The organism is Collinsella sp. LCP21S3_A3, from assembly GCF_052118905.1.
GTDB lineage: Bacteria > Actinomycetota > Coriobacteriia > Coriobacteriales > Coriobacteriaceae > Collinsella.
Genome location: NZ_JBQKGH010000005.1, coordinates 57,672 through 115,342, shown reverse-complemented (window position 1 = coordinate 115,342; position 57,671 = coordinate 57,672). Strand labels below are relative to the sequence as shown.

Below are 57,671 nucleotides of genomic sequence, written 5' to 3'. Positions count from 1 at the left end.
CAGACGCCATATCGAGCTCCTCCCTCACGATTAACTTGAACATTTGTCCATTATCACCTAATGCAGCAAACTAAAGTCGAACATATCGGTTAGCGGAGGGACGAGAGAGCTGTGAGGGCAAACGGAGACAGCACGGCAATGCTCCGGCCGTTCCAGCAAAACGTCTTGATTTGTAACAGGTAGACCAGGTTTTAGCAGCCAGATGTTACAGATCGAGACAAACTCGACAGGAACAACCACATCCGCGTTAGTCGTATCCCTCAGCGCCCATACCACTGACGCTTCCATCCCTCAGCCAAATCGGCCCGCTGCGAAATACCCGCCAGCCTCATCTTTTCAGCCAGCTTCCCCGGGTTCTTAAGTTCATCAAACGTGAACCTCAGCACCTTGTGCCCGAGCAATGTCAGATGAGATTCTCGCTGACGCTCTGCTACGAACGGGTCGACCGACTCCCGGTCCCCACCATCCTGCAGGGTATACTTTCCTCTTCCGTCGAGCTCGCCAATCACGCACGTCCCGTCCTCGAGCCTCCAGAAATAATCGACCCGAAACACCTGGCTCGAATCGAGCGGATCGCAAAACTCCACCTGCAACTCTGGCACCGGAAAACCGTATGCAATAAAGAACGCTCGGAACCGAGACTCGCCACCATTTTCGGACAGCCCGTCCGCATGCGACGCAATCACCTGAGCTCTGCGATACCCGCGTCTGCCCTCGCAATCGGCCTGGAGCCGTTCGCAGAGGTCGTCGCGCGATATGCCCTTCGCCCGCAGCGCAGAATCGGCAATCGCCAGACCATATGAAAACGGCACACGCAGCAGACAATCCTCCACCGTGCGCCAAAACGGCGTCACTCGCACGCCGTCGACGCGCTCAAGCGCACCCGCCGCCTGCGGACGCAGCAGCCTATATCCCGTACTCAACGCCACCGAACAACCCGTCTTGACCAAGTAACGCGGCCCGAGCAGATCATTCGGCACCTCCAGACCCCATATCAGCGCGGCGTCATACCCCCAAAACGCCCAATCGGGATGAAACTCCGCAAGCCCCTTGATGGTCCGCCGAGCCCGCTCCGGCGGCGTCAACGCATCCCATTCATGCTGAAAACAGAATAGGTGCGATTCGGGCTCCGCAATATCGTCTGTGCCCACATGGCGCCGCAGCCACATGAGCTCGGCATTATCGTGCGTCGCAAGCAGCACGCCTTGTTCAGCCACCTCCGTGAGTCTGGCAAGCATCCTATTCCGCGCCAAGGTGCTACGTGTTGCATGTTTGTGTTTGAAAACGGTATTAGACACTTTCATCACCACCACGTCAGACAAATGGACCATCGTCACCGTTGCCTCCGCTGACAAATGTCTTGATCTGTAACAGGAAGACAGTCTTTGAGCCTCTAGTTGTTACAGATTTAGATTGTTCGGCACCGCGCCCAACCTTTGTCTCGATCTGTAACAGTTAGGTCGAATTTTGGCCTGTAGATGTTACAGGTTGAGACATTTCCCCAGATAGGCGCCAAACGTCTCAATCTGTAACAGTTGGATCGAGTTCTGGCCTGCAGATGTTACAGATCGAGACATCCCCCCTGCCGGGTGCCAAACGTCTCAATCTGTAACAGTTAGACGTTCTCCAGACCCCTAAACGTTACAGATTTAGACAAACCAGCAACGCCCAAGCAGTCGTCTCGATCTGTAACGGGTAGACCGGTTTTTTGTCCCTAAACGTTACAGATCGAGATATAAAGGCAGAAGGCAAGGCAGGCGGCAGATGCCCATCCCCTACTCCCATTCCTGTTCGTAGATGTTGAGTGACTTTACGTAGCGCCCCTGGGCACCCATGATGTCGCGAACCAGCCGTAAGAAGAAGCTGATACACGAGGTATCGAAGCCATCTTCTAGGTCCTCAGGATGCACGGCGCCAGGCCCGTCGACCGCCGTGTCGCTCAGGCGCGCAATGTCGTAGAGGTAGAGCTGCCCCGCCGTCAGCCAGACATCGTCGACGCACGCGAGGCGCACTGCAATCGCGCCATCGCGCCAGTGCTCCTTTTGCACGATATGCGGATCGTAGACGTCAAAGCGACGGTCGGTACGCGTGTCACGCAGCGCGACCATGCCGGTCGCGGGATCCTTATCCAAAATGCCAAAGCGCGAAAAATAGTGCGTGTCGCGCACCTGCTCGAGTCGTCTGAGCGAGACGGGCGAAAGCGACGCCGGCGGCTCGTCAACATACAGCTCAAGCAGCGTCTTGCCATGGTAATAGGGACGCTCGAACAGCAGCCAATCGGTAAATGCCATGTTATAGGCCATGATTTCATTTTGCGAGGGCTCCTCGCAATAGCTGAGCCATGGATCGACTATCACTTCGAACTGTGTACGCGCCGCCTCCAAAAACTGAAACTTGCGCAGCATCCAAAACTGGGCCATGCCGGCAATATCGTCACCGACGGCCTCGGCCAGACGTCCCCGGTCCAAAACATGATCAGCCATGGCATCCTCCTCAAACTGATAAACCTCAATTTGAGCTTACGAGGAGGGCGGGTGGTCGCCGCCATCACGGGCAAAATGGGCATCGGGCTGCAAACCAGATGCTGACCAAGCACTTGACGGGATACTTGCAGATTATGCAAATTGCCACAAAATCGCGGGTAGAACTAGACGAATCACCCGCGCCGCTGTCCGCAAACAACTAAAGCCGCCACATAAACAGCAGAGCGCAACGAGCGCAAACGCCAACGGGTAGGCAGCCAAACGTCGGCAAACGAGCAAAACGCTCGCAAACCCGCAAGGAGTGTCCCCGGATGCCGGCATATAAGGAACGTCCCCAGCTGCCGGCACTTGGGGACGTTCCTTATATGCCGGCCGTTGGGGACAGCCCTTGCCGATTCGATTGTTGAGTAACTCCGTGATTGTCTTACAGCCCCAGCGCCTCGGCGACCTCGGCTGCGCAGGCGAGGGCATCGGCCATGGCACTCATCACGAGCGAGCTGCCGTTGCGGGCATCGCCGGCCACATACACCGGCGCGGCATCCGCGGCAACGCCATCCACGCGAGCCGCAAGATGCGAGTCCTCGGAGGCCATCACGGGCAACGGACGGCCCGCCGTGCCAATAGGCACGTCAACAGCGTCGAACACGCCGTGCTCCGGACCCGTAAAGCCACAGGCGATCAGCACCAGCTGGGCCGGCACCTCGTGCTCGGAGCCCGCAATGCGTTCGGGCTTGCCGGCCGACCAGTCCAGATCGACCACGCGCAGGCCCGCGGCCGCGCCCTTCTTGTCCAGCAATACCTCGAGCGTATCCACGCCCCAAGCACGCATCTCGCCGCCCATGGCAGCGATAGCCTCCTGCTGACCGTAGTCGGTCTTCTTAACGTTGGGCCACTGCGGCCAGGGATTGCTCGCCGCACGCTTATCGGGCGCAGCCGGCAAGAACTCAAACTGACGCACACTGCGTGCACCCTGGCGCACCGCGGTACCCACGCAGTCGTTGCCGGTATCGCCGCCGCCAATGACTACAACGTCCAGGCCGCGCGCGTTCACCGCGGGCTCACCGCCATCGAGCACCGACACGGTCGAAGCCGTCAGGTAGTCCACGGCATACACCACGCCCGGGGCATCCACATTCGTAGCCAAAAGACCGCGGGGCGTACGAGCACCGGCAGCCACCACAACGGCGTCAAAACCATTGAGCTTGGCCGCCACCGCAGGGTTCGTAACGTCAGTACCCAGCTCAAAGACAATGCCCAGCTCGCGCATGAGCGCCACGCGGCGCTCGACCACGGACTTCTCGAGCTTCATGTTGGGAATGCCGTACATGAGCAGACCGCCTGGGCGGTCGTCGCGCTCAAACACCGTCACGCGGGCACCGCGACGCGCAAGTTCCCATGCAGCCACCAGGCCAGCCGGGCCGGAGCCCACCACGGCGACCGAGGGTGCGTCCTCCCCTGCCGGCTCAAAGCGACGTGGGCCGCCGTTTGCCCATTCGTGGTCGCTGATCGCGCGCTCGTTATCGTGAATCGTTGTGGGCTGGCCGTCGACCGAACCCAGGTTGCACGCAGCCTCGCACAGTGCCGGGCACACGCGGCTCGTAAACTCGGGCATGGGCGAGGTGAGCGACAGGCGCTCGGCCGCCTCGTCCCAGCGACCGCGATACACCAGCTCGTTCCACTCGGGAATCAGGTTGTGCAGCGGACAGCCACTCGGACGCGCCTTGCCAAAGCTCGCACCCATCTGGCAAAACGCCACGCCGCACATCATGCAGCGGCTCGCCTGGGCGCGGCGCGCATCGTCGTCGAGCTCCACATACAGCGGATCGAAATCGCGGCTGCGCTCCTCCACGGGGCGCAGCTCGTGGGTCACGCGATCGATATCAAGAAAAGCACCGGGCTTACCCATGGCACTTACGCCTCCTTCTTGGTCGAAGCAACAGAGCTGACAGCCACGGGCGCAGCACCGCCCGCGACATCAAAGCGAGCGACATCCGCGTTGCTCGCGCGGCCGGTCACGATGTCAAACGCCAACTCCTCGGCCTGCGCATGCGTCTTGCCCACGGCCTCGGCCGCAGCGACAATCGCCAGCACGCGCTCGTACTCGGTCGGAATGACCTTCACAAAGTGCTTGCTCATCGAGTCGAAGCTGTAGAGCAGCTTAATGCCGCGCGGGCTCTGCGTCGCGTCCACGTGCTCCTGGATAAGCGCGCGAATCTGCGCCAGCTCGACAGCCGTCGGGGCCTTGAGCTCCACGCTCTCGTGGTTCACACGGGCTTCGAGCGTGCCGTACTGGTCAAAGACATAGGCCACGCCACCCGTCATACCGGCGGCGAAGTTCTGCCCGACCTCGCCCAAGATGAGCGCCAGGCCGCCCGTCATGTACTCGCAGCCATGGTTGCCGCAGCCCTCGACCACCACAGTGGCACCGGAGTTACGCACGCCAAAGCGCTGGCCTGCCAGGCCGTTAATAAAGCCGCGGCCGCTCGTGGCGCCAAAGAACGCCACGTTGCCCACGATGATGTTCTCGTCGAACTTGTAGGTCGCATGCGGGTTGGGGCGCACCGACACCTCGCCGCCCGAAAGGCCCTTGCCAAAGTAGTCGTTGGCGTCGCCGCACACGTTGAGCGTAATGCCGCGCGGCAGAAAGGCGCCAAAGCTCTGACCGGCCGAACCATCGCAATCGATGGTGATGGAGCCGGCGGGCAGGCCCTCGGGATGCGCCTTGGTCACCGCATTGCCCAGGATGGTGCCCACGCAACGGTTGACGTTGGCGATATCGGCGCGGAACCGAATCGGACGCAGGTGCGCACGGGCATCGGCCGTATAGGGCACGAACAATGTGGAGTCGAGCGTCTTGTCGAGCTCGCTGTCCGCAGCCATCTGCGGCAGGAAGTGGCGACCGTCGGCGCCCGGGATATGGGCACCGAACTCGCAGGTCGCGCTCGCCAGCACGGGCGACAGATCAAGCAGGTTGGCCTTGCGGTTGCCCGGTACCTCGATCTGGCGCAGGCACTCGGGATGGCCGACCATCTCGTCGACGGTGCGGAAGCCCAGGCTCGCCATGACCTCACGCAGCTGCTCGGCAACAAAGAGCATAAAGTGCTCAACGTGCTCGGGCTTGCCGCGGAAGCCGCGACGCAGGCGACAGTTTTGCGTGGCGATGCCGGCCGGGCAGGTATCCTGCTGGCAGTCGCGCTGCATGAGGCAGCCCATGGAGATGAGCGGCATGGTCGCAAAGCCAAACTCCTCGGCGCCCAGCAGGCAGGCAACGGCAACATCGGTGCCGTCCATGAGCTTGCCGTCGGCCTCGAGCACCACGCGGGATCGCAGGCCGTTTTGCAGCAACGTCTGCTGAGCCTCGGCAAGGCCGAGCTCCAGCGGCAGGCCGGCGTGCCAAATGGAATCGCGCGCCGCGGCACCCGAGCCGCCATTGTGGCCGCTGATCAAGATCTTGTCGGCGGCACCCTTGGCCACACCGGTGGCGATGGTGCCGACGCCGGCCTCGCTGACCAGCTTGACCGACACGCGCGCACCGGGGTTGGCGTTCTTAAGATCAAAGATCAGCTCTGCCAGGTCCTCGATGGAGTAGATGTCGTGGTGCGGCGGAGGCGAGATCAGGCCGATGCCGGGCGTGGACTGACGGACCTCGGCAATCCAGGGGTAGACCTTCTTGCCGGGCAGGTGGCCACCCTCGCCGGGCTTGGCGCCCTGGGCCATCTTGATCTGAATCTCGAAGGCGCTGCACAGGTAGCGGCTCGTTACGCCAAAGCGCGCACTTGCCACCTGCTTGATGGCGGAGTTCTTGGAGTCACCGTTAGCCAGCGGGGTCTCGCGACGCGGATCCTCGCCGCCCTCGCCCGAGTTAGAGCGTCCGTGCAGGCGGTTCATGGCGATGGCCATGCACTCGTGCGCCTCTTTGCTGATAGAACCGTACGACATGGCACCGGTGTTAAAGCGGCGGACGATGTTGCGCGCGGGCTCCACCTCGTCGAGCGAAACCGGCGTGCGGCCGTTGGCATTAAAGTCGAGCAAGTCACGCAGACGCACGGCACGGCCGGTGCGGTGTAGGCGGGCGCTGTACTCCTTAAAGGTGTCGTAGCTGTCCTCACGACAGGCGGTCTGAAGCAAGTAGACAGTCTGCGGATCGATGAGGTGATCCTCGCCGCCGAGCGGGCGCCACTTGGTCAGACCCAGCGTGGGCAGCTGATCGGGAGCCGGGCTCTTAAGGATTGCGAGCGCGGCGTCGTAGCGCTCGTTTTGTTCGCGCTCAACATCCTCGACACCCATACCGCCCACACGGCTCACCGTGCCGGCGAAGTACGCGTTGACGAACTCCGGCGTAAAGCCCACGGCCTCGAAGATCTGCGCCGAATGGTAGCTCTGCACCGTGGAGATGCCCATCTTGGACATGATGGAAACGATGCCGGCGGTCGCAGCCTTATTGTAGTTGGCGATGCCCTGCTCGGCTGTCACGTCCAGATCGCCGTGCGCCGCCAAGTCGCGAATGCACGCATGCGCGTTGTACGGATAGATGCCGCTCGCGGAGTAGCCCACCAGCGCCGCAAAGTCGTGCGGAGACACGGCGTCGCCACACTCCACCACGATGTCGGCAAAGGTACGCACGCCGGCGCGGATCAGGTGGTTGTGCACGCAGCCCACGGCGAGCAGTGACGGCACGGGTACCTCGTCCGCTCCGGCGCGATCGCTCAACACCACGATGTTCACGCCGTCGCGCACCGCAGCCTCAACGTCCTCTGCAAGCTGCTTGAGCGCAGCCTGCAGCGCGCCCTCGCCGGCATCGCGGCGGTAAACGGCACGGAAACGGCGGGTCTTAAAGCCAACACGGTCAATCGCGCAAATGCGATCGAACTCCTCCTCGCTCAGCAGTGGGCGCTCCAGACGCACCAGTTGGCAGGCCGTACGAGAGTCCTCGAGCAGGTTGCCGTGGTTGCCCAGGTAGAGCGTGGTCGAGGTGACCATATGCTCGCGCAGGGCGTCGATCGGCGGGTTCGTGACCTGGGCGAACAGTTGATAGAAGTAATCAAAGAACGAGCGCGTCTTCTTGGACAGGCAGGCCAGCGGCGCATCGATACCCATCGAGGCGAGCGGGGCCTTGCCCTGCTGGGCCATGGGGCGCACGACCTCGTCAACATCATCCCAGTGGTAGCCGAGCTTGGCCATACGCACGGCGGCAGGCACCTCGGCATCCTCGGCGGGCGTTGCCGCGGCGGGCTTGTCGAGCGCGTCAACGGTCAGCGTCTCTTCGGCAATCCAATCGCGGTAGGGCTTTTCCTTGGCATAGCGGGCGCGCAGCTCGTCATTGTAGATCACACGGCCGCGGGCAAAATCGACCTCGAGCATCTGGCCCGGTCCCAAACAACCGCTTGTCAGGATATTCTCGGGGCGCACCTCGATGGTGCCCACCTCGCTTGCCAGCATAAAGCGGCCGTCGCGCGTCACGTAGTAGCGAGCCGGGCGCAGGCCGTTGCGGTCGAGGGCGGCACCCAGCGTACGGCCGTCGGTAAAGGCGATGGCCGCCGGGCCGTCCCAGGGCTCCATGAGCATGGACTGGTAGGCATCGTAGGCGCGACGCTCCTCGCTCAGGTTGTCGTTGTGGTCCCAAGGCTCGGGCAGCAACATGGACGCGGCACGCGTGAGCGGACGGCCGTTCATGACCAAAAACTCGAGCACATTATCCAGAATCGCGGAGTCGGAACCCTCACGGTTGATGATGGGCATCACACGCTCAAGATCATGCTGCAGCACGGGGCTGTACAGGTTAGGTTCGCGGGCGCGAATCCAGTTGACGTTGCCCTTGAGGGTGTTGATCTCGCCGTTGTGGATAATAAAGCGGTTGGGATGTGCGCGCTCCCAGCTAGGCGTGGTGTTGGTGGAGTAGCGCGAGTGGACGAGCGCCACGGCCGTCTTGACGGCGGCGTCGTTGAGATCGATAAAGAAGCGGCGCATCTGCGTGGCGACCAGCATGCCCTTGTACACGATGGTGCGCGAGCTCATGGAGCACACATAGAAGATCTTGTCGCGCAGGGCAAACTCGGCGTCGGCCTTCTTTTCGATGGTACGGCGGCACACGTACAGGCGACGCTCAAAGGCATCGCCGGCGGGCGTGTCGTCCGGACGGCCCAGGAAGGCCTGCAGGATGGTGGGCATGCAGGCGCGGGCCGTCTCGCCCAGATCGTGAGGGTCGACCGGCACCTCGCGCCAAAAGAGCAGCGGCACGCCGGCCTCGGCACAGCCTTCCTCAAACACGCGGCGGGCATCCTCTACGCCCTTGTCGTCTTGCGGGAAGAACAGCATGGCCACGCCATAGTCGCCCTCTGCTGGCAGAATCTGGCCGCACTTTTGAGCCTCTTTGCGGAAAAAGTGATGCGGAACCTGGAACAGGATGCCGGCGCCGTCGCCGGTATTCTTCTCGAGTCCCGTGCCACCGCGGTGCTCCAAGTTGACCAGAATGGACAGCGCATCGTCCAGAATCTGGTGGTGGCGCTCACCGTTGATATCGGCAAGCGCGCCGATGCCACATGCATCGTGGTCGAATTCGGGGCGATAAAGGCCCTGCTGCTGAGCGGAATCTGCCTGCATCGCGATCCTCCCCTAGATATATAGACAGTCAGTTGAATAGGCATACTAGAAGCATCGCCGGCCCATTGTGTTTCCCGCCCGTTTCGAAACAATTGCGTAACGCACGCCCTACGAGTGGACACCGCCGACCTCAAGGGCAACAACAAGGGCCCCAGGTTCGGCCTGTAAGCTCACCGCTTCAAACATCTCAGTCTGTAACAGGAAGACCCAATTTCGACGACTAACGGTTACAGATTGAGATGTTCTCGAGAGACGGTTCCGAATGTCTCAATCTGTAACACGAGGGGCCGGTTTTGGCGGTCAGCTGTTACGGATCGAGATTTTCCATAGGACCATTTCTTCCTGTCTCGATCTGTAACACCTAGGCCCAATTTCCATCCCTAGTTGTTACAGATCAAGACATTTCGGCAACCCCCTTTTACCATCACAACAATTTTGTTAGTCATGGTCAAATTTTGAGCCTAAAACGGGTATCCTTTGCGGCGTCAAACAAACGGCACGCAGGAGTGCACCATGATCGACCATCTCAAACATCACTTTGGCTCCCCGCGCACCGGCGGCCACGGCGGACTCGACATCGCACGGCATATCGGCCCCGGGCTGCTCGTGACCGTCGGCTTTATCGACCCGGGCAATTGGGCCTCCAATATGGCCGCCGGCTCGCAGTTTGGCTACGCGCTGCTGTGGATCGTCACGCTGTCCACGATCATGCTCATCATGCTGCAACACAACGCGGCTCACTTGGGCATCGCCACGGGCATGTGTCTTGCCGAGGCCACGACGCGCCACCTGCCCCGCCTCGTCGGGCGTGCGATACTCGGCAGTGCGTATCTAGCCACGGTCGCCACCGCCATGGCCGAAGTCCTGGGCGGTGCGATCGCACTTCAAATGCTCTTTGGCCTGCCCGTACGTGCCGGCTGCATCATCGTGGCGGCGGCATCGATTGCCATGCTCATGACAAGCTCCTACAAACGCGCCGAACGCTGGATCATCGCCTTCGTGGGCGTGGTGGGACTTTCGTTTTTAGCCGAGCTTCTGCTGGTCAAGGTCGACTGGCCGCAAGCCGCCACAAGCTGGATCACACCCAGTATGCCCACCGGCTCAGTCGCGATTATCGTAAGTGTCCTAGGCGCGGTCGTTATGCCCCACAACCTCTTCCTGCACTCCGAGGTCATCCAATCCATGCACTTCGAAGGCCAAGGCGAGCAGGTTATCGAAGAACGCCTGCACTACGAGCTCTTCGACACGCTCTTTTCGATGGGTGTGGGCTGGGCAATCAACTCGGCCATGGTCATCCTAGCCGCAACGACCTTCTTTGCGCACGGCATTGTCGTAGACGACCTCGCTGTCGCAGCGGCCACGCTCTCCCCCATTCTGGGCCCGGCAAGCTCGACCATCTTTGCGGTGGCACTGCTGTTTGCGGGCATATCGAGTAGCGTGACGGCGGGCATGGCGGCGGGCACCATCACCGCGGGCATATTCGACGAGGAATACGACATCCACGACCGACATTCCTCGATCGGAGTGGCGGCCTGTTTCGTCGGCGCAGTAGCGGCGTGCCTGATCGTCCCGAATCCTTTTGAGGGTCTCATTTGGAGTCAGGCACTGTTGTCGCTTCAGCTGCCGATTACGGTCTTTGTGCTCATACGACTCACCAGCTCGCCCCGCGTCATGGGCAAATACGCCAACTCGCGCCCGCTCAACGCGTTGCTCGTAGGGATCGGTGTCATCGTGACGATTCTCGACATCGTGCTGCTAACGGGAATGTAATGGGATGGCGTGACTGTCCAGATATAACATCTCAATCTGTAACACGTGAGGCCGTTTTGAGCCCTTAGATGTTACAGATTGAGATTTTCTGAGAGATAGTTTCAGTTTGTCTCGATCTGTAACAAGTGGACCCAATTTCCGCGCCCAGATGTTACAGATCGAGATATTTCTTCAGCCCCAACCTTTTGTCTCGATCTGTAACAAGTAGAGGGGGTTTACGTGCCTAAATGTTATAGATTGAGATTTTGAGAATGATGGTTTTGGTTTGTCTCGTTCTGTAACAGGAAGACCCGTTTTGAGCCGCTAGATGTTGCAGGTTAAGACAAAAGGTCGGCCGGACTCACAACAGACAGGATCGGCTAATAGCAGCCGTGATCCCTTGGGGACGGAGGAAAAGGGCCCCGGCCGAGAATTCGACCGGGGCCCTTGGACAGAGCTATATGTTGCTGCAAGTCGTGTGTCTACGAGCTACTCCTCGACGAGCTCAAACTGATCGGGACCGACGCCACACACCGGGCACACGTAATCCTCGGGCAGTTCGGGCGTGTCGACCTCTACCTCGTAACCGCAAACGGTGCACACGAACTTGTACGTCTTCTTTTCCTCGGCCATGATGTTCTCCTCTCGAACGTGGCTGCTGATGTACTTTGCTTAATTAGTATATATTCTTAATAATATAATGCAAGCGGTTTTACCGCATTTCTACCCTTGGTACGAAGACGCCTTGGGCGGCGTCTTGCCCTTCAGGACCTTATGGTAGTAATCGTAGGTGAGCGGCGTCTCGTCGCTCAGGCGCTCGGCATCCTCGACCTCACCGATAAACAGTAGATGCGTGCCCACATCCACTGTGTCGATCAAACGGCAGCTAAACAAGGCCGCCGCATGCTCGGGAACATAGGGCATGCCCAGTGCGGTCTCGCGCGTCTCGTACTTGGCAAATTTGTCATAGTTGCTGCTGGTACGGAATCCAAAGTTACCAATGTAGGGCATATCGGCCGTCTGATCGATCACGGTCAGCGCAAAGGCCTTGGCAGACGAGATAACACTAGACGTGACATTTTCCTTGTTCACGGCAACCGAAATGCGCGGCGGCGTGGACGTCACCTGCACCGCGGTGTTGATAATACAGCCGGCGCGCGATCCATCTGCCGCGGCACTCACCACATACAGCCCGCACGGCATCGTAAAGAACGCAGCTTTATCCAAAACGATCACTCCCCTAACTCGGAATTGAGCCTTGCAGACGTATATACCCACAATGAGACATATGTGTCAGAACGGTAAGAAAAATGAGCCACACGCAGTTGCGGTGAAAAAGTCCCTGTTTAAGCCTGGATACCCAACAAACAGGAACTATTCCACCGCAACTTGCGAGGAGCAGACCGGGAGTACGACAACAGTAATGGATGAACATCCCCGCCCGCCCGGATATCAACCCTTAGCGATTACGCTCCTTAAGCGCGCGATCGATTTCGCGCTGAACGTCACGTTTGGCCATGTCCTCGCGTTTGTCGTAGAGCTTTTTGCCACGGCCCAGGCCCAACAGCAGCTTAACGCGACCATCGGCATTAAAGTAGAGCTCGAGCGGCACCAGTGCATAGCCGCGGTTGCGTAGTTTGCCGTCAAGAAAATCAATCTCCTTGCGATGCAGCAGCAGACGGCGCCGGCGATCGGGATCACGGTTCCACACGCCACCGTGACTATAGGGATGGATGTGCAAACCCACCAGCCAGCACTCGCCGCCGCGAATCAGCGCAAAAGTATCGGTAATCTGACAGGCGCGCTCGCGAATCGACTTGACCTCGGTACCGCTCAGCTCAATGCCGCATTCGAATGTCTCGTCGATAAAGTATTCGTGATGCGCCGAACGATTCTTGGAGATGAGCTTGCGCTCGCGCTTACTGGGCATCGCCGGCCTCCTCGGCGTCATCGGCTTTCCCGCTCGCGGCCTCGCGTTTGGCCTTGCGCTCGGCGTTGAGCTCGGCATCGCTTTCGCGCACCAGCTTAATGATCGCCGCGCATGCCTCCTCGCCCACCAGGTCGCGGGCACGGACCGTCAGGCGCGTAGCCTCCTGCTTGTCACCGTCGCTCGCAGCGTCGGTCGCACACATAATCAGACAAATGGCAATCTCGGCCGAAGGCGAGGTCGGTACGCCCTGTAACGCCAGCTCGCCCATCACATGCTCATCACTCTCGTCGGCGGCATCCGGATAGGTGGCATGGATCTTGCTGAGCAAGCGCGTCGTATGTGAATCGCCAGGGGCCAAGCGCAGCGCCAGACGTGCGCAACCCACGGCCGCCGAGACGTTCTCGGTCTCGGGCTCCAAAAAGTACTGGCCCAAGTTGGCGTAGGCGCGGGCGGCGCACCTGCCGTCACTCGCACGCTCCAGCACCGAAAACGAAAGCGAAGCCCACTCCTGCTTGTCCTCGAGCGCACGGAACAGCTCGGCCAGATCCAGTCGGTAGTTGCAGTTCATGGGGTCCCAGCGCACGGCCTGCATCAAGGCATTGCGGGCGCTCACATAATCCTGCTGACGGATGTAGGCAAACGCCATGTCGGAGTACAGGCGGTCAAACGGCACCTCGACCTGCACCAGCTCGCGTGGATCCTTTTCCACGCGGCGGTAGGCCAGGCGCTCAAACTTGCTATCGAAGCTAAAGTACTGGCGGTTCTCCTCCGTTTTGCACTCGGCATCGATATACTCCTCGGCGAGCTCCACCAAACGCTCCAGCAGCGGCGTCGCCGTGGCCAGGTCTCCCTGCGCCAGGTAATTCTCGGCATACGTAATGTCTTGTAGGCTGATGGGCAGGTCCATGGCAACTCCTCGGTCCAGGTGAAACGCGGCTCATTCCACACATACGGTGTATACACAAAACCCGGGTCTCTTGCGAGGCCCGGGCATTCAATTTGTGGTAGCCCGTACCAGATTCGAACTGGTGATCTCCGCCTTGAGAGGGCGGCGTCCTAAACCGCTAGACGAACGGGCCATATGTAGCAAATGCAATGGCTGGGATGGAGGGAGTCGAACCCCCATTGACGGAACCAGAATCCGCTGTCCTGCCATTAGACGACATCCCAATGATTGCATCGCTGCGCTCGGCTGTGCCTTTGCGCAAGAAAGAAATATACGGGAAGTCTCGCCGTGACGCAAGCCCCAATTTTGACTTTTTTAAAATTCGGTCAAATTGGCCTAATTTCGTCCAACCCGTGAAGGACCTGTGATGCCGACCGCTGTACACGAAGGGCAAAACGCCGCGAGCGGTAGCCCTCAACCGTTGGCAGATACTAACGCGAAAACGATAGCACCAGGCAACACAATCGAAGTATCTTTTGATCATGCGGACGTCATGGCATGCGGCGCTCCCCAACCTCAAGCGCATCCAGGCAAGCCTCGTCGAGCTGTCCGGCATGCCGACCGTCATATCCGAGAAGAACCTGGAGCGGCGGCAGCGCGAGCGCCTGCAGCGGCAACGAATTCCGTTTATCTGCCCCGGCATTCAGGCATACCTGCCCTTTATGGACGAAGAGTACTGGAGCGACACGCCCGACAAGCACGTAAAGATCTACGACCCACATGAATGGGCGCAGCTGAAGGACTGACTGGGGCAGGCCCGCCCTGGAGTAGGCCCGCCGGCAGAAAGCGCATCCCAGATTTCAAGCTCAAACTGGTCCCCACTTTCCCGTCGAGCCCTCAACCGGAAACCGTGTCCCAGAATCAGCGCTCGAAACGGGATGTCATTTCCGATAGAGCCCTCAACCGGAAAGCACATCCCAGAATCAGCACTCAAAATGGGACGCACTTTCCGAAGCCGCTACAGCAACGCCTCGGTCCAAGCCGCTTCCCTAAAGCCGGGGATCGCAAAGTCGTCGCCCACCAGCAGCGGGCGCTTAACCAGCATGCCGTCAGTCGCGAGTAGCTCAAAGCACTCCTGGTCCGTCATACCCGCATCCAGGCGCGCTTTCAGACCAAGCTCTCGATATTTCATGCCCGACGAGTTAAAGAAGCGTCGCACCGGCAGCCCCGAACGAGCAATCCAGGTCGCAAGTTCCTCAGCCGAAGGATTGTCTGTAACAATATCGCGATCGACGTACTCAACCCCATGCTCGTCCAACCAGGCCTTGGCCTTTTTACACGTCGAGCATTTGGGGTATTCAACAAACAGCACTGCCATGGGGATTCCCTTCTTAGAGAAGACAAGTGTCTGGCAAACAGCGCATCGATGGCCATCTGCGACCGATGCCGATATTGTAACCAGCGCCGACGTACAGGCGGTCGCGATTTTCCATCTTGAGGTTAGCGCCTCTCATGGGCGCCAATGGGACAGGTCGCGCGCTGAACCAGCGCGGCGGCCAACAGCACCAACAGCATGGCGACAACGTAACCCGCGGCATCGAAGCCCAGGTCGATCATGTCGAAATGACGACCAGGAACAAAGATCTTGTGCACTTGGTCACCGACAGAGCAGACGGCGCAAAAGAGCAGAGCGAGTACGTACCGGAATCGCGCGCATGGCAGGCACTCGCCCAGGCATGCCACTGTCGCCGAAGCAAACAGTCCTACAAAGAAGAACTCAACGGTATGTGCGACGCGACGAATGTTGGCACCCATCCACAGACGAACGGGCGCAAGCGGGTCGGGATGAACAGTGGCAGTCGTTGAATCCGTGCCCTCGACGGCATCCCCCGCCTGGAACTCCTGCGTGGCGTCGGGTCGCACGTCCGCGGCCCGTCCTTCCACCGCACGCGCGGTGGACTCGCTGAGCGACGACGTCTGCTCCACGTTTTGCTCCGTCAGCATCCAAATACTTGCCAGCGTCACGACCAGCAGGACAATCGAAATCCATCCGACTATGTGCTTCGCACGCGCCAAGGGCTAACCTCCGTCATTTTTTGAGCAGCAGCGAGTGTACCCCCAAATGCAGTTGTCGCCGTAGCGAAATCCAAAATGTTCGAATCGGGGCGCCAAAGGACCGTGGCGCCCCTACTCCATCTCGCGCATCCAGCGATCGAACGTCCCCACGCACACGCCTAGCCGCTTTGCCGCCTGACTCCGCGTGATATCACCCGCCTCGTAGGCATCGCGTACCAGCTCGAATTGCGGGGGACAGGGCTTGCGGGGCCGGCCAAAGCGCACGCCGCGCGCTCGCGCCGCCGCAATGCCCTCGGCTTGGCGCCGGTGGATGTTCTCGCGCTCCACCTGCGCCACATAGCTCAGCAGCTGCAAAACAATATCGGCAATCAACGTACTCGTCACGTCCGACCCACCACAGTCTCTGGCGCGCGTGTCGAGCAATGGCATGTCCAGCACCACGATGGCGGCGCCGAGCTCTTTGGTTATGCACCGCCATTCCTCGAGGATCTCGCTGTAGTTACGGCCCAGCCGATCAATGGAAAGTACCACCAGCACATCGCCGGAATCCAACGCGCACAGCAGCTCGCGATATCGCGGTCGATCGAAGTCCTTGCCACTCGCATGGTCGGCAAAGATATTCGCCGGTTCCACGCCATAGGCGCCCAGCGCATCCAGCTGCCGATTCAGATTTTGATCACGCGAGCTCACCCGCGCATACCCGTACACCGTTGTCATCTCATCCCCGCTCTCTCGTAAACCTCCCAAAAAGGGACAGGTTTATTTTGGTAGGTTTTATCTCCCCTATAGCAGGCGGAAGACGCAAGCGCGCGAGCGGCAAGAGGATTGAACCGCCACAAAAAAGGCAGCCCCAAAAGACCGCCCCGTTCTCTATCAATCACCAAATTCCGGCTAATGAATAAGCCTGAAATCCAAGTGCCCGCGCGTGGTATTGACGCGCGAGACCTCGATGATCACGCGTTGCCCCAACTCAAAACGGCGCCCCGTGTCGGCACCCGTCAACGTGAGCGCGTCCTCGTCAAACTCGAACCACTCGCTTCCCAAACTCTTAATCGAGACCAAGCCCTCGACCTGTGTCAGGTCGAGGCGCACAAAGAGGCCCATGCTGCTGACCCACGAAATGGTTCCGGCATAGCGCTCGCCCAGACGATCCTCGTAATACTGGGCAATCTTGATCTTTTGCGTCGCATGGCTGGCGGCGTCGGCCGCACGCTCGGCATCGCTGCATGCACGGCAAATCTGCGGCAAGATGCGCGGCAGCGACTCGCGACCCTTGCCAATCAGCCGCGGCGTGCGCGCCAAGGCATCCTTGCCGCCCAGCTGCTCATACGCCAGTTGCAATTTGAGCACGCGATGGACAACAAGGTCCGGATAGCGTCGGATAGGGCTCGTAAAGTGGCAGTAGCACGGCGCGGCGAGCGCAAAGTGGCCCTCGTTGCGCGGCTTGTACAGCGCGCGCTGCATACTGCGCAATAGCAACGTGTTGACAAGCGGGGCATTTGCCGTGCCAGCGGCAGCGTCAACTGCCGCCTGCAGCTCATCGGGACTTCCCAGGGCAATGCCGGCCGCGCGGCGATCGTCGATGATACCCAGCTGCGCCAGCGTCACAGCGGCCCCGTGCAAGCTGTCGGGGCTGGGATCCTCATGCACGCGATAGCATGCCTCAATATCGCGGTCTGCCAGCCACTCGGCAACGCACTCGTTGGCAAGCAGCATAGCTTCCTCGATGAGCGACGTGGCACACGAGCGCTCGCGGGCCACGATCTGCACGGGAATGCCATCCTCGTCCAGCAAAGCGCGAATCTCCGCCGTGTCAAAGTCGACCGAGCCGCGCGCACGGCGAATGCGACGGCGTCGCTCGGCAAGCTCGTTGGCAGCAACTAGGAAATCGCTCAGATCCACGTCGTAGTCGCGGGCAGTCTCTTCGCAAGTCAAACCGCGCTCAAGCGCCTCCTCGCGCGACGCCTCGGCTGCAGCAACATCCTCGGCAGCACCTTCCAACACGGAGTACTCCACCGCACCGGCACGCACCAGCAATGCCTCGGCACCGTCATAGTCCATACGCACGCGCGAGCGAATCACGCTGGGATACGGATCGTAGTGGCGGACGTGCCCCTGCGCATCGAGCTCGATGTCGACGGTAAACGCCAGGCGATCCTCGTCGGGGCGCAAGGAACACAGGTCATTCGACAGGCGCTCGGGCAACATGGGGAGCACGCGATCGGCAAGGTACACCGACGTCGTGCGATGGCGAGCCTCTAGGTCGATGTGTCCGTCCCAGGCCACATAATGCGATACATCGGCGATATGGACACCCAGCTTGTAGCCGCCCTGCGGCGTGCGCTCCAACGAGATGGCGTCGTCAAAGTCGCGCGCGTCGACCGGATCGATCGTGATGATAAAACGGTCGCGCAGATCGCGGCGAAGTGGGTCCTTAAGAGCTGTCGCCACGTCGAGCGATAGCTCCTCGGCCTCGGCAAGGGCGGTCTCGGGATAAGTATCGGTATAGCCGTAACGAGCCATGACATATTGAACGCCCAAGTCGGGCGCATCGTCGCCGCCAATGCGGCGCTCAAGAGTCACGGTGCCCGATTCCAAGCGTGTCGGATAGCTCAAAATGCGTGCGACGACTGCATCGCCCGGATGCACGCCCAAACGCTCCGCCGAAGTATCCTCGGGCAAAATAAAGAAATCGGCCTTGAGACGCGAATCAAGCGGCTCGATCACACCGAGCGGGCCTGCCGTCTGATACGTGCCCACCACGCTTATGGCCGCGCGCTCGACAACGCCCTCGATCACGGCACGGCGATCGCCGCGCGGTCCGGTCTTAATGCTCACGGCCACGATGTCGCCGTCCATAATCTCGCGCTTGCCGCGACCCATAACCTTATAGTCGCCATTATCGGTGACAACATAGGCGCTGTGCTCATGGAGCTGCACACGGCCCGTCAGGCTGGGACGCCGCTCGCTACGCACCGGCGCGCGCTTGTTGCGAGCGCTACGCTTATGTTTGTTATTGCGCCCCATGGCGCCTCCTTACTATCTGTTGCGGGGCCCGCAGGCGCAACCGCATCATGTCAAAACACCGTGCAGGCCTAAACCGCACGCATCAAAGAGTCTACCCAATCAACAACAGGGCACGCACCTCGCGTCATGATCCCTATGTGACGGAGAAAATCGAATTATCGAGACAAGCCGAACTGCCGGTGAGCCCTTTTCCTCCGTCGCACGGGAATCAAAAAACGGGCCGCCCCAGAGCGGGACGGCCCGTTAGCAAAACTAATTCCAGCTGTGTCTACACGCGCAGGTAGCGACGCATGGCAATGGCGGAACCAAAGAGACCGATGATCACGCCGACCAGGATCAGTGCGGCATACGTCACCAGGTAGTATTGCATCGGCAGCGCAAACGACATCCAGCCAATGCTCTCCTGAAGACGCGGAACCAACAGGTTGCGAAGCAGCTCCAAAACACCGATGGAAAGCAGCGAGCCCAAAACGGCCTGCAGCACGCCCTCGGTGATAAACGGACCGCGAATAAAGCCATTGCTGGCGCCCACCAGGCGCATGATAGCAATCTCGCGGCGGCGAGCCGTAATCGACAGGCGAATCGTGTTGTTGATAAAGATGAACGCGATAAACGTCAGCAAACCAACAAGCACAACGGCAGCGATGCGGATGTAGTTCGTCACCTGGAACAGGCGGCTCACTTCCTCCTGACCGTACAGAACGCTCGCATCGACGTCACCGTCATCCGCGATCTTCTGGAAATCGGAGTTCTTCTTGAGCTTCTTGGCCGTGCTCTCGACCTGGGACGGATCGTCCATCTCGATCGCGAACGAAGCAGGCAGCGGATTCTGGCCATCAAGTGCGCTCAGAGTGGCGTCGGCGTTACCCGACATCTTGCTCGTGTACTCGGCCAGCGCGTCGTCCTTGTCCTTATAGGTCACGGACTTAACGTTGTTCCACGTCTTGAGCTCACTCTCGAAAGCCTGGACGTCGGCCTGGTCGGCGTCATCGCTAATAAACGCGTTGATAACAACCTGGTCCTCAACGGTGCCGATCACGGAGTTCAGCATCGCGGAACCCATGATGAACAGGCCGATGATAAACAGCGAAAGGAAAATCGTGATAACGGCGCCGAGCGAGGTGGTCCAGTTACGGAAGAAGTGGCTCATTGCCTCTTTGAGCGAATAGCCCACGTTAGTTGGTGCCATAGTTGCCGTAACCTCCCCTCTCCTGGTCGCGAATTACGTGGCCGCCCTCGAGGGCGATCACGCGACGATGCATACTATCGACCATCTCGCGATCGTGGGTAGCCACGATCACGGTCGTGCCGGTGCGGTTAATGCGCTCGAGCAGCTTCATGATGCCGAGCGAAATTGCCGGGTCGAGGTTGCCCGTTGGCTCGTCGCAAATCAGCAGCGGCGGACGGTTGACCATGGCGCGGGCGACGGCCACGCGCTGTTGCTCGCCGCCGGAAAGCTGATCGGGCAGCGAGTCCATCTGATCGGCCAAACCGACCAGACGCAGTACCTCGGGCACCTGGCTGCGAATGACGCCCTTGGGCTTGCCTATGCACTGCAGGGCAAACGCCACGTTTTCATAGGCGGTCTTTTGCGGCAGAAGCTTAAAGTCCTGGAACACGGCGCCAATCTGGCGGCGCAAGAAGGGAACCTTGCGGTTCTTGATTTTCATGAGATCCTGACCGGCGACCAAAATGCGACCGCTCGTAGGCCTGACATCACGGTTGAGCGTGGAAAGCAGCGTGGTCTTACCCGATCCGGAATGACCGACCAAGAAGACGAACTCACCCGGATAGATCTCGATGTTGATGTCGTCGAGTGCGGGCTTGTTGGGCTGTGCCGGGTAGATCTTGGTGACATGCTCCATCAGAATGACGGGCTCGACACCGGCCTGCTTGGCCATCTTCTTGCGACTTGCCTGCGGATCGATAGGCGCGAACACCGACGTAAAATCGGGGTTGTTGAGCGCATTGTCAAGACTTGCGACCTCGGCAGCCTGATCATTCTCGACCATGGGCGCAGCGGGCTGCGTAGGATCGGGAATGCCGGCAAAGAGGCCGGACTGCGCCGGCTGCGGCGCGGGCGTAGCAGGAGCCATGGGATCGGGAATGCCCGCCATGGTCGGCTGAGGCTCGGCTGACGTCTGAGGCTGGTTCACGCGAGCAGTCACCTTTTGGACGGACTCAAAGCCCGCAGCGGCAGAAAGCTCGACATCGCTGGTGGGATTGTAGGCAAAGGGATCGGATGCCGGCCGTGCCTGATCTGCCGGCTGTGCGGGGGCCTGGGCAATATGCTGGCCCTCTGAATCCGGAGTGGCGAAACGTGTGCCCGGGACACCTTGCCGTGTCTTGGGGGCCTCATCGCCCGCACCGGAGGTACGGAAGTGGTTACCCACTGGTGCTCCTTATCATCGTGCGTTTAAACTACATGAGCGCTTTGTATTTTAGCAGCATTAGCTTCACTGCACATAAGAAGCATGGCAGGGTTTTGGTCTCACCGGCCGCGCACAGGGCTACCTCCCAAATCGTCCTCGGACATGTCGGAGTCCCCGCTGCGCGCTTCGCGCTGCGGGGACTCCTCCGTCCTGCGGAATGATTTGGGAGGTAGCCCTGTGCGCGGCCTGCGGCTACTAAGGAGTCGCCGCGTTTTTCTTGGGGTGCTGCATATACAAAGTTGGAAGGGCTGAGTTGCACTTTGCTGGTCTGGGCCCGCTTCCCGGAGGAAGCCCTTGCTTGGTGCGGGCCCGATTTGTTTGTTACCGACAAAACAGGGGCGCCCTCTTTGGGGGCGCCCCTGTTCTGGCTTGCTTACGGTTGCTAAAGCGATACTTTGCCTCGTCTTGCCCTAAGCCAAGAACTCCTTGGTGGTTGCCACGATGTTGGCGGCATCCAGGCCGTACTTGTGCAGGAGCTCGGCGCCCGGGCCGGACTCGCCAAAGGTGTCGTTGACGCCAATCTTCTTGAGCGGCGTCGGGCACTGCTCGCAGAGCACGTCGGCAACGGCGCTGCCCAGGCCGCCGATCACGGAGTGCTCCTCGACGGTCACGACGTGGCCGGTCTTGGCGGCGCTCTTGACGATCAGATCGGCGTCGATGGGCTTAATGGTGTGCATGTTGATGACCTCGGCGTCGATGCCCTCGGCAGCGAGCTGCTCGGCAGCCTCGAGAGCCTCGCCAACCATCAGGCCGCAGGCGATGATGGTCACATCGGCGCCCTCACGCATGACGATGCCGCGGCCCGGCTCGAACTTGTAGGTCTCGGGGTCGTTGATGACCGGCGAGGCCAAACGGGCAAAGCGCATGTACACGGGGCCGTCGCACTCGTAGGCGGCGCGGACCACGGCGCGGGCCTCCACGTCGTCGGCCGGGACAATCACGGTCATGCCAGGGATAACACGCATAAGGGCGATATCCTCGCAGCACTGGTGCGTGGCACCGTCCTCGCCCACCGAAATACCGGCGTGCGTGGCGCCGATCTTGACGTTGAGGTGCGGATAGCCGATGGAGTTACGGACCTGCTCAAAAGCGCGGCCGGCGGCAAACATGGCAAAGGTGCTCGCGAAGGCAGTACGACCGGTGGTCGCGATACCGGCGGCGACACCCATCAGGTTGCTCTCGGCAATGCCCACATCAAAGAAGCGGTCGGGGCAGGCGGCCTTAAACTTACCGGTCTGCGTGGCGGCGGCCAGGTCGGCGTCGAGGACCACAAAGTCGTCGTGCTCGGCAGCGAGCTCAACGAGGGCCTCGCCGTAGCTTACACGCGTGGCGATTTTCTTGACGTCTGCCATCCTAGAGCTCCTCTCCGGCGGCCGTGAGCTCTGCCATGGCCTGCTCAAACTGTTCATCGTTGGGGGCCTTGCCGTGCCAACCAACCTGGTTTTCCATAAAGGAAACGCCCTTGCCCTTCATGGTCTCGGCGATAATGGCGGTAGGCTGACCCTTGGTGGCGCGAGCCTCGGCAAAGGCGGCGCGAATCTGACCGAAGTCGTTGCCGTCGGCGAGCTCCACCACGTGGAACTTAAAGGCGCGGAACTTGTCGGCGAGCGGCATGGGATCGTTGACCTCCTCGACGGGACCGTCAATCTGCAGGCCGTTGTGGTCAACGATCACGCAGAGGTTGTCGAGCTGCTGATTGCCGGCAAACATGGCGGCCTCCCAGACCTGGCCCTCCTCGCTCTCGCCGTCGCCCAGCAGGGCGTACGTGCGGTAAGTATCGCCCCAGTGCTTGGCGGCGACGGCCATGCCCACGGCGGCGGAGATGCCCTGGCCCAGCGAGCCAGTGGACATGTCGACGCCCGGGGTATCGTTCATGTTGGGGTGGCCCTGCAGGTGGCTGCCGATATGGCGCAGCGTCTCGAGGTCCTCCTTGGGGAAGAATCCGCGCTCGGCGAGCACGGCGTACAGACCCGGAGCGCAATGGCCCTTGGAGAGCACAAAGCGGTCGCGGTCGGCCTTGCGAGGATCGGCCGGGTCGACATTCATTTCCTCAAAGTACAGATAAGTCATGATGTCGGCAGAGCCGAGCGAACCGCCCGGATGGCCGGACTTGGCAGCGTGCACGCCGGTGACGATGCCCTTCCTTACCTCGTTGGCAACCTTTTTGAGCTCTTCGTCGCTCATTGTGCCTTCCTTTCATCCTCTTTAGACAAGATGCGCACGGCGCAGAAGGTAATCCCAACCCAGCCGCAATGCACGTGCGCCATTCATTATGCTGGAAACTGAAGGCTTTACCAGAGTTTTTATCATTATTTGAATAATTTAGCTGGCAGACCCGCTGATGAATCGGTTTATCAATGTGAACGTCTTTTGGATGGAGCGCAGTCTGCCCTACGCGTTAATGTCCTTGAACCCCTCGCCGAAGGCTTCCGTAACGTCGGCGACCGTCACGATAGCTTGAGGATCGCGCTCGCGCACGATGGTCTTGAGTGTATTGAGCTCGCGGCGGCTAACGATCACCATAATCACCGGCTTCTCCGCGCCCGAATACATGCCGGTCGCCTTAAATTTAGTGCAGCCGCGACCCAGGCCATACATGATATCGGCCGCGATATCGGGGAAATTCTCCGAGATGATGAGCACCATACGGCGCTTGTTGCCGCCATCGACCACAGCGTCGATCACATAGCCGCTAATTACCATCGAAAGCCCTGCATACAGCGCGTTCTCCAGAGAGAAGACGGGGGCCGATGCCGCGCATACGGCGACATCGATCGCCATGACGGTCGAACCCACCGGCAGCGAGGTATTACGTGAGATAATCTGGCCGATGGTGTCGGAGCCGCCGGTGTTGGCGCCGGCGCGTAACACCATGCCGTAACCAATGCCCGTGATAATGCCGCCCCACATAGCGGGAAGCATCAGGTCTGCATCTGCCAGAGGCGCTACAAACGGGGCAAACAGGTCGGTAAAGAAGCCCAGTAGCACAAAGCCTGTCGCCGTCTGTACCACATAGAACATGCCGCCCTCGCGCATTACGACCAGCAACAGCAAGGCGTTCATCACGATGGTTTGGATACCGACGGGCAGCGACACGCCCCGCGCGGCACCGACCGCCTGGATAATAGTCGCAAGGCCCGTAACGCCACCGGCGGCAAGACCGTTGGGAATCAAAAACAGGTCGGTCGCGATGGCCGCCAAAGCGCACCCAAGCATGATCTGGGGTAGATCGCGGAAGAAGTTCATTGAAAGAATGCGCTTGATATCCAGACGATATGCCATGCTACCTCCCTCAAAAAAGCGCACCCCCTTGGGTGCGCATTGAACTTCTTACCGTATTCGATTCTACCGATTCGCCGAGGAAAAACCACCCCGCGGCGGGTTTGCTCTGGATATAAAACCGCCTGTCCAGAGTTTAGTGTCGGTCCGTGACTCACCCGGGGCTTAAGCGGACGGAGACTCCGCATCAGCATTGCCGGTAGCCCAGCGATGGTAGCCGATCACAAACGGATCCAAGTCGCCATCGTCGAGAACGGCGTCGACGTTGCTGGTCTCCACGCCCGAGCGCAGGTCCTTGACCATCTGATACGGATAGAGCACGTAGCTGCGGATCTGGTTGCCAAAGCCAATCGTGGTCTTGGGACCGCGGATCTCGTCGAGCGCCTCGGCGCGCTTCTCGAGCTCAATCTCGTACAGGCGGGCCTTGAGAATCTGCATACACGCGGCCTTGTTCTGAATCTGGCTGCGCTCATTTTGGCAGGTCACTACAATGCCGCTGGGAAAATGCGTCACGCGCACGGCGGAGTCGGTGGTGTTGACGCCCTGGCCGCCCGGGCCGCTTGCGTGGTACACGTCGACGCGGATATCGTCGGGGTTGATCTCGATATCGATATCGTCGGGCAGCACCGGAATGACCTCGACGCCGGCAAACGTAGTCTGTCGACGCTTCTTGTCATCGGTGGGGCTAATGCGCACCAAACGGTGAACGCCGGCCTCGGCACGAAGCATACCGAAGGCATCCTTGCCCTCAACGGTAAAGGTCGCGCGATCAATGCCAATGACCTCGGCAGCGGGGCAATCGTTGATGGTGACCTTCCAGCCGCGGCGTTGGCAGTACTTCATGTACATCTTAAAGAGCATGAAGGTCCAGTCCTGCGCCTCCAAGCCGCCCTGTCCGGGCTTGATGGTCACAATCGCGTCACCGTGATCGAACTCGCCGGTAAACCAGCTCGAAAGTTCGAGCTCATCGATGGCGCGAGCCAGACGATCAGCCGTGGCGGCAGCCTCCTCACGCAGTGCAGCGGCATCGGGGTCATCGCCCATTTCCTCGGCAAGTTCCAGCGCCGCGCGGGCATCGGAGAGCTCGCCGCGCGCGGTATCCACGGCGGCGATATCCTCCTTGGCGCGCGCAATCTCTTCCATCGTGGCGCGAGCGGCATCGGCGTCGTCCCAAAAGCCGGGAGCGACGCTCTTGGCCTCAAGCTCGGTCACGTGGGTGCGCTTCTCGTCCAAATGAAGATACGACTCGACCTCGCCGAGCCGGTCCGCAAACTTGTCCAGCTCGGCGGGCGTTACCTCTAAAGCCTCGGCCATTAACGATTCCTGCCGTGGCAGTACTTGAACTTCTTGCCGCTGCCGCAAGGGCACGGTTCGTTGCGACCCACGTTGACATACGGGTCGTCGCTCTCGGACTTGCGGTAGGTGGTCACCTTAGCGCCGTTGTTGACAGCTGCCGGTCCGCCCTGGACGGCCGTGCGAGCCTGTGCCCGTGCCTCCTTGCGCAGGACCGAGTTGCCGTTGTCGCCATCGACGTCGGCGGGGCCGGAGAAGCGCGCACCCTCGAGCGCGGGGTCCTCCTTGTGCTCGACGGCACGCGGGGCGGCCTTAATCTCGATGCGCAGGACGGTGCGCAGGTAATCCTCGTACATGGTGTCAACGAGCATCTGGAAGGCACCATAGGCCTCGGTCTTGTACTCGACCAGCGGGTCGCGCTGACCAAAGCCGCGCAGTCCGATACCGGTCTTGAGATAGTCCATCTCCTGCAGGTAGTTCATCCAGCGGGTATCGATGACGCGCAACATAACCTGAGTATTGAGCTCGCGCATGAGGTCCTCGCCCAGGCGCTCGGCCTTCATGTTGTAGCACTTCTCGACGTAGGCCAGGACATCGGCAGCAAGGGCCTCGTAATCCTCGTCGGGGAACTTGGGCGTATCGATATGGCCGGTCAGCTCCACGACCCACTTGCGCAGGCCATCGAGGTCGCGCTCGCCGTCGTGGCTGTCCTTAGTGCAAAACTCCTGCACGCAGCGGTACACGGTGTCGTGCATGACCTCGGTGATGTGGTCGGTCAGGTCCTTACCGTCCAGAATCTTGTTGCGCTCGGCGTAGATAACCTGGCGCTGTTTGTTCATCACGTCGTCGTACTCAAGAACGCTCTTGCGCATGGAGAAGTTGATGCTCTCGACCTTGTGCTGGGCGCTCTCGACGGCCTTGGAGATGATCTTGTGCTGGATGGGCATGTCGTCGCCCATTTCTGCCGTGACCATCATCTTGGAGACGCGGTCCATCTTGTCGCCACCGAACAGGCGCATCAGATCGTCCTCGAGCGACAGGTAGAACTGGGTCTCGCCCGGATCGCCCTGACGACCGGAGCGGCCGCGCAGCTGGTTGTCGATACGACGGGACTCATGGCGCTCGGTACCGATGACGGTCAGGCCGCCGGCGGCAAGCACGCGCTCGCGCTCGGCCTTGCAGGTCTCCTTGGCCTCGGCGTTAAACTGCTCGAGCTGCTCGGGCGTCACGTCCTCCATGGTCAGGCCCTCGTACTCAAGGCGCTCGCGCACCAGCTCGTCGGGGTTGCCGCCCAGCAGGATGTCGGTACCACGACCGGCCATGTTAGTAGCGATGGTCACGGCGCCGTAGCGTCCGGCCTGGGCAACGATATGAGCCTCGCGCTCGTGGTGCTTTGCGTTGAGGACCTCGTGCGCGATGCCGCGCTTGGTAAGGGCGGCCGACAGCTTCTCGGAGCTTTCGATGGAGACGGTGCCCACCAGGACCGGCTGGCCCTTGGCGTGACGTCGCTCGACGTCGTCGGCAACGGCGTTGTACTTGGCCTGGATGGTGCGGTACACCAGGTCCTCGTGATCGACACGCTGCACGGGCTTGTTGGAGGGGATGACCTCGACGGGCAGCTTGTAGATCTCGCGGAACTCGGCGTCCTCGGTAAGCGCCGTACCGGTCATGCCGGAGAGCTTGTCATACAGACGGAAGTAGTTCTGCAGGGTGATGGTGGCAAGGGTCTGGTTTTCCTCGCGCACGAGCACGCCCTCTTTGGCCTCGATAGCCTGGTGCAGGCCCTCGGAGTAGCGACGGCCCTCCATGATGCGGCCGGTGAACTCATCGACAATCTTGACCTCGCCGTTGGTAACGACGTACTGCTTGTCGCGGTGGAACATGTATTGGGCCTTCAACGCCTGCTGCAGGTGGTTGACCAGCTGGCCCGAAAGGTCGGCGTAGATGTCCTCGATACCCAGGCGGCGCTCGATCTTCTTGAGGCCGCGCTCGGTGGCGGCAATGGTGTGCTTGGCCTCGTCCATGACGTAGTCGCCCGTGGGCTCCACGTCCTCGGTAGCGGTGAGCATATCGTGCGACACGTCCTCGCCGCGCTCCAGCCCGCGCACAGCGCGCGCGAAGTCCTTGTAGGTGCTGGCCGACTTGGTGCCGGCGCCCGAGATGATCAGCGGGGTCCTGGCCTCGTCGATCAGGATGGAGTCGACCTCGTCGACGATAGCGTAGCTGTGGCCGCGCTGGACGCGCTGCTCGGGGCGGGTGACCATGTTGTCGCGCAGGTAGTCAAAGCCAAACTCGGAGTTGGTGCCGTAGGTGACATCGGCCTGGTAGGCCGGGCGCTTAAGCTCGAGCGGCATGTTGTTCTGCAGCAGGCCGACGGTCATGCCCAAATACTTGTAGATGCGGCCCATCCACTCGGAGTCGCGCTTTGCCAGGTAGTCGTTGACGGTAACGACATGCACGCCCTTGCCGGCGATGGCGTTAAGATAGCCGGCCAGGGTGGAGACGAGCGTCTTGCCTTCGCCGGTCTTCATCTCGGCGATATGACCCTCGTGCAGCGCCATGGCGCCGATGAGCTGTACGTCAAAGTGACGCATGCCCGTGATGCGCTTTGAAGCCTCGCGCACGGTGGCAAAGGCCTCGGGGAGCATGTCGTCAAGCGACTCGCCGTTAGCATAACGCTCGCGGAACTTATCGGTCTGGCCGCGAAGCTCCTCCTCGGTCATCTTCTCAAACTGAGGCTCAAGCCCGTTGATCTGGTCAACGATCTTGTAGTAGCGCTTAAGGTCCTTATCGGATCCAAAGGACAGCAGCTTTGACATGAATCCCATGTGGTTTTCCTTTTTTGGCCATCGCCCGTAGCGCACTGCACTGGGCGAGTTAAACACAGATAGTTGTACTTTAGCCAAACGGGACGCACGCTATACGCTCGACCTCATCCCCCACGTAATAACTACGACCGACCTGCCAAAAAGGGACGTTTTATTTTAGTGGCTACGGCCCAGATAAGCGCCGATAACTTTGCGCTGCTCGGCGCTCGCCCGATAGTAGACGCGAAGCTCGCCTTCGGCATTCAAATCAAAGCGCGCCTCGTCAATCAGGCCATTCTTGTGCGCGGTCATGAGCGCCTCCTGCATGCGCGGCCTTGCAAAGGCGGCAAACGATGCATACTCGGCCGCGAGATCGGCCATCACATCGTCGACGCAAGCCTCGTTATGGCAAACAAAATAATCGAGCATGGCATAATTAAGCGGAAGCATCCCGATCACCGTCCTTTTTAACCATGTCGAGGGGATTCACGGCGATCAGGCAAATGCCGACGAGGTTGACGACGGCCGCCACCCATGCGACGGACGGAAGCGCGTAGCCGTCAAAGCCCAAGACCAGGCCGACGATAATCCACGTAAACAGCGGCGCTGTAAAGGTATAGGTGCCGTTGATGGCCATGCCCAGCGCCGTGCCGCACATGGAGTTGGCGCGATACCAGCTCATAAACGAAAAGTAGGCGGCAAAACCGGAGCAGGCGAAAAACACGACGGAGGATTTGTCGGTGAGCGCTTGGGCGACAAGGACGTAACTCTGACCAAGGGGCTCTCCGCATGCCAAGGTTAGGGCCGGCAGTACCAAGCACAGGTTGCCGACCCCCGAGACAAGCTGACGGATGTTGATGGCGATCTGAGGATCGATCATGCAGGTGGCGCGGCCGCCCACGCATCCCTCGACGCCCCAGCACAGGGCGGCTAACAGCGCCAGGCCCAGGCCAAGCGCCATGCCGGAAGATGACTGCCCGCTCAGGCCGGCGCTACCGATCATGGCGCCGGCGACCACGCAGACAACGATGCCGGTGACGACACGGGGGCTAAGCGGCTGTCGGTAGAGCACGCGGGCGAGCACCGCACCGATCGCGGGGTTGAGCGCGGCGATGGGCACGGCAAGCGTGCCTGCCTGCGAAAGCGCGATAACGTAGGCGGCAGAAGCGATGGGCCCGCCAATGAAGGCGGCGGCGATAACGATGACGCCGGGCTTTGAGGCGATGCAGCGGCCTAGGTCGGCGAGTTTGCCCTGACCGGCAGTGAAATACGTGGCCCAGACGGCACTCAGCACGTCATTGACGCCCGAGGCGATCGTGGGCAAGATGAATACCGCCAAAAGGCCGGAGGGAGCAAATGCATCGAACCAACCGGCCCAAACGCCAAAGAGCTGACCGGCGGTAACAAAGGCCGTGTACAGCGCATACATGCAGCTCGAAAGCGCCGCGACAGCGATACCCTTCCTAAAATAGGCAGCATCGAGCGCACGCTTCTTTGCCACCGCGAGCTCGCGATTGCCCAAGGACGTCGATGTGTCCACGTAGCCTCCTATCGGTTACCTGCCAAAAAGGGACAGGTTTATTTTGGCAGGTTTTATCTGGGCAAACGAAAAATCCCCACCGTTCGGTGCAAAGAGGACGTGCTACTTTGCGTCGATAAGAAAAGGGCCGTGCACCCAATTGGATGCACGGCCCTTTTGCCATGAATGCGAGCGATTCCTCGGCGAGCTATTTACTCAGCAGCCTCGGTGGTCTCGGCCTCGGCAGCGGCCTCCTCGACGGGAGCCTCTGCGGGAGCCTCGGCGGCCTGCTTGGCAGCCTCCTCGGCAAACTTAGCGGCACGCTTGGCCTTCTCGGCAGCCTTAGCCTCAGCGGCGGCCTTGCGAGCGGCCTCGGCCTCAGCAGCCTTGGCGGCCTTGGCAGCCTTGGCCTCCTCGGCCTTCTTGAGCTGGGCGGCAGCGGCGCCACCGAACTTGTCGGCGAAGCGCTGGACGCGTCCACCGGTGTCGACGAACTTCTGCTGGCCGGTGTAGAACGGGTGGCACTCGTTGCAAAGCTCGACCCTCATCTCGGACACGGTAGCGTGCGTCTTGAAGGTGTTGCCGCAGGAGCACGTCACCGTGCACTCGACATACTGGGGATGGATACCCTGCTTCATGGTAGGACTCCTTATTGGTCAGGCGCTGGTTACCGATCAGCGCATAAGGCGTCTTGGTTTCCGACCAAGACAACAAACTCGGCTATGTTACCACGGCGTCGAGCGTCCCACAAAAGGTTCACGGTCTTTACGCCGGAGCGCACAGGCGAATCTGCCCGATCGCGGCGCCAACAGAGCCGCCCGAGCTGTCCAGGGTGCCAAAAAATACACCCTACGAGACAAGCGCTCCATGTTGCAGACGTGTAACGCCGCAGCAAAGGCGCCCCTTTTTGCACAGGACAGGTACAATGATGAACACTGTACCGTAGCGGAGCGCCGCCGCGCGCCGCCAACACGCGAAAGGGTTTCCCATGGCCGAGATCTCGTCCTCCCGTATCGTCATCACCGTCCTTGGCAAGAACCGCCCCGGCATTGTCGCCGGCGTCACCCGCGTCCTGGGCGAAGCCAATGTCGACATCCGCGACATTACGCAGTCCATTATCGAGGACATCTTCACCATGACCATGCTGGCCGACACCGCCGAGTCCAAGCTCGACTTCGCCGAGCTGCAGAAGGCCCTGGCCGAGGCCGGCGAGCTTTCGGGCGTTAACGTGTCCATCCAGCGCGAGGACGTCTTTAACTTTATGTACCGCCTGTAGCGAACAGGCTGCGTGACGACGGCCCAACGTGCGCCCAGGCGCAACGTCGCCACATGGCCCGGAGAGGAGCGCACATGGCCTACGACGCCAAGAAAATCTATTACCGCTTCGACGACCACCTGAGCCGCCTGGTCTTGGACTACGAAGCAAGCCGCCAGATTTCGCCCGAAAGCGAAAATCTATACTACGGCCTGCCGACCGACCCTTATGACGAGGACCTGTTTGTCGAGCACGATGTCAAGCGCGGCCTGCGCAATGCAGATGGCTCGGGCGTGGTTGCAGGCCTCACTCGCATCTCGGATGTGCATGGCTACAACAAGGTCGACGGAAAGGTTGTGCCCGATCAGGGCAAGCTCACGCTTCGTGGCTACAGCATCGAAGATCTGGTCAACAATGCCCAGGCCGAGAACCGCTACGGCTACGAAGAAGTCGCCTACCTGCTCATCACGGGCTCTCTGCCCACCAAGGAAGAGCTTGACGGTTTTTGCGAACGCCTAGGTGCTTTTAGGCACCTGAGCGACGAATACGTCCGCGTGTTCCCCATGACCACGGTATCCTCGAGCATCATGAACGTGCTTCAGCGCGCCGTGTTGCTGCTCTATGCCTTCGATGCCGATCCCGATGCAATCACACCCGAGCACGAGATCGACGTTGCCATTTCCATGCTGGCACGCCTGCCCCGCATCGCCGCCTTTGCGCACATGGCATCGATCGCAAAGTGCCACGGTTCGGAGATGCACGTGCCGCACCCCACGCCCGGTCTCTCCACCGCCGAGACCATTCTGCAGGTCCTGCGCGGCGGCATGGCGTTCACCCGCGACGAGGCCATGCTGCTCGACGTGATGCTCATGCTCCACGCCGAGCACGGCGGCGGTAACAACTCCACCTTCGCCTGCCGCGTGCTGTCTTCTTCGGCCACCGACCCGTATTCCGCCTACGCCGCGGCTATCGGCTCGCTCAAGGGCCCGCGTCACGGCGGTGCCAACGCCAAGGTCGTATCCATGCACGAGGACATTCGCGCGCATGTTTCCAACTGGGAAGACGATGACGAGGTTGCTGCATATCTGAGCAAGATTCTCGACAAGCAGGCCTTTGACGGCACGGGGCTCATCTACGGCATGGGTCACGCCGTCTACACGCTCAGCGACCCGCGCGCCGAGGTCTGCCGCCACTACGCACGTTCGCTCGCCGCCAAGAAAGATCTGGGCGAGGAATTCGCGCTGATCGAGCGCATCGAGCGCCTGGCGCCCCAGGTCATGCGCGACCATGGCATGACCAAACCTATCTGCGCCAATATTGACCTGTACACGGGCTTTATCTACAAGATGCTCGGCGTACCCGAGACGCTCTTTACGCCGATGTTCGCCGTGGCCCGCATGGCAGGCTGGTCGGCACACCGCATGGAAGAGCTCTTCTGCGCACACCGTATTATTCGCCCGGCATACCGTCCGGTAATCGAGCCACTGGAGTACAAGCCACTCGCCGACCGTTAGGACGCGCACCGTTATAGAACACGAGCGTGGCCAGGGTATCACCGCCCTCGGCCACGCTTTTTATGCCAGCAGAAAGGGCTGCATCGAATGATTGTTTTTTCCGATATGGATGGAACACTGTTGACGAGTGACAAGCAGATGAGCGACGCCACCTGGGCGATGCTCGACGAGCTCGCACGTCGCGGCATTGAGTTTGTACCGTGCACGGGGCGTCCGCTGTCGGGCGTCTTTGAGGACATCCTCGCCCATCCTGCCGTGCACTACGCGGTCTGCGCCAATGGTGCTAGCGTCTGGCAGCTCGACGAGGATGTGCCCACCGATGCCTCACGCGCCACGCGCATATTGAGCCGACCGCTCGACCGCGCCATCGCCCACCGCGTCCATAGCATTGCCGCTGGCCACGATGTGACCTTCGATATCTTCGCGGATGGACAGTGCTTCCTCCCCCGCTCGCTCTACACGCGCCTGGACGAATTCTGCGGCGGAGATCCTCACATCGCGGCATCGCTCAAGCGCACGCGAACGCCGATCGACATGGATATCGACAGCAAGATCGACGAGGTCGAGGTGCTCGAACGCATCGCCATGTACTGGCACGACCCGGCCGATCGCGACGCCATCGCGGCTGAGCTCGACACGCTCGGAGGCATTGAGGTCACGCGTTCGTACGCCATGAATATCGAGGTCATGGGCGGGGGCGCCACCAAGGGAACGGCATTGGCTTGGCTATGTGGGCATCTGGGCGAGCGTCTCGCCGACGCCTGGGCGTTCGGCGACAACATCAACGACATCCCCATGCTGCAGGCGGCGGGCCACGGTACGGCGATGATCAATGCCGAGCCCGAGGACCGCGAAGCCGCCGGCGCCATCACCGAATACGACAACGACCACGACGGCGTCGCCCGCGCCATCATGGCCGCCCTCGCCTAGCAGCAGCAACCCGGCAGGGTAGCTAATTTGGGACGGGGCTTTTTTAGCTACCCTGGTCACAGTAGTCGTTGGGGGCACTCTTCACGGGGCGCTGCAAGGACTGTCCCCATCTGCCGAATTAGGCGAGACTCTCCAGCACGCGACGGAGCTCCTGCTGGACGGCGTGGTCGCGGTTGCACCCCACCACGCGATCGGCAACTGCCTTGAGCGCGGGGCGCGCGTTTTCCATCGCGCAGCCCGTGCCGACAAAGCGAATGATCTCGTAGTCGTTCATCGAGTCGCCAAATGCCATGATCTCATCGCGCCCAATGCCGTAATGCTCCGCGAGCTGCGCGATGCCAGAGGCCTTCGACACGCCGGGCTGCATGGCATCGATCCACGCGTTGCCCGAAGGCGCAAAGGTAAAGAACTGGCCGAGCTCGCGCTGCAGTACGTAAGCGCTGTCCATAACGGCACCATCATCGCAAAAGATACTCGCCTTGATGATATTTACGCTGGGATCGGGCAGCTCCCAAATGCGCTCGGCATTGGGAAGGTCCTTATCCACCTCGCGCACGAACTTACTCTCGTCATCGAGCAAGAAGGACTTGGTTCGGTCAAAGAGCGCAAGATGCAGATTGGGAAACGTCGCGACGGCCTGGGCGAGCTTTCGAATCGCCAGGTGCGAATACACCTCACGGCCTACCATTTTGCCGTCGGCGTAGACCTGGGCACCGTTAGCTGCGACAAAGTCCATTTTGTCGCGAACGGGCGCAAAGAACTCGCACAGGCGATCGTAGCGGCGGCCTGACGATGCGGCAAAATGCACGCCATGCTCGCGTAGCGCCAAAATCAGTTCGTAGGTCTCGGGAGGCACCTGGCCGTTTTCGTCAAGCAACGTGCCGTCCATATCGGATGCAATCAGCTTAAACATAGAAAAGCTCCCTTCGGGCTTGCTGGAATCGAACGTGTATCCGATTCCAACGTACCCAAAGGGAGCTCAAATAAGACCCCGCAGTCATAAACGTTACATAGACCTGGCAAATAGCTCACGCGCGCCAGAGAGCCCACGGTCGCGGCGTCAGGCGACACGCCAAAGAGTGTCCCCAGCGACTAGTCGTTTAAGAACGTCCCCGATGACTAGTCGGCGTAGGTGAAGGTGGTGACGTCGAACATGCCCTCGGGGCGGATGCGGAGCGTCGGGATGACCGGCAGGGGCAGGAAGATGATGCCCATGATGGGGTCGAGCGGCGGCTCAATACCCATGGCGCGCGCCTTGACCATAAAGTCGTCGTGCTGCGCTGCGACATCCTCGGCCGTGCCCTCGCTCATCAGGCCACCGAGCGCCAGCGGAATGCGGGCCACGACCTCGCCGTTGCGCACCAGCACGTGACCGCCCTGGCCCACGGCCTCAACAGCAGCCATCATATCGGCGGCGTTGTCGCCCACCACGCACACGTTGTGCGAGTCGTGGCCGATCGTGGAGGCAATGGCACCACCGGTGATGGTGAAACCGCGCACCCAGCCGCGACCGATATGCTTGCCGACCAGGCCCAGGCCATCGGGGCCGTCGCCGTCGACGCCCTCGGCTTGCAGCGACACGCCGCGGCCATGGCGCTCAATCAGCATAATGCGGCGCAGGCCCTCGGCGCTCTCGGGGCGAGCCATACCCGTGATGGCCTTACCCGGCACCACGTCAATCACAGCCTCGCCCGGCTTAAAGGCATAGTCGAAAACGTCGAGCGAAAGCTTCGGCAGCTTAACAGAGGCGCGCAGCTCGTCGGCAAGGGCTGCAACCTCAGCCATCTCGGGTGCGATCTCGCCCACAAAGGCGCCATCCTGCGCCACCAGAGCACCGGCGGCATATACGCGATGCGGGGCCGTGGCAAACGTCAGATCGTTGAGCACCAGCAGGTCGGCACGCTTACCCGGAGCGATGGCGCCGCGGAGCTCATGCGGATCGCGGCAACCGTGGTCCAGACCAAAGGCCTCGGCCGTGGAAAGGGACGCCATGGAGATGGCGACCACCGGGTCGATGCCGGCCTCGATGGCCACGCGGCAGGCGTTGTCGATCATGCCGGTCGAAAGCGCGTCGGAGGGGGCGCGGTCGTCGGTCGCAAAGCAGCAGCGGCGAGCACGGGCGGGGTTTTCCAGCAGCATAGGCGACAGGTTGGCAAGATCATGGCTGCAGGTGCCTTCGCGCAGCATGACATACATGCCGCGGGATAGCTTGTCGAGCGCTTCCTCGGGAATCGTCGACTCGTGGTCGGCGATAATACCCGCCGCGGCATAGGCGTTGAGATCCTTGCCGGCAACAAGCGGAGCATGACCGTCAACCTGCTTGGACGGTGTCTGGTTGGCAGCATCGATGCGAGCGCAGGTCTCGGGGTCGGCCATAAAGACACCCGGCAGGTTCATCATTTCGCCCAGGCCAAAGACGTCGCCCGGATGCTCGGCAAAAAACGCCTGCATATCGGCAGCAGTGATAACGGCACCGGCCTGCTCGTCGGGCAGTGCGGGCACGCACGAAGGCATCATGTACTTGATGGAGATGGGCGCGCGACAACCGTCCTCGATCATAAAGCGCAGGCCGTCTAGGCCGGAAACGTTAGCGATCTCGTGGCTGTCGGCAATAGCGGTGGTGGTACCACGCGTCGCCGCCATGCGCGCATACTCGGCAGGGCGGATGTTCGAAGACTCGATATGCAAGTGTCCGTCAATAAAGCCGGGTGCGAGATAGCGACCCTGACAGTCGATAACCTCAGCTGCCTCGTACGTGCCAGCAGCGTCATCTCGACCATCGTAGAGAACACCGACAATCACGCCGTCCTTGACGGCGACGCTACCGGGCGCCACGCGCTGACCGTACACATCAACGATCTGTGCGTTGGCAAACAGCGTGTCGACGGGCACGCGGCCCTCGGCGGCATCGATCACAGACCTCATGACCTCAACGGACATACATACTCCTTTAACCGTAGAAAAAAGCTGCGGAGCGGACAGACCTTCACCGCAGCAAGCCAATAGCCATTGTATGCCCAAACGATGGGTCAGCAATACGCCCCTCTGCTTAACGGCACACACCGCTTGGCGCAATGGGGACAGGCTGCTTTGCACCACTGACAAGGAGTGTCCCAAAGTGCCGGCACAAAAGGATCATCCCTAAGTGCCAAAAAGGCCGCAGTCGGAAATCCCGGCTGCGGCCTTGTTGCACTTGTGAGGTCAACTTGCTCGTTAGACCAGCTTAAAGCCCTTGCGCTTGCCCACGGAGAGGGTGTCGCCCAGCTTGAGGGCACTGGGGTCGATGTTGTAGCTCTTGGGAGCCACGGCCTTGCCGTTGATCTTGACACCGCCGCCATCGATGTCGCGACGAGCCTGGCCGGCGCTGGCCGAAAGACCCAGGTCCTTGAGCAGGCCGGCAAGGTAAATCTGGCCCTCGTCGTTTACAGTCAGCTCAATATGCTTCTCGGGGAAGTCGGCGAGCTGGCCCTCCTTGAACACGCGGTCGAACTCGGCCTGAGCCTCGTCGCCGGCACCGGCGCCGTGGTAGGTGTCGCACAGGTCGCGGCCCAGAGCGCGCTTGAGCTCATAGGGATCGGCAGAGCCATCGGCCAGGGCAGCGTCGATCTTGTCGACCTCGGCCGGGGTGAGCGAGCTCGCCAGGCGGTAGTACTTGCCGATCATCTCGTCGGGGATGGACATGGTCTTGCCGAACATATCCTTGGGCGCGTCGGTCAGACCGATGTAGTTGCCATAGGACTTGGACATCTTACGGACGCCATCGGTGCCCTCGAGCAGCGGCATGGTGAGCGCGATCTGCGGCTCCATGCCCATCTTCTCCATGAGCTCACGGCCGGCGAGCAGGTTGAAAAGCTGGTCGGTGCCGCCCATCTCCACGTCAGCCTTGATCATGACCGAATCGTATGCCTGCATCACGGGATACAGGAACTCGTGCAGGGCGATCGGCGTCTGGGACTGATAGCGCTTGGTAAAGTCATCGCGCTCAAGAATGCGGGCGACGGTGAACTTGGAGCACACCTGCAACAGACCGGCCAGGTCCATCGACAAGATCCAGTCGCCGTTGTGCACGATGGTGGTCTTCTCGGGGTCCAAGATCTTCATGGCCTGGCTCACGTAAGTCTCGGCGTTGGCCTCGATCTGCTCCTGAGAAAGCTGCGGGCGGGTGGAGTTCTTGCCCGAAGGATCGCCGATCAGCGCGGTACCGTTGCCGATGATCAGGGTGACGTTGTGGCCCAGGTCCTGGAACTGGCGCATCTTGCGCAGGGGCACGGCGTGGCCCAGGTGCAGGTCGGGACTGGTGGGATCGACGCCGAGCTTGATGTTGAGGGGCTCACCCTTCTCAAGCTTCTTACGAAGGTCGGCCTCGGGGACAATCTTCGCGGCGCCCGAGGTGATGATACGCATTTGCTCGTCAACAGACAGCATTGGGTATCCTCCTTTTGCTATAGCACCCTCGCCGAAAACAGCGGTGCTGGAAGTCCATAAACTCTCATATGATAACAAACTGACGCGACGCGGCACCTACGACAGGAAAATCCTCGTCCTGCCGCATGCGTCGATGGCAACTGGCAAACGTGTACCGTCACGATCGACCAGATAGCGCGTCTGCCGGCGACGCAAGCAGTCGCGGCAACAGGCCTGTCCCGTCGCATCGGTGGCACAGACGCCCTCGGCGGTCAGCAGGCAGTGCTCGCACACCATGAGCTCGGGACGATCGGTATCGACGGGGCCCAGGACGCCAGGACAGGCGGCAAGCTCGGCAACGCGTTTCGCATCGTGAGCGACAAGTTCGGCAGGCAAAAACACGCGCTGCGCCCCAAGCCCCCGCAACCAGGCGAGCGTTGCCCGATTCGCACAGAACACCGGCGCTGCCACGTCAAAGGCGACGCGCAGTTCGCGAGCTATCGCCACTTGTCCCAGATTACGACAGACGATGCGGCCGGCGCGCTGCATGAGCGACCGAGTCCGCTCGATATCGCCCACACGGCAGACCTCGTCGAGCACAACAGTCGCATCGGACAGGTCGAGCTCTTCGTTTGGGTCCTGGTCCATCAGCTGCCAGGCAAAGACCAAGCGAGCGGCGACAGACTCTGCAGGTTCTTCCGGCTGCGTTCCGCTATCCATCAGAACGCCCGCAAACGGCAGCGTCTCGACAGCGCGTTTCGCAAGCGCGACCGCATCGGCCTCGGCCCGCATGCGCTCCAGCGCCGCCGCCGTTTGCTCAAGCACACCAGCGCTGCGAATCAGATACACTTCGCAGCCCGCGTCGACCTTGCGCTTGCAATGGACAACGATGCGCTCCCCCGCCGCGGCATCCACCGGGCAGGGAACTTGCGGCCAGCGTTTAGGTACATCGGGACGCGCGTCGGCGCCCGGGTAAAACCTGATCTCGAGCGTATCGCCCGCCGCCACGGCGGCATCGAGCTCGACGGTCACTTCCTCGTGTCCCACGGCAACCAAACGGCCCACACGCACGCCCTGGTTGATCGCGCGTTCAAAACTCATAAGCTCCGCGCCCGAGCGGCCTCGCAGATACGCGTCGGTAAACCCGCGGTTAAACGACCTTCCCAGCTCACGTTCGAGCGCCTGCACGGCATCGGGATCCCACGCGCCATCACGCAGCATATCGAGCGCCCGGCGCCACGCCCGCACCACGTTGTAGACGTAGTCGGGGTTCTTCATACGCCCCTCGATCTTGAGCGACGCCACCCCGGCAGCAACAAGCTCGGGTAAATGAGCAATGCCCAGATAGTCACGCGGGCAGAGCAGACGATCGCCTTCGACGGCAACGACGCTCTCCCCAGCCTCATCCACCAAATCGTATGCCAGGCGGCACGGCTGCGTGCAGTCGCCACGCATCGCCGACCGTCCGCGCCGCAGGGCCGAAAACTCGCACGCGCCCGAATAGCCAATGCATATGGCGCCATGGCAGAACACCTCGATGGGCACACCGGTAGCGCAGAGCGTCACAATCTCTGCCACGGTCAGCTCGCGCGCCGTAGTCACGCGCTCGACCCCCAGCTCGTCAGCCGCCAAACGCACGGCCCCCTTGCTATGGACGCCCGCTTGGGTGGACAGATGAATCTCGACCCCCGGAATTGCCGCTTGCAGCGCGCGGGCTAGGCCCGCATCTGCCACGATCAGTGCATCGGCGCCCAGCGCATGCGCATGTGCCCCCAGTGCCACGGCTTCGGACAGCTCGTCGTCGAACACGAATACGTTGAGCGTCACGTACACGCGCACACCATGGGCGTGCGCCACGGCACACCCGCGCGCAAATTCGTCGTCACTAAACCCGTGCGCACTCACGCGGGCGTTAAATCCGCTCAACCCGGCATAAATGGCATCGGCACCTGCCGCGATTGCGGCGAGCATCTGATTGAGCCCGCCAGCAGGAGCCAACAGCTCGGGCAGTGCCAGCCCCGATGTTGGCGTCCCATTCCCGCATTGTCTGCTAGGCTCCGTCGCCCAAATCGCCATCGGCAAACTCCCTACCAAGGTATGCAATCGCTCTGTTAATTGCCGTCAACCAGCATACACGAGGCTTCGCGCGGCTCGATTGGTTTATCGTGTAATAACTTATGTCCATCCTGCCCGACGCACACCCGCCGCCTGGCACGACATACTTGGAGGTCAACATATGGGTCCTCGCCAACGACAGGGACACGGTCGCTCTAAGACGCACGCTCTGCCCGTCATCCTGCTTTCGCTTTTGGGTTTTTTGCTCATCGCGGGCGTAGCATTTGGCATCGGCATGATCGGCAACGTCAACCGCTGGCTGTCCGACCTGCCCGACTACACCGACGCCAACGCCTATCTGGTCAGCGAGCCCACCGAGATTGTTGACTGCAACGGCAACAAGATCGCCAGCTTCTATACCCAAAACCGCAAGTCCATCACCAAGGACCAGGTCTCCCCGTACGTCCTGCAGGGCACGATCGACGTCGAGGACGAGCGTTTCTACGAGCACGGCGGCATAGACCTCTTGGGCATCGCGCGTGCCTCGGTGGCAACCCTTGCCGGCGGCCACGAAGGAGCCTCGACCATCACCCAGCAGCTGGTGCGCAACACCATCCTGCAGGAGGAGCAGTTCGACTCGACCATCGAGCGTAAGGTGCGCGAGGCCTATATCGCCATCAAGATGGAGGACATGTACTCCAAAGACGAGATCCTCATGATGTACCTCAACACCATTTACTATGGCCACGGCGCCTATGGCATCGAGGCCGCCGCCGAGACCTACCTCTCCAAGAGTGCTTCCGACCTCACCCTGAGCGAGGCCGCGCTGCTCATCGGTCTGCCCAACTCGCCTTCACAGTACGACCCCACGGTCAATCCCGACCTGGCGCTTTCCCGCCGCAATAAGGTGCTCGACAACATGCTGCGCCTGGGCCACATCACGCAGGAAGAGCACGATGCCGCGCAGGCTGAGCCCATCACCCTCAACGTGACCGAGATCTCGGGCAGCGGCGTCGACGTATACTCACAGCCCTACTTTGTCTCCTACGTCAAGCAGCTGCTCGAGCAGGAGTTCTCCACCGACGTGCTCTTTAAGGGTGGCCTGACTGTTAAGACCACCATCGACCCCACCATGCAGCAGGTGGCCGAGGAGGCTGTGCGCTCACAGCTCGACACGCTTTCGCTCGATGGCCTGGACATGGGCATGGTTGTCGTTGACCCCAAGACCGGCTACATCAAGTGCATGGTGGGCGGCTACGACTACAACGCCGACGAGAATCACGTGAACCACGCTACGGCAAAGCGCCCCGTGGGCTCCACGTTTAAGGCCTTTACGCTGGCAACTGCCATCCAAAACGGCATGAACCCCAACGTCATTCTCAACTGCAACTCGCCACTCAAGGCCAAGGGCACCACGACCGAGGTGCAAAACTATGGCAAACAGAGCTATGGCAACATCACGCTTAAGCAGGCAACGGCATACTCATCCAACACCGGCTATATTCAGGTGGCCGAAGCCATCGGCAATGACAAGATCATGTCGCTCGTCAAAAAGCTCGGCATCGATCCCGCCAAGGACAATATCGAGGACGTTCCCGTCATGACGCTCGGCACCGGGTCCATCTCACCGCTCGAGATGGCATCGGCCTACGCCGCTTTTGCCAACGGCGGCTATTATCGCCAGCCGATCGCCATCACCGAGATCGACTCGCGTACCGGCTCGGTTCTGTACCAGCACACCGACAATCCCACGCGGGTGCTCACCGAAGGTGAGGCTGCCGCGGTTACCGACGTTCTATCCGGCGTCATGCAGGGCAGCGGCACGGGTGCCGCCGGCGCGCTGAGCGTCAACCAGCCCTATGCCGGCAAGACGGGCACCACTGACAACACCACCAACCTGTGGTTCTGCGGCTACACGCCGCAACTGGCATGCGCCCTGTGGACCGGCTATTCCGCAGGCGAGATTCCCATCCAAAAGTACGGTTCGGACCTGCTGGGCGACAGCACCAACCTGCCCGTCTTTAAGAAGTTCATGAACACCGTTCTTGCGGGCGCCGAGCGCGAGGAGTTCCCGACCGGAACGGCTCCCACGTACAAGAACAATAACGTCTGGAAGTTCTACGGCACAAACAACAAGAAGAAGGAAGAGGACGAGGATAAGGACGAAGACGAGGAAGAAGAGACGGAGACCACCGGCGGGAGCGGCAACGAGGGCGGTAACACCGGCGGCGAAGGCGATGCCGGCGGTACCACCCCTACTCCCGACCCCAGCCCCGATCCCAGCCCCAGCCCCAGCCCCGACCCTGGCCCGACCCCCGATCCCAGCCCTAGCCCGACCCCCGATCCCTCCACAGATCAGTAGATAGCAAAGCGCCCGAGCAGCTCAAAAGCTCGGGCGCTTTTTGCTGGGACATACATGGCATATCGCGCGCAATCGAGATGCCACGACAGGAGCGTCACAAAAAGGGCGTCGGCTCAAAACCGACGCCCCTGTATTTCTGCCGTCTTAGCTGGCGTTGTTTACGTGCGTAAAGCTATTTACGCGCGGCACTGAGCTTGTTAATCAGCGCTTCGAGGCGTTCGCCATCCTCGGCAGTCTGAGCGATAACCAAAATCGTGTCATTGCCGGCAAGCGATCCGAGCACATCGGGCAGCTCGGCCGCATCGACAGCCGCGGCAATGCCCGAGGCGGTGCCGGGCTGAGCCTTAATCATAACCAGGTTGTCGGTGCGCAACACACCGGTAACCAGCTCGGAGACCATGCGCTGCAGGTGCAGGTCCTCAGCCAGAACATAGATGCCCTCGGGCAGTTTGCGCAGCCCCATATCGGCGATGTCACGCGAAACCGTCGCCTGCGTGCAATCAAAGCCCATGGCGCGGAGTTCGTCCACCAGCACGCGCTGCGTACGCACGTCTTTATTGCGCACGATATCTCTGATGGCATCCTGGCGCCCGTTGCGTTTTTTAGCCATATAAAACCTCACTCCATAGATGGCGAAGACAATCTATCAGTGATTGAATAGTTTAGCGCTATTTGAGGCTATTTGTGAATAAGAACGCATTTCGAAACAATTCTATGCAAATTATTTTCGAATATGACACAGCTAGGCTACCCTTGCGCCCGTTCTGTTCAAAAAAGCAGCCAGATGCGCATACATAACGCAGCGCATAGGCTTAACGTTGGCAATCGGCCCAAACAAAAGTCCAAGGCCTCGGCGCTCTCCCTTAAGGGCCACCGCCATCTGGCGAGTCCGCACGTCATTGAGCATATCACGCAATCGTGCCGTGCGCTCAATTGAAGACACCCCATGGGGGCTCAGGCACAAATTCTCGATACAAGCAACCAAGCGGCCATAGTAAAACCGTTGGCAGGCCAGCTTTAGATGGTTATCGTCATCTATTGCGTCAAATGGCACGCAAAGCTCTTCAAGCGCCTTGGCGTCATCGGAAAGTCGCGAGAACATGGTGGGGTCGAATGAATCCGCAACCGATGGCGCGGCCGTATGGAAACAAGCTTCGGCGCACCCCAATACGCGTTCCGCATGCGAAAGGGCAGGCGCCAAAAAGGCGATCGCACGATACGACTCGGCATGCTGCAGACACAACTCAAACAGGGCGCGTTCATACATCACGCCGGAATGTTGACAAACCAGACCGCTCTCGACCAGCTTGGCCAGGCCTAAAGCCCGGTCTCCATCGTCGGCAAGGGCAATGGATTGCGCGTCCAACATACGAGAATGGCGTTCCCGATGCGTATCGTAGCGATCGAGCGACACCGAGGGAAATACGATATCTGCCGAGGTCTCACAAGCGACATCGAGCATTGCCAAAAACGCGTGCGGCGCAAACCACTCATCGGCGCTCATTGCGATAATGTGGGCCCCGCGCGAAGCGGCAAAACCCTCGCGAAGGCAAGCTCCGCTCGACGGATCGTCAACGTCTATCAAATCGATGTGAATATCTCTGCCCGCGGCAACATCGAGCGAATGACGAACGCCCGGCGCAGCGTTGCGACATGCAACGACAATCTGCATATCGTAGAGGTCTTGGTTTTGGACGCTTTCGAGTGCGCGCATCGCGTAGCTGGGTGAACCCTCCACAACAAGGATCACCGAAAGTCGCGGAAGCGAGCCACGTCGAAGCAAGTTATCCATCCTCTCGACAGCAATAATCAACTGCCGTTCATGGTACACCCCGGCAATAAACGCAACGAGTCGCCCGATGCGCTGCACGCCAAGAACAGATGTTGCACACGGCTCGCCCACACGAGCAGCATACTTAGATGGCTCTCGCTTCTCCCCTATTCGAGCGCGACGAGCTCGGTGGGGTCATAATCTACGCCCATAAAGGTAAGGCCGCACGCCGGCGCCGTGGGACCCGCAGCAGTACGATCGCAAGCGTCAATCACCTCGCGCATCCACTCGGGATCGCGACGATGCATGCCGATCTCGACGAGCGTTCCCACGATGGTGCGCACCATCGAATGCAAAAACGCATTGCCCTCGATGGTAAACGTGAGGATATCCTCGCCAAAGGCGACCTCGTGGCCAAACTCGGCACGCATCACGCAACGATGCGTTGGCTTGCCCACGGCAGAAGCGACCTTACAAAAGCTCTTAAAGTCCTGTTCGCCCAAAAGAGCTGGGCAGGCGGCTGCCATCGCATCCACGTCCAAAGGATAACGATGCCACCATACCGCGCCACGCGATAGCACCGGACGCGCATCGCGATCGGCAATGCGGTAGGTATAGGTCCGAGAACGTGCGTCAAAACGCGCAGAAAAGCCCTTACGGGCCCTGTAGACCTCATTAACGGCGATATCTTTGGGCAGCAGCGCATCCATAGCTCGCAGCCACCTGCGGCGCGTTAAAGCGAGCTCAGCGTCCGTAACGGGCACGCTGATGTATTGGGCCACCGCATGCACCCCTGCATCGGTGCGCCCGGCACACGTCAAATCGACTGAGCGGCGCAAGAGCGTCTCTATGGCAAGACGCAGCTCTCCGGCAACCGTCGTCTGCCCCGGCTGCTCGGCAAATCCGCTATAGGACGAGCCGTCATAGGCAACACGAAACACCAACGTGGCATCGAGCTCTGGAGTCAAATTGAAATCAGACGGCGCGGTCATGGGCGCTCCCAACAAACAAACAACGATATCGCGACAAAAAAAGAGGGGTACGCGAACGTACCCCTCGAATATAGCCTATGCAGACGAATTGTCTACTCAGCGGTCTCCTCAGCAGGAGCCTCCTCGGCAGCGGTCTCCTCGACAGCCTCGACCTTCTTGGGAGCAGCGGCCTTCTTGGGGGCCGGAGCAGCCTTCTTGGCCTTGGGCGTGCAAGGCTCGGTGACGAGCTCCATGATAACGATGGGAGCGTTGTCGCCCTTACGGTTACCGAGCTTCATGATGCGGGTGTAACCGCCGTTGCGATCCTGCCACATTCCCTGAGCAGCCTTGTCGAAGATCTCGGCAACGAGCTGCTTATCGCCGAGCTTGGCGATAGCCAGACGACGAGAGTGCAGGTCGCCCTTCTTGGCCCAGGTGATGATCGGCTCGACAACCGAACGCAGCGCCTTAGCGCGGGTCTCGGTGGTCTTGATGCGGTCGTTCTCGAAGAGGGCCTTGGCCAGGCTCTTCTTCATGGCCTTGGTGTGGCTCGCATCGGTGCCGAGCTTCAGGCCCTTCTTAACGTTGTGACGCATGGTCTAGTTTCTCCTCAAATATGCGAAGCATTAAGCCTTCAGGCTCAGGCCCATGGACTCAAGCTTGTCCTTCACTTCCTCGATCGACTTAACACCGAAGTTGCGGATGTTCAGAAGATCGTTCTCCGAGAACTCAACGAGCTGACGGACCGAGTGAATGCTGGCACGCTTAAGGCAGTTGTAGGAACGGACAGAAAGGTCCAGATCCTCGATCTGCTTGTCCAGCTCGGCGTTGTCGTTGGTGACCTCGGGAGCGAAGATCGAAACCTCCTCCTCGACCTCGGGGGTCTCGGCAAGGTTCATAAAGGCAGCCATATGCTGGTTGATGATATTGGCAGCCTGGACCACGGCGTCGCGCGGGGCGATGGAGCCGTTGGTCTCGATCTCGAGGACAAGGCGGTCGTAGTCGGTATGCTGACCGACACGGCAAGCCTCAACGAGCTTGGCGCAACGGGATACCGGCGAGTACAGCGAGTCGACGTGGATCACACCGATGGGATCGTTGTCGCGCTTGTTGGCCTCGCCAGAGACATAGCCGCGGCCATAGCCGATGCGCATGCTCATGGTGAGATGGCCACCCTCGGTGAGCGTAGCGATGTGCTGCTCGGGGTTGACCAACTCAAACTCGGACGGAATAAAGAAGTCCGCACCGGTGACCTCGCAGGGGCCGTCAACCGAGATGGTGGCGGTCGCCTCGTCGGTCGTGCCGAGAGCCCTGAAGACAAGACCCTTGACATTCAGGACGATGTCAGTGACATCCTCGACCATGTTAGGGATGGTCATGAACTCGTGCTGCGCACCATCGATCTGAATAGCCTCGACGGCGGCACCCTCGAGCGAGGACAGAAGAACGCGACGCAAGGAGTTGCCCAGCGTATCGCCGTAACCGCGCTCGAGCGGCTCGACGGAGACACGAGCAGACGTCTCGTTGATCTCTTCGACCTGAACCTGAGGCCTAATGAATTCTGACATGTATTACCTCCAGCCTCAGCAGCCCGGATGGACTACTTAGAGTAGAGCTCGACGATGAGCTGCTCGTTGATATCACCGCTGATCTGCTCACGCGTCGGCAGAGCGAGCACGTTACCAGACAGCTTCTCGATATCGACCTCAAGCCAGCCAGGGACCTCAAAGCGCTCGGAGGAAATCAGAGCCTCCTTGATGGGGAGGAGGTCACGGAACTTCTCGCCGACAGCGACGACGTCGCCGGCCTTGACGCGGTAGGACGGGATGTCCACGCGCTTGCCGTTCACGGTGAAGTGACCGTGGCGGACGGACTGACGAGCCTCTTTACGGGTGCGAGCGAAGCCAAGACGGAAAACAACGTTGTCGAGGCGAGACTCAAGGATGATCATGAGGTTCTCACCGGTGACGCCGTTCATCTTACGGGCCTTGTTGAAGTAGCCGTGGAACTGCTTCTCCAGAACGCCATAGATGAACTTGACCTTCTGCTTCTCGCGCAGCTGCATGCCGTACTCAGATTCCTTGCGACGGCGCTTGGGCTGACGGATAGATTCCTTCTTGCTGCTGTAACCGAGCTCAGCGGGATCGATCCCGAGCTGACGGCAGCGCTTAAGAACAGGAGTCCTGTCGATTGCCATATTGATACGATCCTTTCAGTTACACGCGGCGACGCTTCTTGGGGCGGCAGCCGTTGTGCGGGATGGGGGTCTTGTCCTGAATGCTCGAGACCTCGAGGCCAGCAGCCTGGAGGGAGCGAATGGCGGTCTCACGACCGGAGCCGGGGCCCTTGACGAAGACGGAAACCTTCTTCATACCGTGCTCCATGGCCTGCTTGGCAGCAGCCTCGGCAGCCATCTGGGCAGCGAACGGCGTGGACTTACGGGAGCCCTTGAAGCCCACCTGGCCAGCCGACTTCCAGGAAATGACGTTGCCTTGGGGATCGGTGATCGAAACGATCGTGTTATTGAACGTAGAACGGATGTGAGCCTGGCCCACGGAAATGTTCTTACGGTCCGCGCGCTTCAGACGGGCAGCGCGAACGTTCTTCTTAGCAGTAGCCATCTATCTAGCGCTCCTTATTTCTTCTTCTTAGCACCGATCTGACGCTTCGGGCCCTTGCGGGTACGAGCGTTAGTGTGGGTGCGCTGGCCGCGGACCGGGAGGCCCTTGCGGTGACGAAGGCCGCGGTTGCAGCCGATGTCCATAAGGCGCTTGACGTTCTGGTTGCGCTCACGGCGGAGGTCGCCCTCAACCATGATCTGGTTCTTGTCGATATACTCGCGGATGGCGTTAACCTCATCCTCGGTGAGGTCCTTAACGCGCGTATCCACGTTAACGTTGCACTCGACGCAAATCTTCGTCGCAGTGGTGCGGCCGATGCCGTAAATGTAGGTCAGACCGATCTCAACGCGCTTCTCACGCGGGAGGTCGACACCATTAATACGGGCCAACGTAGTCTCCTCTCTTAACCCTGACGCTGCTTATGACGGGGGTTCTCGCAAATGACGAGGACCTTGCCATGGCGCCTAATGATTTTGCACTTATCGCACATCTTCTTGACCGAAGGACGTACCTTCATCGTTCTTCCTTTCGGTAGCGCTCAAACTACTTCCCTACTATCTACTCGCCCAGCCGCAGGCGTTTAAAACTATGGCTGGTCTTCACACACAATCCGACCGTAGGTTGAGCTAAGCCTGCAGTCGGAAATAAGAGTGCGTGTATGCGTGCCGCTATTTGTAGCGATAGGTGATGCGGCCGCGGGTCAGGTCGTACGGGGAAAGCTCCACGACAACCCTGTCACCGGGGAGAATACGGATGTAATTCATTCGAATCTTGCCAGAAATGTTGCACAGAACCGAATGACCGTTCTCGAGCTCGACCTTAAACATGGCATTAGGCAACGGTTCCTTTACCGTACCCTCGAGCTCAATTGCGTCTTCCTTCTTCACAAGCAATCATCTTTCTCTAGAAAACGACAGCGATTGAGTATTCTACAACACGTATACACGCATCGTAATAACTTCGTAATGGCTCCACAACTACGTGGAACTTGTTACATTTGAAATGTAAAACAAAGCCGTTCCCTGATGCCCAAGATCGCCTTGAAATGAGAAGGCATAGACCTTGGGGTCATGCCTTCGAAATTGAAAGGCGAGGTTGGGCATCAGGGGGCGGCGACTTTTACATTTCTCCGCCTTGGAGCGAACACCAGGATCCTTGCGCATCGGTGGTGAGAATCACCGGACCGTCATTGGTGATGGCGACGGTGTTCTCGTAGTGCGCGGCGGGCAGGTGGTCGTTGGTGGTGACGATCCAACCATCGGAGCCCGTGCTCACATGGTTGGAACCCATCGTTACCATCGGCTCGATGGCAATGACCATACCGGCCTGGAGGCGAACGCCCCTCCCCTTCTTTCCATAGTTAGGAACGTTGGGGTCCTCGTGCATCACGCGGCCAATGCCATGACCCACATAGTCACGAAGCACGCCATAACCGTGAGACTCGGCGAGGGACTGGACGGCATAACCAACATCCCCGATATGGTTACCGGGAACAGCCTGCTCAATGGCAGCCTTAAGGCAATCGCGCGTAACCTCGCACAGGGCCTTGGCCTCGGGCGTAGGGGTGCCGACGAAAAACGTCCATGCGTTATCGCCAACCCAACCGTCAACAACGGCTCCCGTATCGATAGAGATGATATCGCCATCGCGCAGGATCATATCGGGGTTGGGAATACCGTGGACCACGGCATCGTTGATCGATGCGCAAATGGTCCCCGGGAACCCGCCGTAACCCTTAAAGGCCGGGGTGCCGCCATGCATGCGGATAATCTGCTCCGCGAGCTGATCGAGCTCAAAAGTCGAAACGCCGGGGCGCACCATGGCTCCAACGTGGCGGAGCGCCATCTTAGATAGCGCTCCTGCCTTCTTCATCTGCTCGATTTGCGTTGCAGACTTAATCTTAATCATAGACCGAGGGCCTCTTTGACATCCCCGTATACGGTCTCGCGAGCCTGGTCACCGTTGACCGACTTGAGCAGACCCTGGCCACGATAGTAATCGACAAGCGGGCTCGTGGACTTCTCGTAGACGTCGAGACGGTTCTTGATGGTCTCGGGCTTATCGTCGTCGCGCTGATACATCTCGCCGCCGCATTTGGGGCAGGTAACATCGGCAGCAGTGCCGGTGTAACCGCAGGCGCGGCAGGTGCGACGCGAGGACAGACGATCGATGATGACCTCGGGGGCAACGTCGACCAGAAGGGCGCAGTCGATCTCGCGACCCATGGTGGAGAGCTCGGAATCGAGCGTCACAGCTTGGGCGGTGTTGCGCGGGAAGCCGTCGAGGATGAAGCCCTGCTGGGCGTCATCGGCGGCAAGGCGCTCCTTGACAAGGTCGATCACGAGCTGGTCGGGAACGAGCTCGCCAGCGTCCATGTACTTCTTAGCCTGAATACCAAGCTCGGTGCCACCCTTGACGGCAGCACGCAGCAGGTCGCCCGTGGAGATGTGGGCGACGCCAAACTCGGCGACGAGCTCCTGTGCAACGGTGCCCTTACCGGCACCCGGAGCTCCGAGCAATACGAGGTTCATGAGCAATCCTCCTCTAGCCTATTTAAAGAATCCATCGTAATCATACATCTTGATCTGGCCTTCGAGCTTGTCGACCGTGTCGAGCACGACGCCGACCATGATGAGGATGGACGTGCCGCCAAATGCCTGGATCAGCTGATTGCCCGTGAAGGAGAAGATGATCGAAGGCACGATGGCGATGAGCGCCAAAAAGACAGCGCTGGGAAGCGTAATCTTGTTGAGCGCGTTCTTGATGTAGGCCGCGGTAGCCCTACCCGGACGAACGCCCGGAATAAAGCCGCCCTGCTTCTTAAGGTTGTCGGCCGTGTCATCGGGATTGAACACCATGGAGGTGTAGAAGTACGCGAAGAACACGATGAGGACAACGTTAAGCACCCAGTTGAGCCAACCGGTCGAAAGCGCAGAGGCAACTGCCTGAATCCAGCCGATGCCGGGGAAGAACACGGCAACCTGAGCCGGGAAGTACAGCAGCGCCGAAGCGAAGATGATCGGCACGACACCCGCGGTGTTGACCTTGATGGGCAGGTAGGTGGTCTGGCCACCCATCATGCGACGGCCCACGACGCGCTTAGCGTAGGAGACCGGAATGCGGCGCTGGCCGCGCTCAAGGAAAACGATCAGCGGGATAACCAGCAGGATGATGGCGCAGATGATCACCATAGTGATGATGCCACCGCCATTGCCCTCGGTGCTGGAGAAGATCGCCTGCGGCAGACCGGCCATGATGTTCGCAAAGATGATCAGCGACATGCCATTGCCGATACCGCGCTGGGTAATGAGCTCACCAATCCACATGATCAGCATGGCGCCCGCGGTGAGCGTGCCGACGATCATGAGGTCGAAGATGATCTCGGGAGCGGCGGCGCCATTAAAGCTGATGCCGAAGCTCTTAAAGAGGAAGAGGTAACCCACGGAGTTGAGGATTGCCAGAGCCAAGGTGAGGTAACGCGAATACTGCGTAATCTTGGTCTGACCGACCTCGCCCTCGCGAGCAAGCTCATGCAGGGAAGGCACAACGGCCTGGAGCATCTGGAGGATGATCGAGCTGGTGATGTAAGGCATGATGCCCAGCGAAAACACCGACACATAGCTCAACGCGCCGCCAGAGAAAAGATTCAGGAGGGCCATAGCACCTGCGGCGACCGAATTGTTATCGGTCGAGAAAAGGCCCAGCATCCCCTGGAAGGGAATGCCGGGCACAGGAACGTGCGCACCAATGCGGTACACGACGAGCATAGCTATGGTAAAAAGAATCTTTTCGCGCAGTTCTTTGATGCGGAAAGCATTCTTAAGACCATTTAGCACGGCAGCTCGACCTTTCCGCCGGCGGCCTCGATCTTGGCCTGCGCAGAAGCGCTGACCTTGTCGACCTTGACCGTGAACTTCTTGGTAAGCTCACCATTGCCGAGCACCTTGACGGGCTCGAACTCGCTCTTGGTGATGCGAGCGGCCTTAAGAGCGGCACCGTCGATCACAGCGCCATCCTCGAACTTACGCTCGAGACGCTCAACGTTAACAGCGGTGTACTCGATACGACGGGGGTTGCGGAAGCCCGGAAGCTTGGGCAGGCGCATAGCCAGCGGAGTCTGGCCACCCTCGAAGCCGGCACCCTTGGTGCCGCCAGAGCGAGAGCCCTGGCCCTTCTGGCCGCGGCCAGAAGTGGTGCCGTGACCCGAAGAATTGCCACGGCCAACGCGCTTGCGGTTCTTGGTGGAACCGGGCGCGGGAGTAAGATCGTGAAGCTGCATTTGCTACTCCTCTACAATCTCGACAAGGTGCTTGACCTTGAAGATCATGCCGCGGACGGACTCGTTGTCAGTAATCTCGCGAACCTCGCGGATCCTGTGGAGACCGAGGGCACGGACAGTACGGACCTGGTCCTGCTTGCAACCGTTGGTGCTGCGGACCTGCTTGATCTTGATGGTGTCAGCCATGCTTAGTTCTCCTTACCGACGAACATCTCGGAGACCGTCAGGCCACGGCGAGCCGCGACGTCCTCAGGGCTGGAGAGCTCCTTGAGGCCCTCGACGGCAGCCTTGATGATGTTGAGGCCGTTGTCGGTACCGAGGGACTTGGACAGGACGTTCTTGATGCCAGCAAGCTCAAAGAGGGGACGCACAGCGCCGCCGGCGATAACGCCGGTACCCTCGACAGCGGGCTTGATGATGATGCGGCCGGCACCAAAGTGGCCGATAACCTCGTGCGGAATGGTGCCCTCTTCGGTCACCGGCACGTGGAACATGTTCTTCTTGGCATCGAGAGACGCCTTGGAGATAGCCATGGGCACCTCAGCGGACTTGCCCATGCCAACTCCGACGTTGCCCTTGCCATCGCCAACGACGACGAGAGCGACGAGGCTCATGCGACGACCGCCCTTGACGGTCTTCGACACGCGGTTGATGTAAACGACGCGCTCCTCGAACTCGGAGGCCTCGCGCTGCTGCTTCTGATTACGAGCCATGTGCTACATACCTCCTAGAACTCAAGACCGGCGGCACGAGCACCGTCGGCGAGGGCCTTGACGCGGCCATGGTAGATACGGCCACCGCGATCGAAGGCGACCTTGGTGATGCCGGCCTCGATGGCACGCTTGCCAACGAGCTGACCGACCTTCTCCGCAGCCTCCTTGTTCGAGGTGTGGGTGCCCTTGAACTCGGCCTCGAGGGTCGAGGCAGAGACGAGCGTCAGGCTGGAGCCCTTGCTATCGTCGATGATCTGGGCATAGATGTTGGCGTTAGTACGGGTCACGCGAAGACGCGGACGCTCGGCGGTACCCGAGATCTTGCCGCGAACACGACGCTGACGACGCTTGAGGCCTTCCAGCTTCGCCTTATGCTTGTTCATACGTAAACTCCTAAAAAGGTTGATCTTGCCAGCACCTAACGGGGTGCTGGTCTTATGCGAGTGAGTCGGTTACGACTACTTGGCGGCCTTACCCAGCTTGCGGCGGATGTGCTCGCCAACGTAGTGGATACCCTTGCCCTTGTAAGGCTCGGGAGGACGATGGCCGCGGATCTCAGCGGCGATCTGACCGACCTGCTGCTTGTTGATACCCTTGACGTTCACGTGGGTGTTGTCGGGAACCTCGAAGGTGATACCCTCGGGAGCCTCGACGATCACGGGGTGCGAGAAGCCCAGGGAGAACTCGAGGTTCTTGCCCTTCTGCTGCACGCGGTAACCGACGCCGGCGAGCTCGAGCTTCTTCTCGAAGCCCTCGGAAACGCCAACAACCATGTTGTGGATGAGGGCGCGGGTGAGGCCGTGGCGGGCACGGGTCTCACGCTCGTCGTCGGGACGGGAAACGGTGAGGACGTTGTCCTCGATATTGATAGCGAGCTTCTCATAGACATCGAGCTCGAGCTGGCCCTTGGGGCCCTTGACGACAACGTTGTTGCCGTTGACTGCCACTTCGACTCCGGCGGGAATCTGGACAGGCTTATTACCGATACGAGACACGGTGATCTCCTTTCCTTCTACCTACCGAGCGAATTACCAGACGTAAGCGATGATCTCGCCGCCGACGTTGTGCTTGCGAGCATCGCGGTCGGTCATGACGCCATGGCTGGTGGAAATAATGGCGGTACCAAGGCCACCGCGGACGCGGGGCATGTCGGCAACGCCGGTGTACTTACGCAGGCCCGGCTTGGAAATGCGGCGGATGCCGTTGATGACCTTAGCCTTCTTGGGACCATACTTAAGCGTGATGTGCAGAGTCTTCTGGGGAACGGTGTCCTCGACATCGTAGCCCTCGATGTAGCCCTCCTCGTGCAGAACACGAGCGATCTCGACGAGCTTCTTGCTGCTCGGCATGGAGACCGTGGCCTTGTTCACAGAGTTAGCGTTACGAATGCGCGTAAGCATATCTGCGATCGGGTCTGTAAGGTTCATACAGATTCTCCTTCGTTCTTGATGAACACGTGCTCTTGGTTCTTCGCCGCCCTTAACGGCAAAGCCTAACTAGCACGTTTTCCCTGTTCCAAACGGATGCTTGAAACGCTGGTAGTGACTTACCAGCTGGCCTTCTTAACGCCGGGAAGCTCGCCCTTGAGTGCAAGCTCGCGGAAGCAGACACGGCACAGGCCGAACTTGCGGTACACAGAGTGCGGACGGCCGCAGCGCTGGCAGCGCGTGTACTCACGAGTAGAGAACTTCTGCTTGCGATTGCACTTGACGATCATCGATGTCTTAGCCACTTATATCCTCCTCACATAGAGTATTGTTCGCCCCAAGCGCCGCCCCCTTGTGGGAACGGCGCTTATAGGGCAGGTGAACCTATTTCTTGAACGGGAAACCAAAGGCGTCCAGAAGGGCCTTGGCCTCCTCATCGGTGTTGGCGGTGGTCACGAAAGTGATGTCCATACCACGCTGGTGATCGACGGAGTCAAAGTCGATCTCGGGGAAGATGAGCTGCTCGGTGACGCCCATGGAGAAGTTACCACGGCCGTCGAAGCTCTTGGCGGAGATGCCGCGGAAGTCGCGGATACGGGGGATAGCGACGGAGGTCAGACGATCGAAGAACTCCCACATACGGTCGCCACGCAGGGTAACCTTGCAGCCGATCGGCATACCAGCGCGCAGGCGGAAGGTAGCGATGGACTTGCGGGCACGGGTGATCATCGGCTGCTGGCCGGTGATGGCGCGCAGGTCGCGCACGGCACCGTCGATGGCCTTGGAATCGGTAGCGGCCTCGCCGACACCCATGTTCACGACGATCTTCTCAAACTTGGGGATCATCATGACGTTCTCGTACTGGAACTTGTCCTGAAGCTGCTGCTTGACCTCGTTGTTGTACTTGGCCTTCAGACGCGGCACATACTTCTCTTCTGCCATTGTTCACTCCTTCTTGGGGTTTTAAGCACGGGGCGTGGCCACGGTGGGTTGTCCTCGTGCCTCCTGACTGCATCCGCGCCGCTCATGGCATTTCGCGGTTTGGACTCGACGCAGCAGGAGCCGACAAAACAATCGGTACTATACGCGCATTGGGTACGTATTTCCAGAAAAACATCGTCTGCCTGCACAACTCCACAACTCCCCCGCACAAATGGGTCCCAAAAAACAGTTGCGGTGAAATAGGGACTGTTTGACGGCTTAACTGGCTTAAACAATCCGTATTTCACCGCAACTCATATATGGGGCGTTATTTTTGGCGAGGCAGGACCAGGTTGAGGACGACGGCGACAAGTGCGGCGACGGCAATGGAGGATCCGCCAAAGACGGTGTCGACCCATGCGGGGAATCCAGCGCCGGCAAGTGCGCCGGCCGTGCGCTCAATGCCCGTGCCAAAGGCGATAGAGAGACCCATGAGCGTGGTATCGCGCTGAGACAGGCCGTGGCGGGAAAACATGACCACACCGTTCATGCCGATGGTTGCGAACACGCCAATGGTGGCGCCGCCGATCACCGGCTGCGGAATGGACGTGAGCACTGCCGCGCACTTGGGCAGCAGGCCCGCGACGAGCAGAATGGCGGCTGCGAGCGTAAAGACCATACGGTTGACGACCTTGTTCTCGGCGATGATGCCCACATTCTGGCCAAAGGTTGCCGTGGGGACGCCGCCCAAAAAGCCCGAGAGCATACCGACGAGACCATTGGCGATCAATCCGCCCGAGATCTGACTATCGGTCGCGGGGGTATCGAGCGCAGCAGAGGACACGGCGGCAAACTCTCCCATAACCTGCACGGCGTTCACGATGGCCACAACGCCCACCACGGCGCACGCCGCTGGATCGAACACCAGACGATGGGCGCCAAACGCCGGTGGGGCAAACCAACTTGAAGTCGCGACAGCCGAGAAGTCGACCATGCCCAACACCGCCGCAACGACAAAACCTGCGCAGATACCGGCCAGGATGCTGCCCAGCTTGAGCGCGCCCTTGCCGTAGTTACCGACCATAAAGGTGACGACAAACGTCACGAGCGCGACGGTCCAGTTGGTGACGCTGCCAAAATCGGCCGCGCTCTCCCCGCCTGCCATGGACGCCACGGCAACCGGGCACAGCGACAGGCCAATGACAAAGATGACGGTGCCGAGCACCGGAGCTGGGAACAGAAAGCTCACGCGCTTAAACAAAAGACCAAAGAGCACGACGAGCGCGCCGCCGATAACTTGAGCGCCCAGCACGGCCTCGAAACCAAGCTCAAGACCGACCGCTTTAAGTGCCGGCACGAAGGTAAAGCTCGCGCCCATCACGATGGGCAGGCCCGAGCCGACGATGCCTTTTATGGGGAACTGTTGAAGAAAAATGTCAAGTGCCGAGAGGACCAGCGACGCCTGAATGACGGCGGCTTCCTCTTGAGGGGTAAAGCCGCAGACCGACGCGATGATGATAGCGGGCGTAACGATACCCGCGAATGCCGCCAGCACATGCTGCAGTGCATGGGGCAATACCTGCACAAACGAAACTTTTCCCGTACGCTCGAACAGGGCGTCCCCTGCCACCGACTCTGCCATTTGCGCCTCCCATACCCTAGGCAGCGGCCCTATGCCGCCCAACGGGCGGACATTATAGGGCATATGGCACAGGTAGCATTTTGGCCCGCATGCGGCAGAGGGCTGGGGTAGCTAATTTGGGACGGGGCTCTTTTAGCTACCCAACAGTGAGCGAACGCCTCGAGATGATTTTTCTGGGACGGGGATTTATAAATCATTGCGTACCTAATGATTTTTTAATCCCCGTCCCAGAAAAATCATCGAGCAGGCAGGGTAGCTAAAAGAGCCCCGTCCCAAATTAGCTACCCCTGGGATGCGACTAGCGCTTGCGGGGGACGAGCTTGGTGCGACGCAGATGGATCATCTCGGCGGCGATGGAGATGGCGATCTCTTCGGGGTCCTCGGCCTGAATGGCAACGCCGATCGGCAGGTGCAGCTCGTCGATCTGGTCCTGCGTAAAGCCCTCCTGCTCCAAGCGAGCCCGCACAAAGGCCGTCTTGCGGCGCGAACCCAGGCAACCCAAATAGGCGGGCTTGGCGCGCATGGTCTGAATCACCACATCGATATCGGACTTGTGGCCCGCCGTGGCGACGACTACCAGATCGCGCGGACCGATGGGGCATTGCTCGTCCAGGTTCTTGTAGTCGACCAGACGACGGTCGTAGACGCCGGGCACCCATTCGGGCGTCAACGTGCCGGGGCGGTCATCGCACGCCACGACGGCAAAGCCCGCCGCCGTGAGCACG

At 60.2% G+C, this 57,671-nt stretch carries 56 protein-coding genes and 2 tRNA genes (2 of these 58 cut by a window edge); 6 read left to right on the top strand and 52 right to left on the bottom strand.

All coding sequences use genetic code 11. The features are described from left to right. From ACTQ0H_RS04330 to gltB, 5 genes are all read right to left on the bottom strand, one after another. Window positions 1-10, bottom strand: the 5' end (the start) of a protein-coding gene (locus ACTQ0H_RS04330; protein WP_441547856.1) for an amidohydrolase family protein. 1,361 nt of this gene lie to the left of the window's left edge; the window shows 10 of its 1,371 coding nt (coding positions 1-10); its start codon is at window positions 8-10; its stop codon lies off the left edge, out of view. A 250-nt stretch (window positions 11-260) separates the two neighbouring features. Further along, the gene (locus ACTQ0H_RS04325) at window positions 261-1,337 is read right to left on the bottom strand and encodes a hypothetical protein (RefSeq protein WP_441537950.1); all 1,077 of its coding nucleotides are present in this window, start codon (window positions 1,335-1,337) and stop codon (window positions 261-263) included. Between the two features lie 438 nt (window positions 1,338-1,775). Further along, on the bottom strand, window positions 1,776-2,483 hold the full coding sequence (locus ACTQ0H_RS04320; protein ID WP_441537949.1) for a hypothetical protein: 708 nt from the start codon (window positions 2,481-2,483) through the stop codon (window positions 1,776-1,778). A 424-nt stretch (window positions 2,484-2,907) separates the two neighbouring features. Next, window positions 2,908-4,389 (bottom strand): glutamate synthase subunit beta, encoded by a 1,482-nt coding sequence (locus tag ACTQ0H_RS04315; protein ID WP_441537948.1) that lies wholly within the window; start codon window positions 4,387-4,389, stop codon window positions 2,908-2,910. Window positions 4,390-4,394: 5 nt separating this feature from the next. Further along, on the bottom strand, window positions 4,395-9,083 hold the full coding sequence (gene gltB / locus ACTQ0H_RS04310) for a glutamate synthase large subunit (protein ID WP_441537946.1): 4,689 nt from the start codon (window positions 9,081-9,083) through the stop codon (window positions 4,395-4,397). 477 nt (window positions 9,084-9,560) lie between these two features. Here gltB and ACTQ0H_RS04305 point away from each other — a divergent pair, with 477 nt between their 5' ends. Beyond that, window positions 9,561-10,853, top strand: coding sequence for an Nramp family divalent metal transporter (locus ACTQ0H_RS04305; protein WP_441547855.1), 1,293 nt, complete (start codon window positions 9,561-9,563; stop codon window positions 10,851-10,853). Between the two features lie 468 nt (window positions 10,854-11,321). Here the strand turns inward: ACTQ0H_RS04305 and ACTQ0H_RS04300 are convergent, their stop codons facing one another. The 6 genes from ACTQ0H_RS04300 to ACTQ0H_RS04275 form a co-directional block, all read right to left on the bottom strand. Then, on the bottom strand, window positions 11,322-11,465 hold the full coding sequence (locus ACTQ0H_RS04300; RefSeq protein WP_035137395.1) for a rubredoxin-like domain-containing protein: 144 nt from the start codon (window positions 11,463-11,465) through the stop codon (window positions 11,322-11,324). A gap of 90 nt (window positions 11,466-11,555) precedes the next feature. Next, on the bottom strand, window positions 11,556-12,059 hold the full coding sequence (locus tag ACTQ0H_RS04295; RefSeq protein WP_441048313.1) for a flavin reductase family protein: 504 nt from the start codon (window positions 12,057-12,059) through the stop codon (window positions 11,556-11,558). A gap of 232 nt (window positions 12,060-12,291) precedes the next feature. Beyond that, complete coding sequence (smpB, locus tag ACTQ0H_RS04290) at window positions 12,292-12,762, bottom strand: SsrA-binding protein SmpB (protein WP_196025254.1); 471 nt, start codon at window positions 12,760-12,762, stop codon at window positions 12,292-12,294. Beyond that, complete coding sequence (locus tag ACTQ0H_RS04285) at window positions 12,752-13,669, bottom strand: hypothetical protein (RefSeq protein ID WP_154515983.1); 918 nt, start codon at window positions 13,667-13,669, stop codon at window positions 12,752-12,754. The genes smpB and ACTQ0H_RS04285 overlap by 11 nt, the downstream gene beginning before the upstream one ends. Before the next feature lie 95 nt (window positions 13,670-13,764). Then, a tRNA-Glu gene (locus ACTQ0H_RS04280) sits at window positions 13,765-13,841 on the bottom strand. A gap of 17 nt (window positions 13,842-13,858) precedes the next feature. Next, window positions 13,859-13,932, bottom strand: a tRNA-Gln gene (locus ACTQ0H_RS04275). 258 nt (window positions 13,933-14,190) lie between these two features. On the opposite strand from ACTQ0H_RS04275, the gene ACTQ0H_RS04270 reads away from it, so the two are divergent. After that, window positions 14,191-14,454 carry a hypothetical protein gene (locus ACTQ0H_RS04270; RefSeq protein WP_441537941.1) on the top strand — a complete coding sequence of 88 codons (264 nt, stop codon included), beginning with the start codon at window positions 14,191-14,193 and terminating at the stop codon, window positions 14,452-14,454. A 212-nt stretch (window positions 14,455-14,666) separates the two neighbouring features. Here ACTQ0H_RS04270 and ACTQ0H_RS04265 read toward each other — a convergent pair whose 3' ends face one another. The 14 genes from ACTQ0H_RS04265 to rpmE form a co-directional block, all read right to left on the bottom strand. Then, the gene (locus ACTQ0H_RS04265; RefSeq protein WP_441537960.1) at window positions 14,667-15,101 is read right to left on the bottom strand and encodes an arsenate reductase family protein; all 435 of its coding nucleotides are present in this window, start codon (window positions 15,099-15,101) and stop codon (window positions 14,667-14,669) included. Window positions 15,102-15,148: 47 nt separating this feature from the next. Beyond that, complete coding sequence (locus ACTQ0H_RS04260; protein WP_441537940.1) at window positions 15,149-15,724, bottom strand: VanZ family protein; 576 nt, start codon at window positions 15,722-15,724, stop codon at window positions 15,149-15,151. Window positions 15,725-15,835: 111 nt separating this feature from the next. Then, complete coding sequence (locus tag ACTQ0H_RS04255) at window positions 15,836-16,441, bottom strand: recombinase family protein (RefSeq protein ID WP_427717749.1); 606 nt, start codon at window positions 16,439-16,441, stop codon at window positions 15,836-15,838. Window positions 16,442-16,615: 174 nt separating this feature from the next. Then, window positions 16,616-18,751, bottom strand: coding sequence for a ribonuclease R family protein (locus ACTQ0H_RS04250; RefSeq protein ID WP_441537939.1), 2,136 nt, complete (start codon window positions 18,749-18,751; stop codon window positions 16,616-16,618). Between the two features lie 268 nt (window positions 18,752-19,019). After that, window positions 19,020-19,940, bottom strand: coding sequence for a permease-like cell division protein FtsX (gene ftsX / locus ACTQ0H_RS04245; protein WP_154515997.1), 921 nt, complete (start codon window positions 19,938-19,940; stop codon window positions 19,020-19,022). Then, window positions 19,927-21,144, bottom strand: a complete 1,218-nt coding sequence (gene ftsE / locus ACTQ0H_RS04240; protein ID WP_441547854.1) for a cell division ATP-binding protein FtsE — start codon at window positions 21,142-21,144, stop codon at window positions 19,927-19,929. The genes ftsX and ftsE overlap by 14 nt, the downstream gene beginning before the upstream one ends. Window positions 21,145-21,593: 449 nt before the next feature. Beyond that, window positions 21,594-22,535, bottom strand: a complete 942-nt coding sequence (locus ACTQ0H_RS04235) for a transketolase family protein (RefSeq protein ID WP_441014998.1) — start codon at window positions 22,533-22,535, stop codon at window positions 21,594-21,596. Window position 22,536: 1 nt separating this feature from the next. Continuing rightward, window positions 22,537-23,367, bottom strand: coding sequence for a transketolase (locus ACTQ0H_RS04230; RefSeq protein WP_154516003.1), 831 nt, complete (start codon window positions 23,365-23,367; stop codon window positions 22,537-22,539). Between the two features lie 207 nt (window positions 23,368-23,574). Further along, complete coding sequence (locus tag ACTQ0H_RS04225; protein WP_441048319.1) at window positions 23,575-24,465, bottom strand: YitT family protein; 891 nt, start codon at window positions 24,463-24,465, stop codon at window positions 23,575-23,577. Between the two features lie 162 nt (window positions 24,466-24,627). Then, a complete protein-coding gene (gene prfB, locus ACTQ0H_RS04220) occupies window positions 24,628-25,776 on the bottom strand; it encodes a peptide chain release factor 2 (protein ID WP_441042315.1) in 1,149 nt (382 codons plus the stop codon). Further along, complete coding sequence (gene secA, locus ACTQ0H_RS04215; RefSeq protein WP_441537938.1) at window positions 25,776-28,583, bottom strand: preprotein translocase subunit SecA; 2,808 nt, start codon at window positions 28,581-28,583, stop codon at window positions 25,776-25,778. The genes prfB and secA overlap by 1 nt, the downstream gene beginning before the upstream one ends. A gap of 156 nt (window positions 28,584-28,739) precedes the next feature. Next, window positions 28,740-29,012: a hypothetical protein gene (locus ACTQ0H_RS04210; protein ID WP_441547853.1), complete on the bottom strand. Its 273-nt coding sequence runs from the start codon at window positions 29,010-29,012 to the stop codon at window positions 28,740-28,742. Continuing rightward, a complete protein-coding gene (locus ACTQ0H_RS04205; protein ID WP_441537937.1) occupies window positions 28,999-30,102 on the bottom strand; it encodes a hypothetical protein in 1,104 nt (367 codons plus the stop codon). Before ACTQ0H_RS04205 ends, ACTQ0H_RS04210 begins: the two co-directional genes overlap by 14 nt. A gap of 191 nt (window positions 30,103-30,293) precedes the next feature. Further along, on the bottom strand, window positions 30,294-30,719 hold the full coding sequence (gene rpmE / locus ACTQ0H_RS04200) for a 50S ribosomal protein L31 (protein ID WP_154516018.1): 426 nt from the start codon (window positions 30,717-30,719) through the stop codon (window positions 30,294-30,296). A 350-nt stretch (window positions 30,720-31,069) separates the two neighbouring features. Between rpmE and ACTQ0H_RS04195 the strand changes: the two genes are divergently transcribed. The 3 genes from ACTQ0H_RS04195 (at window position 31,070) to ACTQ0H_RS04185 (ending at window position 33,780) form a co-directional block, all read left to right on the top strand. Further along, window positions 31,070-31,357: an ACT domain-containing protein gene (locus tag ACTQ0H_RS04195; RefSeq protein WP_006235289.1), complete on the top strand. Its 288-nt coding sequence runs from the start codon at window positions 31,070-31,072 to the stop codon at window positions 31,355-31,357. Window positions 31,358-31,431: 74 nt separating this feature from the next. Beyond that, window positions 31,432-32,850 carry a citrate synthase gene (locus tag ACTQ0H_RS04190; RefSeq protein ID WP_441537936.1) on the top strand — a complete coding sequence of 473 codons (1,419 nt, stop codon included), beginning with the start codon at window positions 31,432-31,434 and terminating at the stop codon, window positions 32,848-32,850. Between the two features lie 87 nt (window positions 32,851-32,937). Next, entirely contained in the window at window positions 32,938-33,780 is an 843-nt protein-coding gene (locus tag ACTQ0H_RS04185; protein WP_441537935.1) for a Cof-type HAD-IIB family hydrolase, read from the top strand. A gap of 118 nt (window positions 33,781-33,898) precedes the next feature. On the opposite strand, the gene ACTQ0H_RS04180 is transcribed toward ACTQ0H_RS04185, so the two are convergent. From ACTQ0H_RS04180 to ACTQ0H_RS04165, 4 genes are all read right to left on the bottom strand, one after another. Further along, a complete protein-coding gene (locus tag ACTQ0H_RS04180; protein ID WP_118098921.1) occupies window positions 33,899-34,693 on the bottom strand; it encodes a Cof-type HAD-IIB family hydrolase in 795 nt (264 codons plus the stop codon). 206 nt (window positions 34,694-34,899) lie between these two features. Continuing rightward, entirely contained in the window at window positions 34,900-36,720 is a 1,821-nt protein-coding gene (locus ACTQ0H_RS04175; RefSeq protein ID WP_441056895.1) for an adenine deaminase, read from the bottom strand. Window positions 36,721-36,993: 273 nt separating this feature from the next. After that, window positions 36,994-38,205 carry a tyrosine--tRNA ligase gene (gene tyrS / locus ACTQ0H_RS04170; RefSeq protein ID WP_154516034.1) on the bottom strand — a complete coding sequence of 404 codons (1,212 nt, stop codon included), beginning with the start codon at window positions 38,203-38,205 and terminating at the stop codon, window positions 36,994-36,996. Window positions 38,206-38,301: 96 nt separating this feature from the next. Further along, window positions 38,302-40,155, bottom strand: coding sequence for a U32 family peptidase (locus ACTQ0H_RS04165; RefSeq protein WP_441547852.1), 1,854 nt, complete (start codon window positions 40,153-40,155; stop codon window positions 38,302-38,304). A 265-nt stretch (window positions 40,156-40,420) separates the two neighbouring features. Between ACTQ0H_RS04165 and ACTQ0H_RS04160 the strand changes: the two genes are divergently transcribed. Next, window positions 40,421-42,601: a transglycosylase domain-containing protein gene (locus ACTQ0H_RS04160; RefSeq protein WP_441537933.1), complete on the top strand. Its 2,181-nt coding sequence runs from the start codon at window positions 40,421-40,423 to the stop codon at window positions 42,599-42,601. A 172-nt stretch (window positions 42,602-42,773) separates the two neighbouring features. Here ACTQ0H_RS04160 and ACTQ0H_RS04155 read toward each other — a convergent pair whose 3' ends face one another. The 23 genes from ACTQ0H_RS04155 to ACTQ0H_RS04045 form a co-directional block, all read right to left on the bottom strand. Next, entirely contained in the window at window positions 42,774-43,211 is a 438-nt protein-coding gene (locus ACTQ0H_RS04155) for an arginine repressor (RefSeq protein WP_154516043.1), read from the bottom strand. A gap of 132 nt (window positions 43,212-43,343) precedes the next feature. Then, window positions 43,344-44,471 carry a glycosyltransferase gene (locus ACTQ0H_RS04150; protein WP_441537932.1) on the bottom strand — a complete coding sequence of 376 codons (1,128 nt, stop codon included), beginning with the start codon at window positions 44,469-44,471 and terminating at the stop codon, window positions 43,344-43,346. 68 nt (window positions 44,472-44,539) lie between these two features. Continuing rightward, window positions 44,540-45,364, bottom strand: coding sequence for a tRNA pseudouridine(38-40) synthase TruA (gene truA / locus ACTQ0H_RS04145; protein ID WP_441537931.1), 825 nt, complete (start codon window positions 45,362-45,364; stop codon window positions 44,540-44,542). Window positions 45,365-45,456: 92 nt separating this feature from the next. Further along, the gene (gene rplQ / locus ACTQ0H_RS04140; protein ID WP_271742473.1) at window positions 45,457-45,939 is read right to left on the bottom strand and encodes a 50S ribosomal protein L17; all 483 of its coding nucleotides are present in this window, start codon (window positions 45,937-45,939) and stop codon (window positions 45,457-45,459) included. A gap of 30 nt (window positions 45,940-45,969) precedes the next feature. Continuing rightward, entirely contained in the window at window positions 45,970-46,911 is a 942-nt protein-coding gene (locus ACTQ0H_RS04135) for a DNA-directed RNA polymerase subunit alpha (RefSeq protein ID WP_154516055.1), read from the bottom strand. A 32-nt stretch (window positions 46,912-46,943) separates the two neighbouring features. Beyond that, window positions 46,944-47,540 carry a 30S ribosomal protein S4 gene (gene rpsD / locus ACTQ0H_RS04130; protein ID WP_006235275.1) on the bottom strand — a complete coding sequence of 199 codons (597 nt, stop codon included), beginning with the start codon at window positions 47,538-47,540 and terminating at the stop codon, window positions 46,944-46,946. Window positions 47,541-47,559: 19 nt separating this feature from the next. After that, complete coding sequence (gene rpsK, locus ACTQ0H_RS04125) at window positions 47,560-47,964, bottom strand: 30S ribosomal protein S11 (protein ID WP_006235274.1); 405 nt, start codon at window positions 47,962-47,964, stop codon at window positions 47,560-47,562. A gap of 14 nt (window positions 47,965-47,978) precedes the next feature. Continuing rightward, entirely contained in the window at window positions 47,979-48,353 is a 375-nt protein-coding gene (rpsM, locus tag ACTQ0H_RS04120; RefSeq protein WP_154516058.1) for a 30S ribosomal protein S13, read from the bottom strand. A 14-nt stretch (window positions 48,354-48,367) separates the two neighbouring features. Further along, window positions 48,368-48,481 (bottom strand): 50S ribosomal protein L36, encoded by a 114-nt coding sequence (gene rpmJ / locus ACTQ0H_RS04115; protein ID WP_006363204.1) that lies wholly within the window; start codon window positions 48,479-48,481, stop codon window positions 48,368-48,370. Window positions 48,482-48,632: 151 nt separating this feature from the next. Further along, window positions 48,633-48,851 (bottom strand): translation initiation factor IF-1, encoded by a 219-nt coding sequence (infA, locus tag ACTQ0H_RS04110; RefSeq protein WP_035137443.1) that lies wholly within the window; start codon window positions 48,849-48,851, stop codon window positions 48,633-48,635. A 232-nt stretch (window positions 48,852-49,083) separates the two neighbouring features. Then, entirely contained in the window at window positions 49,084-49,872 is a 789-nt protein-coding gene (gene map / locus ACTQ0H_RS04105) for a type I methionyl aminopeptidase (RefSeq protein WP_329738298.1), read from the bottom strand. Continuing rightward, window positions 49,869-50,495, bottom strand: a complete 627-nt coding sequence (locus ACTQ0H_RS04100) for an adenylate kinase (protein ID WP_154516064.1) — start codon at window positions 50,493-50,495, stop codon at window positions 49,869-49,871. Before ACTQ0H_RS04100 ends, map begins: the two co-directional genes overlap by 4 nt. Before the next feature lie 18 nt (window positions 50,496-50,513). Continuing rightward, complete coding sequence (gene secY / locus ACTQ0H_RS04095; protein WP_370450586.1) at window positions 50,514-51,800, bottom strand: preprotein translocase subunit SecY; 1,287 nt, start codon at window positions 51,798-51,800, stop codon at window positions 50,514-50,516. Further along, window positions 51,794-52,243, bottom strand: a complete 450-nt coding sequence (gene rplO, locus ACTQ0H_RS04090; RefSeq protein ID WP_006235267.1) for a 50S ribosomal protein L15 — start codon at window positions 52,241-52,243, stop codon at window positions 51,794-51,796. The genes secY and rplO overlap by 7 nt, the downstream gene beginning before the upstream one ends. A 3-nt stretch (window positions 52,244-52,246) precedes the next feature. Next, the gene (gene rpmD / locus ACTQ0H_RS04085) at window positions 52,247-52,429 is read right to left on the bottom strand and encodes a 50S ribosomal protein L30 (RefSeq protein ID WP_154516067.1); all 183 of its coding nucleotides are present in this window, start codon (window positions 52,427-52,429) and stop codon (window positions 52,247-52,249) included. Window positions 52,430-52,431: 2 nt separating this feature from the next. Next, window positions 52,432-52,956, bottom strand: coding sequence for a 30S ribosomal protein S5 (rpsE, locus tag ACTQ0H_RS04080; protein WP_154516070.1), 525 nt, complete (start codon window positions 52,954-52,956; stop codon window positions 52,432-52,434). Between the two features lie 14 nt (window positions 52,957-52,970). Beyond that, complete coding sequence (gene rplR / locus ACTQ0H_RS04075) at window positions 52,971-53,339, bottom strand: 50S ribosomal protein L18 (protein WP_118270231.1); 369 nt, start codon at window positions 53,337-53,339, stop codon at window positions 52,971-52,973. A 75-nt stretch (window positions 53,340-53,414) separates the two neighbouring features. Beyond that, window positions 53,415-53,951, bottom strand: coding sequence for a 50S ribosomal protein L6 (rplF, locus tag ACTQ0H_RS04070; RefSeq protein ID WP_370450587.1), 537 nt, complete (start codon window positions 53,949-53,951; stop codon window positions 53,415-53,417). A 33-nt stretch (window positions 53,952-53,984) separates the two neighbouring features. Then, window positions 53,985-54,383, bottom strand: coding sequence for a 30S ribosomal protein S8 (rpsH, locus tag ACTQ0H_RS04065; RefSeq protein ID WP_006235262.1), 399 nt, complete (start codon window positions 54,381-54,383; stop codon window positions 53,985-53,987). Between the two features lie 119 nt (window positions 54,384-54,502). After that, a complete protein-coding gene (locus tag ACTQ0H_RS04060; protein ID WP_022094280.1) occupies window positions 54,503-54,688 on the bottom strand; it encodes a type Z 30S ribosomal protein S14 in 186 nt (61 codons plus the stop codon). 79 nt (window positions 54,689-54,767) lie between these two features. Beyond that, entirely contained in the window at window positions 54,768-55,325 is a 558-nt protein-coding gene (rplE, locus tag ACTQ0H_RS04055; protein WP_154516073.1) for a 50S ribosomal protein L5, read from the bottom strand. Window positions 55,326-55,632: 307 nt separating this feature from the next. Continuing rightward, window positions 55,633-56,946 carry a uracil-xanthine permease family protein gene (locus tag ACTQ0H_RS04050; RefSeq protein WP_441537928.1) on the bottom strand — a complete coding sequence of 438 codons (1,314 nt, stop codon included), beginning with the start codon at window positions 56,944-56,946 and terminating at the stop codon, window positions 55,633-55,635. Window positions 56,947-57,244: 298 nt separating this feature from the next. Next, window positions 57,245-57,671, bottom strand: partial view of an XdhC family protein gene (locus ACTQ0H_RS04045; protein WP_441537927.1) — the 3' end only. It continues 617 nt past the right edge of the window; only the last 427 of its 1,044 coding nucleotides appear in the window; the start codon falls outside the window, past its right edge; it ends in the stop codon at window positions 57,245-57,247.

Bases quoted from the DNA above. Each gene is read 5' to 3' on its own strand.
- truA (WP_441537931.1), bottom strand. From the start codon at position 45,364: ATGACCGCGCCGTCTGATTTCAATTTGACTCCAGAGCTCGATGCCACG.
- ACTQ0H_RS04315 (WP_441537948.1), bottom strand. From the start codon at position 4,389: ATGGGTAAGCCCGGTGCTTTTCTTGATATCGATCGCGTGACCCACGAG.
- ACTQ0H_RS04250 (WP_441537939.1), bottom strand. From the start codon at position 18,751: ATGGGGCGCAATAACAAACATAAGCGTAGCGCTCGCAACAAGCGCGCG.
- secA (WP_441537938.1), bottom strand. From the start codon at position 28,583: ATGGGATTCATGTCAAAGCTGCTGTCCTTTGGATCCGATAAGGACCTT.
- rplE (WP_154516073.1), bottom strand. From the start codon at position 55,325: ATGGCAGAAGAGAAGTATGTGCCGCGTCTGAAGGCCAAGTACAACAAC.
- ACTQ0H_RS04175 (WP_441056895.1), bottom strand. From the start codon at position 36,720: ATGTCCGTTGAGGTCATGAGGTCTGTGATCGATGCCGCCGAGGGCCGC.
- ftsX (WP_154515997.1), bottom strand. From the start codon at position 19,940: ATGGCACCAACTAACGTGGGCTATTCGCTCAAAGAGGCAATGAGCCAC.
- map (WP_329738298.1), bottom strand. From the start codon at position 49,872: ATGATTAAGATTAAGTCTGCAACGCAAATCGAGCAGATGAAGAAGGCA.
- ACTQ0H_RS04155 (WP_154516043.1), bottom strand. From the start codon at position 43,211: ATGGCTAAAAAACGCAACGGGCGCCAGGATGCCATCAGAGATATCGTG.
- ACTQ0H_RS04235 (WP_441014998.1), bottom strand. From the start codon at position 22,535: ATGGCAGACGTCAAGAAAATCGCCACGCGTGTAAGCTACGGCGAGGCC.
- ACTQ0H_RS04210 (WP_441547853.1), bottom strand. From the start codon at position 29,012: ATGCTTCCGCTTAATTATGCCATGCTCGATTATTTTGTTTGCCATAAC.
- ACTQ0H_RS04195 (WP_006235289.1), top strand. From the start codon at position 31,070: ATGGCCGAGATCTCGTCCTCCCGTATCGTCATCACCGTCCTTGGCAAG.
- ACTQ0H_RS04160 (WP_441537933.1), top strand. From the start codon at position 40,421: ATGGGTCCTCGCCAACGACAGGGACACGGTCGCTCTAAGACGCACGCT.
- gltB (WP_441537946.1), bottom strand. From the start codon at position 9,083: ATGCAGGCAGATTCCGCTCAGCAGCAGGGCCTTTATCGCCCCGAATTC.
- ACTQ0H_RS04255 (WP_427717749.1), bottom strand. From the start codon at position 16,441: ATGACAACGGTGTACGGGTATGCGCGGGTGAGCTCGCGTGATCAAAAT.
- rpmE (WP_154516018.1), bottom strand. From the start codon at position 30,719: ATGAAGCAGGGTATCCATCCCCAGTATGTCGAGTGCACGGTGACGTGC.
- rpmJ (WP_006363204.1), bottom strand. From the start codon at position 48,481: ATGAAGGTACGTCCTTCGGTCAAGAAGATGTGCGATAAGTGCAAAATC.
- rpsH (WP_006235262.1), bottom strand. From the start codon at position 54,383: ATGAACCTTACAGACCCGATCGCAGATATGCTTACGCGCATTCGTAAC.
- ACTQ0H_RS04285 (WP_154515983.1), bottom strand. From the start codon at position 13,669: ATGGACCTGCCCATCAGCCTACAAGACATTACGTATGCCGAGAATTAC.
- tyrS (WP_154516034.1), bottom strand. From the start codon at position 38,205: ATGCTGTCTGTTGACGAGCAAATGCGTATCATCACCTCGGGCGCCGCG.
- ACTQ0H_RS04270 (WP_441537941.1), top strand. From the start codon at position 14,191: ATGCGGACGTCATGGCATGCGGCGCTCCCCAACCTCAAGCGCATCCAG.
- rplO (WP_006235267.1), bottom strand. From the start codon at position 52,243: ATGCAGCTTCACGATCTTACTCCCGCGCCCGGTTCCACCAAGAACCGC.
- ACTQ0H_RS04180 (WP_118098921.1), bottom strand. From the start codon at position 34,693: ATGTTTAAGCTGATTGCATCCGATATGGACGGCACGTTGCTTGACGAA.
- rpsE (WP_154516070.1), bottom strand. From the start codon at position 52,956: ATGGCTCGTAATCAGAAGCAGCAGCGCGAGGCCTCCGAGTTCGAGGAG.
- ACTQ0H_RS04050 (WP_441537928.1), bottom strand. From the start codon at position 56,946: ATGGCAGAGTCGGTGGCAGGGGACGCCCTGTTCGAGCGTACGGGAAAA.
- rpmD (WP_154516067.1), bottom strand. From the start codon at position 52,429: ATGGCTGACACCATCAAGATCAAGCAGGTCCGCAGCACCAACGGTTGC.
- ACTQ0H_RS04165 (WP_441547852.1), bottom strand. From the start codon at position 40,155: ATGCTCGCCGCAATCGCGGCAGGTGCCGATGCCATTTATGCCGGGTTG.
- rpsK (WP_006235274.1), bottom strand. From the start codon at position 47,964: ATGGCTACTGCTAAGAAGAACGTTCGCGCTGCCCGTCTGAAGCGCGCG.
- smpB (WP_196025254.1), bottom strand. From the start codon at position 12,762: ATGCCCAGTAAGCGCGAGCGCAAGCTCATCTCCAAGAATCGTTCGGCG.
- prfB (WP_441042315.1), bottom strand. From the start codon at position 25,776: ATGGCCGAGGCTTTAGAGGTAACGCCCGCCGAGCTGGACAAGTTTGCG.
- rplQ (WP_271742473.1), bottom strand. From the start codon at position 45,939: ATGCGTCACAACGTTAAGAAGGGCCTGAAGCTCGGCACCGATGCGAGC.
- rplR (WP_118270231.1), bottom strand. From the start codon at position 53,339: ATGAACAAGCATAAGGCGAAGCTGGAAGGCCTCAAGCGTCGTCAGCGT.
- ACTQ0H_RS04300 (WP_035137395.1), bottom strand. From the start codon at position 11,465: ATGGCCGAGGAAAAGAAGACGTACAAGTTCGTGTGCACCGTTTGCGGT.
- ACTQ0H_RS04185 (WP_441537935.1), top strand. From the start codon at position 32,938: ATGATTGTTTTTTCCGATATGGATGGAACACTGTTGACGAGTGACAAG.
- ACTQ0H_RS04135 (WP_154516055.1), bottom strand. From the start codon at position 46,911: ATGTCAGAATTCATTAGGCCTCAGGTTCAGGTCGAAGAGATCAACGAG.
- ACTQ0H_RS04190 (WP_441537936.1), top strand. From the start codon at position 31,432: ATGGCCTACGACGCCAAGAAAATCTATTACCGCTTCGACGACCACCTG.
- ACTQ0H_RS04230 (WP_154516003.1), bottom strand. From the start codon at position 23,367: ATGAGCGACGAAGAGCTCAAAAAGGTTGCCAACGAGGTAAGGAAGGGC.
- ACTQ0H_RS04100 (WP_154516064.1), bottom strand. From the start codon at position 50,495: ATGAACCTCGTATTGCTCGGAGCTCCGGGTGCCGGTAAGGGCACCGTT.
- ACTQ0H_RS04225 (WP_441048319.1), bottom strand. From the start codon at position 24,465: ATGGCATATCGTCTGGATATCAAGCGCATTCTTTCAATGAACTTCTTC.
- rpsD (WP_006235275.1), bottom strand. From the start codon at position 47,540: ATGGCAATCGACAGGACTCCTGTTCTTAAGCGCTGCCGTCAGCTCGGG.
- ACTQ0H_RS04320 (WP_441537949.1), bottom strand. From the start codon at position 2,483: ATGGCTGATCATGTTTTGGACCGGGGACGTCTGGCCGAGGCCGTCGGT.